Raw genomic sequence first — 55,591 nt, forward strand, 5'->3', positions numbered from 1 at the left:
ACTGGGAACCGCTGAAGTCCGTCGCATGACGGCTCGCCTGCGATGAAGCCGACATCGATCAGCGCCGAGGCGCTGTTCGAGGCGCATCGTGCGGCGCTGCGCTGGGAGTGGATCGCCGGCCACGCGCACCCCGAGCGCCGCTTCGACGACAGCGCGGTGCGCGACGCACGCTCCGCGGCCGACCTCGTCGGCTACCTGAACTACATCCACCCGTACCGGGTGCAGATCGTCGGCCGGCGCGAGATCGCCTATCTCGTCGCCAGCGCGCCGGAAGACCAGGAACGGCGCATCGCGCGCATCGTCACGCTGGAGCCGCCGGTGCTGATCGTCGCCGACGAGCAGGTCCCGCCGGACCGGCTGGTGGCGATGTGCGACCGCGCCGAGATCCCGCTGTTCATCACGCGCGAATCGGCCGGCCACGTCATCGACGTCGTGCGCGCCTACCTCGCGCACCTGTTCGCCGAACGCACGACGCGCCACGGCGTCTTCATGGACATCCTCGGCCTGGGCGTGCTGCTCACCGGCGAATCGGGCCTGGGCAAGAGCGAACTCGGGCTGGAGCTGATCTCGCGCGGCCACGGGCTCGTCGCCGACGACGCCGTCGACCTGTACCGCACCTCGCAGACCGCGCTCGAGGGCCGCTGCCCCGAGCTGCTGATGAACCTGCTCGAGGTGCGCGGCATCGGCCTGCTGGACATCAAGGCGATCTTCGGCGAGACCGCGGTGCGGCGGAAGATGCGCCTGCGCCTCATCGTGCACCTGGTGCGCAAGGAGACGATGGAGCGCGAGTTCGAGCGCCTGCCCTACGAGCCGCTGTACGAGGAGATCCTCGGCCTGCCGGTGCGCAAGGTGGTGATCGCGGTCGACGCCGGGCGCAACCTCGCGGTGCTCGTCGAGGCCGCGGTGCGCAACACGGTGCTGCAACTGCGCGGCATCGACACCTACCAGGAGTTCATCGAGCGCCACCAGCGCGCGATGGAGCGCGGCCAACCCTGAGGACGGCCGCGCGCGGCTTCACTTGCCGTGGCGGTGCTTGCAGTCCGGGCGCGTGCAGCGCGCGTACAGCGCCAGCGCGTGGTCCTGCAGCTCGAAACCGCGCTGCGACGCGATGGCGCGCTGGCGGACCTCGATCTCCGGGTCGTAGAACTCCTCGACGCGGCCGCAGTCCATGCACACCAGGTGGTCGTGGTGCTGGCCCTCGTTGAGCTCGAAGACCGACTTGCCGGACTCGAAGTTGCTGCGCGACAGCAGGCCCGCCTGCTCGAACTGCATCAGCACGCGGTAGACGGTGGCCAGGCCGATGTCGGCGCCTTCGTTGAGCAGCGCCTTGAAAACGTCCTCGGCCGTCATGTGGCGGCGCTCGGCGCTCTGGAAGACCTCCAGGATCTTGATGCGGGGCAGCGTGGCCTTCAGGCCGCTGCTCTTCAGTTCTTCGGCATTGGACATGTCGGAAATCCTCGAGGGCCGGCGCCCGGACTCGCCGGCTAGAATGCCGAGCATCATAGCCAGCCTCACGCGCCGTTCTCTGCGGCCGCGCAGGAATCCCCTCATGCTTCGACTCCTGGCCCTGCTGTCCGGCTCTCTGTTGCTGGGCGCATGCTCGTCGACGCCGTCGTCCGGCAACAGTTTCCTCGGCTTCATCACGCCGTACCGCATCGACATCGTCCAGGGCAACGTCGTCACGCGCGAACAGCTGCAGGCGCTGAAGCCCGGCATGTCGCGCGACCAGGTGCGCAACGTGCTCGGCACGCCGCTGGTCACCGACCCGTTCCACGCCGATCGCTGGGACTACATCTTCACGATCCGCCGCCCCGGCACCGAACCGCAGCGCCGCAGCGTCGTCGTGCGCTTCGACGCCTCCGGCGCGATGAGCGGCGTCGAGGCCCCGGACGACCTGCAGACCGAACGCGAGTTCGTCGAGTCGATCACGCGCCAGCGCGACGAGAAGCCGGCCGTGCCCAAGCTCGAGCTGACCGAGGCCGAGCGCCTGGCGCTGCCGCGGCCGCCCAAGCGCGACGACGGCGCCGCCGAAGCCGAGCCCGAGGGCCCGGCGCGCCAGTACCCGCCGCTGGAGGCCTCTTGAACCCGGTGGCGATCGCGGTCGCCGGCGCGTCCGGCCGCATGGGCCGCATGCTCGTCGAGGCGGTGCTGGACAGCGAAGGCTGCCGCTTGAGCGGCGCGCTCGACGTGCCCGGCAGCCCCGCGCTGGGCCAGGACGCCGGCGCCTTTCTCGGCCGCACGACCGGCGTCGCCGTCACCGCCGACCTGCGCGCGGGCCTCGCCGGTGCCGACGTGCTGATCGACTTCACCCGCCCCGAAGGCACGCTGGCGCACCTGGCGCTGTGCCGCGAACTCGGCGTGCGCATGGTCATCGGCACCACCGGCTTCACGCCGCAGCAGAAGGCCGAGATCGCCGCCGCCGCGCAGCAGGTCGGCATCGTCTTCGCGCCGAACATGAGCGTCGGCGTCAACGTCGTGCTCAAGCTGCTGGAAACCGCCGCCAAGGCGCTGGCCGACGGCTACGACATCGAGATCGTCGAGGCCCACCACCGCCACAAGGTCGACGCCCCGAGCGGCACCGCGCTGGCGATGGGCGAGGCCGTGGCGCGCGCGCTCGGCCAGGACCTGTCCGAACACGCCGTCTTCGCGCGCGAAGGCCACACCGGCGAGCGCCAGCCCGGCACGATCGGCTTCGCGACGATCCGCGGCGGCGACATCGTCGGCGACCACACGGTGCTGTTCGCCGGCACCGGCGAGCGCATCGAGATCAGCCACCGCAGCAACAGCCGCGCCAACTACGCCGCCGGCAGCGTGCGCGCGGCGCGTTTCCTCGTCGAGCACGGCCCCGGGCTGTACGGCATGGCCGACGTGCTCGGCCTGTAGCCGGCCGCCGATGCAGGGCCTCGAACACTTCTGGGCCGAGGCCGACGCGGTCGGCCGCATCGTCGCGCTGCTGCTGTTCACGATGTCGGTCGCGGCCTGGCTGCTGATCGTCTGGAAGAGCCTGCTGCTGCGCCGCGCCGGCGCCGACATCCGGCGTGCGGTGCCGGCCTTCTGGGACGCCGCCTCGGTGGCCGACGGCCGCGCCCGCGTGCAGGCGATGGACCGCGAAGGCGTGCTGCTGCCGCTGGTCGACGCCGCCGTCGCGCCGGCCGCCGGCGGCACGCTCGAAGGCGCCGCGGCGCTGGAGGCGCGGCTCACGCGCCGCCTGCGCGACGCGCTGCACCGCGGCCTGGCGCACCTGCAGTTCGGCCAGGTGATCCTGGCCTCGATCGGCAGCACCGCGCCCTTCGTCGGCCTGTTCGGCACCGTCTGGGCGATCCACCACGCGCTCACCGGCATCGGCGACGCCGGCACGCTGACGATCGAGCGCGTCGCCGGCCCGGTCGGCGAGGCGCTGGTGATGACCGCCGCCGGCATCGCCGTCGCCGTGCCCGCGGTGCTCGCCTACAACGCGCTCGGCAAGCGGGTCGCCGCCTGCGAGGCCGAGCTCGAAGGCTTCGCCCACGACCTGCGCCGCATGGTGCTGGACGCGGCACACGACTGAGGCGCATGGCGATGGCCTTCGGACGCCTGGAACGCTCGACCCCGCCGCCGCCGATCAGCGACATCAACGTGACGCCGCTGATCGACGTCATGCTGGTGCTGCTGGTGATCTTCATCGTCACCGCGCCGCTGCTGGCCTCCAGCCTCAAGCTGGACCTGCCGCAGGCCGAGGCCTCCGGGCCGTCGGAGCCGGCCCGCTTCGTCGCGCTCGGCCTCGACGCCCAGGGCACGCTGTACCTCGCCGACCGGCCGGCCGGTCGCGAGGAGGTCGAGCGCGCGCTGCGCGAGGCCGCGGCGGCCGACGCGCAGACCGAGGTGCGGCTGCGCGCCGACCGCGCCGTGCCCTACGGCCGCGTCGCCGAGCTGATCGACGCCGCCCAGCAGGCGGGCCTGACACGCATCGGCTTCGTCACCGAGCCCGAGGCACCCAGGTAGCTCCCTACAATCCGGGGGATGAACGAAAAGTACGTCCCCGCGGAAGTCGAAGCCGCCGCCCAGGCGCACTGGAACGCCACCGGCGCCTTCAAGGTCGCCGAGGATCAGAGCAAGCCCAAGTTCTACGCCTGCTCGATGCTGCCCTACCCCAGCGGCAAGCTGCACATGGGGCACGTGCGCAACTACACCATCAACGACATGATGGCGCGCTACCTGCGCATGAAGGGCATGAACGTCCTGATGCCGATGGGCTGGGACGCCTTCGGCCTGCCGGCGGAGAACGCGGCCATCGACAACGGCGTCGCGCCGGCCAAGTGGACACGCGCCAACATCGCCGACATGAAGAGCCAGATGCAGCCGCTGGGCCTGGCCTTCGACTGGAGCCGCGAGGTCGCCACCTGCGACCCCGGCTACTACAAGTGGAACCAGTGGTTCTTCCTGAAGATGCTCGAGAAGGGCATCGCCTACAAGAAGACCCAGGTCGTCAACTGGGACCCGATCGACCAGACCGTTCTGGCCAACGAGCAGGTCGTCGACGGCCGCGGCTGGCGCTCGGGCGCGATCGTCGAGAAGCGCGAGATCCCCGGCTACTACCTGGCGATCACGAAGTACGCCGACGAGCTGCTGGCCGGCGTCAACGACAGCACCAGCGCCCACTACCTCGACGGCTGGCCGGAGCGCGTGCGCCTGATGCAGGAGCACTGGATCGGCAAGAGCGAGGGCGTGCGCTTCGCGTTCACCCATGACATCCGCGGCGCCGACGGCGAGCTGATCCAGGGCGGGCGTTTGTACGTCTTCACGACGCGCGCCGACACGATCAAGGGCGTCACCTTCTGCGCCGTCGCCGCCGAGCACCCGCTGGCGCAGCACGCCGCGCGCGACAACCCCGAGCTGGCGGCCTTCATCGAGCAGTGCAAGAAGGGCGGCACGACCGAGGCCGAACTCGCGCTGAAGGAGAAGGAAGGCCGCCCGACCGGCCTCTTCGTCACCCACCCGCTGACCGGCGAGCAGGTGCCGGTGTGGGTCGGCAACTACGTGCTGATGAGCTACGGCGACGGCGCGGTGATGGGCGTGCCGGCACACGACGAGCGCGACTTCGCGTTCGCCAAGAAGTACGGCCTGGGCATCGTCCAGGTCGTGCACGTCGACGGCGAGCACTACGACTACGAGCGCTGGCAGGACTGGTACGCCGACAAGACGCGCGGCGTGACGATCAACTCCGGCAACTACAGCGGCCTGCCGTACAAGCCGGCCGTCGACGCCGTGGCCGCCGCGCTGCAGGCCAAGGGCCTGGGCGAGAAGAAGACCACCTGGCGCCTGCGCGACTGGGGCATCAGCCGCCAGCGCTACTGGGGCACGCCGATCCCGATCATCCACTGCCCGCACTGCGGCGACGTGCCGGTGCCCGAGAAGGACCTGCCGGTCGTGCTGCCCGAGGACCTGGTGCCGGACGGCAGCGGCAACCCGCTGAACAAGTGCGAGTCCTTCCTGAACGTCGCCTGCCCGACCTGCGGCGCCGCCGCGCGGCGCGAGACGGACACGATGGACACCTTCGTCGACTCGTCCTGGTACTACATGCGCTACTGCTGCCCGGACAGCGACGGCGCGATGGTCGACGCGCGCAACGAGTACTGGATGCCGATGGACCAGTACATCGGCGGCATCGAGCACGCCGTGCTGCACCTGCTGTACGCGCGTTTCTGGACCAAGGCGATGCGCGACATCGGCCTGGTGAGCTTCAGCGAGCCGTTCACGAAGCTGTTCACGCAGGGCATGCTGCTCAACGAGTCCTACTACCGCGAGGACGCGTCGGGCAAGAAGCGCTGGTTCTACCCGAGCGAAGTCGAGGTCCAGTTCGACGAGCGCGGGCAGCCGGTGGGCGCCGTGGCCAAGGCCGACGGCCTGCCGGTGCAGCTCGGCGGCATCGAGAAGATGTCCAAGAGCAAGAACAACGTCGTCGAACCGCGCGACATCATCGCGAAGTTCGGCGCCGACACCGCGCGCACCTTCACGATGTTCGCCGGCCCGCCGGACCAGAGCGCCGCGTGGTCGGACTCGGGCGCCGAAGGCGTGTTCCGCTTCCTGCGCCGGCTGTGGAGCTTCGGCGTCAAGGTCGCGCCGCGCATCACCGCGGTCGACACCGCGGCGCAGGGCACCAACCCGCTGCGCTACGAGGTGCACACGCTGCTCAAGCAGATCGGCGCCGACTACGACCGGCTGCAATACAACACCGTCGTCTCCGGCGCGATGAAGCTGCTGAACGCGCTCGAAGACGGCGCGGCGGCCGCCGACGACGCGACGCTGCGCGAAGGTGTCGGCATCCTGCTGCGTGCGCTGTACCCGGCGGCGCCGCACGTCACGCACGCGCTGTGGGGCGAGCTCGGCTTCACCGCCGCGCTGGGCGACCTGATCGACGCCCCGTGGCCCGAGGTCGACGAAGCCGCGCTGGCGCGCTCGGAGATCGAGCTGGTGCTGCAGATCGCCGGCAAGACGCGCGGCAGCGTGCGCATCCCCGCCGACGCCGAACGCAAGGCGATCGAGGCGGTGGCGCTGGCCTCGCCCGAGTTCGCCAAGTTCAGCGACGGCAAGCCGGCGAAGAAGGTCATCGTCGTGCCGGGCCGGCTCGTCAATGTCGTCGTCTGACCGCCGCCGCGCGCTGGGCGCGATCGCCGCGCTGGGCGCGCTCGCGCTCGGCGGCTGCGGCTTCCAGCTGCGCCGGCCGCAGCAGCCGAGCTTCGAGCGCATCGCGCTGGTCGGCTTCAGGCCGAAGTCGACGGTCGGCGCGGCGCTGCGGCGGGCGCTGGAGCCCGGCGTGCGCGTCGTCGACGTGCCGGCGGCCGCCCAGGTGATCCTGGAGGTCACCGAGGACCGGCGCGAGAAGAGCGTCGTCGCCTCGACCTCGGCGGCGCAGGTGCGCGAGTTCGAGATCCGCGTGCGCCTGCACTTCAGCGCGCGCACCCCCGACGGCCGCGAGCTGATCGCGCCGACCGAGCTGCTGCGCGAGGAAGACCTGAGCTACAGCGAGGCCGCGGCACTGGCCAAGCAGTTCGAAGAAGCCGACCTGGTGCGCGACATGGAGAACGACATCGTCATCCAGGTCATGCGACGCCTGGCGGCGATCCGCCTGTAAATGCAACTGCGTCCGGAACAGCTCGAGCAGCGCCTGCAGCGCGGGCTCGACACGCTCTACACGATCCACGGCGACGAGCCGCTGCTGGCCCAGGAGGCGGGCGATGCGATCCGCGCCGCCGCGCGCGCCGCCGGCTTCGTCGAGCGCCAGGTCTTCACCGTCGGCCAGCACTTCGACTGGAGCGGCCTGCTCGGCGCCGCGCAGGCGCTGTCGCTGTTCGCCGACCGCCAGCTGATCGAGATCCGCATCCCCAACGGCAAACCCGGCAAGGACGGCTCGGAAGCGCTGCAGCGCTACTGCCAGCAGCTCTCGCCCGACGTGCTGACGCTGGTGACGCTGCCCAAGCTCGACTTCCAGCAGCAGAAGTCGGCCTGGTTCGCGGCGCTCGACGGCGCCGGCGTGACGCTGAAGGTCGAGCCGGTCGAACGCAAGGCGCTGCCGGCCTGGCTGGCGCAGCGCCTGGGCCGCCAGGGCCAGCGTGTGGCCAGCGGCGACGCCGGGCAGCAGACGCTGGCCTTCTTCGCCGACCGCGTCGAAGGCAACCTGCTCGCCGCGCACCAGGAGCTGCAGAAGCTCGCGCTGCTGTACCCGCCGGGCGAACTGAGCTTCGAGCAGGTCGAGGCGGCGGTGCTGGACGTCGCACGCTACGACGTCTTCAAGCTCGGCGAGGCGGTGCTGGCCGGCCAGGTGGCGCGTGCGCTGCGCATGCTCGACGGCCTGCGCGCCGAAGGCGAGGCGCCGGTGCTGGTGCACTGGACGCTGGCCGAGGACCTGCGTGGCCTGGCGCGCGTGCGTGCCGCGGTCGACGACGGCAAGCCGCTGCCGCTGGCGCTGCGCGAGGCGCGGGTCTGGGGCACGAAGGAAAAGCTCTACGAGCGCGTGGTGCCGGCGCTGGCCGGCCACCAGACGCAGCACCTGGTGCAGGCGGCGAGCATCGTCGACGGCATCGTCAAGGGCCTGCGCCACCCCGACTGGCCGGCCGAACCCTGGGACGCGCTGCGCCGCCTGGTGCTGATGACCGTCGAAGCCGCCGCCGCAGCCGGCACGCCGACGCGCGGCACACGCGCCAGCATGCCGCGCGCGCTCGCGCTCCACGCCTAGACATCGGGGCGGCTTCGCCGCCCCGATGCCTAGGCTGCGCTTGCACCTTGGGCTCCCCCTAGTCCCCCTCCGAGAGGGGGCTCCAGCTGGTCGGACCGCACCCTCCAGCCTCCCTCCGGGAGGGAGGCTCCAGTCAGTCTGACGATTGCGGTGCGCGGTCAGCCTGCGTCGGCATCGCCGGACTCCGCCGCGCAGCCTGCTGGCTCAGTAACCGCGGCCGCGATCGACGAGGTGGGCGACGGGCCGGCCGTCGCGCCAGGCGCGCAGGTTGGCGGCGACGACGGCGCTGGCGCTGCGCGGGTCGGTGGCCGCCGCCGCGTGCGGCAGCACGGTGACCCGCGGATGGGCCCAGAACGCGTGGCCCGGCGGCAGCGGCTCGTGGCGGAAGACGTCGAGCACCGCGTGCTGCAGCGTTCCGGCGTCCAGCGCCGCCAGCAGGTCGGCTTCGACGACGTGGGCGCCGCGGCCCAGGTTCACCAGCGAGGCGCCTGCGGGCAAGGCGGCCAGGAAACGAGCGTCGATCAGATCGCGTGTGGCCGGCGTCAGCGGCAGCAGGTTGACGACGATGTCGGCGCCGGCCAGCAGCGGCGCCAGCTCGCGGCCGCGGTGCCAGTGTTCGACGCGGTAACCCAGCGCCGCCAGCCGCGCGCCGACCGTGCCGCCCATCTCGCCGCGGCCCAGCACCAGCACCGCGACCTCGTCGGCACGGCGCTGCGCGTGCGGCTGCCAGCGGCCTTCGCGCTGGCGCGCGGCGTAATCGAAGAAGCCGCGGTGCAGCGCCAGCACGGCCCAGGTCGCGGTCTCGGCCATCGCCGCGTTCATCGCCGGGTCGACCATGCGTGCCACCGGCACGCCGGGCGGCAGCGTCGCATCGGCCAGCAGGCGGTCGACACCGGCCCACAAGGACTGCACCAGCGCCAGCGACGGCATGCCGGCCAGCGCCCCGGGCGGTGGGTTGGCGACGACCGCCAGTTCGGCATCACCGTCGTCGCACCACTGCGCTTCGGGCAGCGCGGCGGCGAGCTCGTGCCGCCAGCGTGCGTCGATCTCGCCGGCCAGCCGGACCTTCATGCGCGTGCCGTCGCCACGAGCGCGGCCAGCGCGGCGTCGACCGTGGCCTCGCGCACCGCGGCGCGGTCGCCGTCCAGCTGCAGCAGCCGCGCCTCGGTGCGCCCGGCCACGGCCCAGGCGATCCAGACCGTGCCGACCGGCTTGCCGGGCACCGCGCCGCCAGGGCCGGCGATGCCGGTGACGGCCAGCGTCAGCTCGACCGGCGCGCGCGCCAGCAGGCCTTCGGCCATCGCGCGGGCGACCTCCTCGCTGACCGCGCCGTGCGCGTCTATCGTGGCCGCCGGCACGCCGAGCAGCGTGGTCTTGGCGTCGTTGCTGTAGCTGACGACGCCGCGTTCGAACCAGTCGCTGGAGCCGGCGACCGCGGTGCAGGCCGCGGCCAGCAGGCCGCCGGTGCAGCTCTCGGCGCAGGCGAGGCGCCAGCCGCGGGCCCGCAGCGCGTCGGCCAAGGCCAGCACCGCCGGCTCGAAGCGTGTCAGCGCCACAGCGCGACCCCGATCGCGATGACCAGCAGCGTGCAGCCGGCGGCCACCAGATCGTCAAAGACGATGCCGAAACCTTCGCGCCAGCCGATCGTGCCGTCGGGCCGGGGCTTGAAACGCCGGTCGGCCCAGCCCACCGGGCCGGGTTTGGCGGCATCGAAGAAGCGGAACAGCGCGAAGGCCGCCGCCTGCATCAGGAAGCCGGCCGGCGTCACCAGCCAGAGCACGAGCCAGAACGCGACGACCTCGTCCCAGACCACGGCCGACGGGTCGCCGACCCCCAGGTTGCGCGCGGTGACGGCGCAGACCCAGGGCGCGACGAGCAGCGCCGCGCCGATGAGGAGCGCCCAGCCCAGCGTGCCCAGCCACGGGTCGAGCAGCCAGAACGCGCCCCAGGCCCACAGCGTGCCGAAGGTGCCCGGCGCCTTGGGCGCCAGGCCGCTGCCGAAGCCGAGCGCGATGCAGTGCGCGGGATGGCGCAGCATGAAGCCGGTGCTGGCGCGGGACGCGGCCATCGCGCGGCGTCAGGCGAAGTGGTCGAAACCGCGCAGCGCGACGTCCAGCGGCCGGCCCTGGCCGTCGACGACACGCAGCACGTCCTCGGCGTCGATGGCGCCGATGCAGCTCACCGCGACCTGGGCCTCGGCGGCCGCGGCCAGCACCGCGTCGCGGCGCGACGGCGGTGCGGTGAACAGCAGCTCGTAGTCGTCGCCGCCGGCGAGCAGGCATTCACGCTGCAGCGCGTCCGACTGCATCGCCAGCACGGTGCTGCGCGGGATGGCGTCGTAGTCGACCGTCGCGCCGACGCCCGACAGCCGCATCACATGGCCCAGGTCGCCGGCCAGGCCGTCGCTGAGGTCGATGGCGCTGGTGGCGACGCCGCGCAGCGCGATGCCCAGCGGCACCCGCGGCTCGGGGCATTCCATCGACCGCCGCACCTCCTCGAAGGCGCTGCCGGGCAGCGTCGCCGCGCCGCGGAAGACCTCCAGCGCCAGGCGCGCGTCGCCCAGCCGGCCGCTAACCCAGAGGTCGTGGCCGGGGCGTGCGCCGCTGCGCAGCAGCGCCTGCTCGGGCGGCACCTGGCCGAAGACGGTGATGCAAATCGACAGCGGGCCGGCGGTCGTGTCGCCGCCGACGAGCTCGATGCCGTGGCGCTCGGCGAGCGCGAACATCCCGCGCGAGAAGCCGGCGAGAAAACACTCGTCGACACGCGGCATCGAGATCGCCAGCGTGAAGGCCAGCGGCTCGGCGCCGCAGGCGGCGAGGTCCGACAGGTTGACCGCCAGCGCCTTGTGGCCCAGGCGTGCCGGGTCCACGGTCGACAGGAAGTGCCGCCCCTCGACCAGCAGGTCGCTGGAGATGGCCAGGCGCTGGCCCGGCTCGAGGTCGAGCAGCGCGCAGTCGTCGCCGACGCCGACGGCGGCCCGGCGCGGCGCGCGGCCGAAGTACTTCTCGATGAGTTCGAATTCGCCCATGGTCGACAGGATGCGGGCGGCCTTGGCGGGCAGGCCGCGGGCCTCAGGCGCCGGATTCTCGCAGCAGGTTCGCGAGCTCGATCGCCGACTTGACGTTCATCTTCTCGAACACGCGCGCGCGGTGGACCTCGACGGTGCGCACGCTGATCGCCAGCTGGTCGGCGATGCCCTTGTTCGGCCGGCCCTCGACGACCAGGCGCATGACCTCGCGCTCGCGTTCGGTCAGGTCGGCCAGCGAGCGCTGCACCGCCTCGGCGGCCCGCCGCCGGCCCAGCGCCTCGGCGCTGACCAGCAGCGCCTGCTCGACGCGGTCGACCAGCGTGTTGTTCGAGAACGGTTTCTCGACGAAGTCGAAGGCGCCGCGCTTGACCGCGGCCACCGCGGTCGGCACGTCGCCGTGGCCGGTGAGGAAGATCACCGGCAGCGTCTCGGTGAGGCCGCTGTCGGCCAGCTGCTCGAACAGCGCGAGGCCCGACTGGCCGGGCATGCGCACGTCCAGCAGCAGGCACGACGGCGCGTCGGGCCAGGGCGCGCGGCAGCCGGCGCGGAAGGCCTCGAAGGCCTCGGCGCTGGCGAAACCTTCGGACAGCAGGCGGCGCGAACGCAGCAGCCAGGCCAGCGCGTCGCGCACGACGTCCTCGTCGTCGACGAGGTAGACGACGGGAATGCCGAGGGCGGGATCGGGACGCATCAAGCGCGAGTATCGCCGCTCAGCCGCCGGCGACGGCCTGGCGCGGCGGGCCGCCCGGCGCTGCCGGCGTGCGGGCCGCCGGCAGCGTGAAGCGGAACTCGCAGCCGCGGCCGTCGGCCCCGGAGCCGAACTCCAGCGTGCCGCCGTGCTGCTCGACCACCGTGCGGCACAGGCTCAGGCCCAGGCCCATGCCCTCGGTGCGCGTCGTGTAGAACGGCGTGAACAGCTTCTCGGCGACCTCGGCCGGGATGCCCGGGCCGCGGTCGGCGACGACGATCTCCACCCGCTGCGCCGAGGCCTGGCGCACGCGCAGCGCGAGCACGCGCTCCTCCAGCGGCGTGTCGTTCTCCATCGCCTGGATGCCGTTGCGCGTCAGGTTCAGCAGCACCTGCTCGAGCATCGTGCGGTCGCACTCCAGGCGCGGCGCGCGCTTGGGGATGTCGACCTCGACACGGGTGCCGCTCTTGCGCGCCTGCAGCCGCACCAGCGGCAGCACGGCGTCGATCAGCTGGTCGGCACCCAGCGTCTCTCGCTGCTGCACGCGCCGGCGCACGAAGTGGTGCACGCTCTTGATGATGCGGCCGGCACGTTCGGCCTGCTCGGCGATGCGCTCCAGCGCCTGGCGCAGCATGGCGTCGACCGGGCCCGGCGGCGTGCCTTCGCGCTCGGCGTCCTCCAGCAGGTTCAGCGAGCCGCTGGAGTAGCTGGCGATCGCCGCCAGCGGCTGGTTCAGCTCGTGGCTCAGCAGCGAGGCCATCTCGCCGACGGTGGCCAGGCGGGCGCTGGCCTGCAGCCGGTCCTGCTGCTGGCGCGACAGCTCCTCGATGCGGCGCTGGGCGCTGACGTCGAGCACGGTGCTCATCCAGCCGCTCTGCCGGCCCTGGCCGTCGACCAGCGCGGCCTCGTAGATCATCACCGGGAAACGTTCGCCGTTCTTGCGCATGAAGACGGTCTCGAAGCCTTCACGCGCCTCGCGCGCCGGGCGCCCGGCGCCGACCAGCCGGCCGCGCTGGCGCTCGGCGTAGACCTCGACGAACTCCGGCGGCCAGTACGGCGGCTGCGGCTGGCGCATCTCCTCCTCGCTGAAGCCGACCATCGCGCAGAACGCCGGGTTGACGTAGGTGATGCGGCCCTGCAGGTCGCGCGCACGCAGGCCGGTGACCAGCGAGTCCTCCATCGCCTTGCGGAAGGCCAGCGCCTCGCCCAGCGCCCGTTCGACACGCGCGCGCCGGCGCACGTCGCGCGCCAGCAGCAGCACGACGGCGAACAGCGCCAGCGACAGCCCGAGCACCAGCGCGGTGGCGACGTTGGGGATCAGGCTGGGGCGGCCGGCGGCGCTGTCGGCGCGCAACTGCAGCACGGTGCCGGGCACGTCGATCAGGCGTTCGGCCTGGTAGATGCCGGCGCCGCGCACCAGGCCGGCCCGCGCCAGCCGCGTGCCGTCGCCCTCGACGAAGCTGAGCTCGTGGCGGCGCGTCTGGCGCGGGCCGAGCGCACCGTCGAGCAGCTGCGGCAGGCCGATGCTGCCGACGAGATAACCGACGTCACGGCCGGCACGCTGCAGCGGGATGCAGACGTCGACGACCTCCTCGCCGATGCCGCCTTCGCCGGGCACGAAGTAGCTGCGCGAGAAGGCCGGCGCGGCCATGTGGCGCGCCGCGGTGCAGGCGATGCCGGCCTCGACGTCCAGCGACGCGCGCGCCATCGCCGAGAACAGCGGCAGCGCGAACGGCCCGTCGACCGCGTCATCGACACGCATCTGCACGTCGCGGCGCTCGATGCGCAGCAGCAGCCGCTGCCCGCGCAGCAGCGCCGCGGCGTCGGCGCGCCAGCGCTCGGCCGGTGGATCGCCCCAGCTCAGCGCCTGCAGCGAGCGCATCGCCGCGAGCAGGTCGCGCTTGACCTCGGCCGCGGCCTCGGTGGCGATCTGGTCGGACTCCTCCTGCGCGCGGCTGGACTCGTGGCGCAGCGTCAGCCAGACGAGCAGCGACTGCGCCACCAGCAGCAGCAGCACGAGCGCGATCCACGGCAGCCAGCGCCGCAGCCGCGGCACGCGGACGGGATCTTCGGAGTCGGTCATCGCGGGAGGGATTCGGAGCGCGCAGTATCGGCGCCGGGCGGGCGCGCACGCTACGCAGTTTTGCGCATCGCGGCAGGGCCGGACCCGGCTGCCTAGAATCCCTGGCCCCTCGCGACGCCAACAGGAGACCGGGATGTCCAGCCCAGAAGACAAGCGCGCCGAGCTGCGTCGCGCCGCGCTCGAGTACCACGAGCTTCCGACCCCCGGGAAACTGGCCGTCGCGCCGACCAAGCAGATGGTCAACCAGCGCGACCTGGCGCTGGCCTACTCGCCCGGTGTCGCCTTCGCCTGCGAGGAGATCGTCGCCGACCCGGCGGCCGCCTTCCGCTACACCTCGCGCGGCAATCTGGTGGCCGTCGTCACCAACGGCACCGCGGTGCTGGGCCTGGGCGACATCGGCCCGCTGGCGGCCAAGCCGGTGATGGAAGGCAAGGCGGTGCTGTTCAAGAAGTTCGCCGGCATCGACGTCTTCGACCTCGAGGTCCAGGAGAAGAACCTCGACCGCCTGGTCGAGCACATCGCCGCGCTGGAGCCCACCTTCGGCGGCATCAACCTCGAGGACATCAAGGCGCCGGACTGCTTCTACGTCGAGCGCAAGCTGCGCGAGCGCATGAAGATCCCGGTCTTCCACGACGACCAGCACGGCACGGCGATCGTCGTCGGCGCCGCGGCGCTGAACGCGCTGAAGGTCGTCGGCAAGCGCATCGAGGAGATCAAGGTCGTCGCCAGCGGCGCCGGCGCCGCGGCGCTGGCCTGCCTGGGACTGCTGGTCAAGCTCGGCGTGCGCCGCGAGAACGTCTGGGTCACCGACCTGGCCGGCGTCGTCTACCGCGGCCGCACCGAGCTGATGGACGATGACAAGGCCCAGTTCGCCCAGGACACCGCGGCGCGCACGCTGCGCGAGGTCATCGAAGGCGCCGACCTGTTCCTCGGCCTGTCGGCTGGCGGCGTGCTGAAGCCCGACATGGTGCGGGCGATGGCGCCGCGGCCGATCGTCTTCGCGCTCGCCAACCCGACGCCGGAGATCCTGCCCGAGGAGGTCAAGGCGGTTCGCGACGACGCCGTCATCGCCACCGGCCGCACCGACTACCCGAACCAGGTCAACAACGTCCTGTGCTTCCCGTACATCTTCCGCGGCGCGCTGGACTGCGGCGCGACGACGGTGACCGACGAGATGGAGATCGCCGCGGTGCACGCGATCGCCGAGCTCGCCCAGGCCGAGCAGGACGACGCGGTGGCTGCGGCCTACGGCGGCCAGACGCTGTCCTTCGGCGCCGAGTACCTGATCCCCAAGCCCTTCGACGCGCGGCTGATGATCAAGATCGCGCCGGCGGTCGCCGCCGCGGCCCAGGCCAGCGGCGTCGCGCTGCGCCCGATCGAGGACTTCGACGCCTACCGCGAGAAGCTGCAGGCCTTCGTCTACGCCTCGGGCCAGACGATGCGGCCGATCTTCAACATCGCCAAACGCGCCGCCGCGCGCCGCGTCGCCTATGCCGAGGGCGAGGACGAACGCGTGCTGCGCGCGGTGCAGGTCGTCGTCGACGAGGGCCTGGCGCGGCCGACGCTGATCGGCCGGCCGGCGGTGATCGAACGCCGCATCGAGAAGATGGGCCTGCGCATCAAGGAAGGCCTGGATTTCGAGGTGGTCAACGTCGAGCGCGACGACCGCTACCGCGACTTCTGGCAGACCTACCACCGCATGGCCGAGCGCAAGGGCGTGACGCAGCAGGTGGCCAAGATCGAGATGCGTCGGCGGCTGACGCTGATCGGCTCGATGCTGCTGGCCAAGGGCGACGTCGACGCGATGCTCTGCGGCACCTGGGGCACGACGGCCAGCCACCTGCACTACATCGACCAGGTGATCGGCCGGCGCGAGGGCGCCAGCGTCTACGCCTGCATGAACGGGCTGATCCTGCCGGGACGCCAGGTCTATCTCGTCGACACCACGTCAACTACGACCCGACGGCCGAGGAGCTGGCCGAGATCGCGGCGATGGCCGGCGACGAGCTGCTGCGGCTGGGCATCCAGCCGAAGGCGGCGCTGCTGTCGCACTCCAACTTCGGCACCAGCGACCAGCCCAGCGCGGTCAAGGTGCGCCGCGCGCTGGCCATCCTGCGTGAACGTGCGCCCTGGCTGGAGGTCGACGGCGAGATGCACGGCGACATCGCGCTGGACGCCCAGGCGCGCGCCGCGCTGATGCCGCACGGCACGCTGCAGGGCGACGCCAACCTGCTGGTGCTGCCCAACATCGACGCCGCCAACATCGCCTACAACCTGCTGAAGACGGCCGCCAGCGGTGGCATCGCGATCGGCCCGGTGCTGCTGGGCGCGGCCAAGCCGGTGCACGTGCTGACGCCGTCGGCGACCGTGCGTCGCATCGTCAACATGACGGCGCTGGCCGTCGCGGACGCCAACGTCCTGCGCTGATTTTGCCTGGCTGCGGCGCGCCTCGGAGGCGCGCCGGCAGAGAGATGGACAACATGTGGGCGCCTACTCACGTCGCGCGCCGCTTGCCTTTTTTTGAGGCAAAACCTTGAGTTTTCCGCGTCCGGGCGGTACCATCGCGGTTTGTTCTTTCAGGGTTGACCCGTGTTCTGGTCCGGTCTGGCCGACAGGAGTGGCGCGCTTCGACAGGCGGTTTGCAGAGGGGCTCTCGCGATCGCCGTGGCCACGAGCCTGGCGTGCGGCGCAGCGGTTCATGCACGCCCGAGTTCGCCCCCGGCCGAAGCGGCCGACGTCGTCTCCCTGAACGAGCTCCCGGCCCAGGCCCAGAAGACCTACCGCCTGATCCACGCTGGCGGCCCCTTCCCGTACCAGAAGGACGGCACGGTCTTCTTCAATCGCGAACGTTTGCTCCCGGCCAAGGCCCGCGGCTACTACCGCGAGTACACCGTGCCGACCCCGGGCGCGCGCAACCGAGGCGCCCGCCGCATCGTCTGCGGCGGCCAGCAGCCGACCGCGCCGGACACCTGTTTCTACACCGCCGACCACTACGCGAGCTTCAGTCGCATCGCGGAAACGGGCGCGCGGTGACACCGATTTCTGAACCCACGAGGAGGCACGCGACCATGCAGTTGCAGACCGTCCGATCCAACATCGTCCAGGCGATACGGGCCTACCGTGTCGACGACCTGATGCAGGCCGCCGGCAGCGCCGGCCAGCATTTCCTCTACGCCAACCTGTCGGCGGCGCAATCCAAGCCGGAGGTGCTGGAGGCGATCGCCGAGGCGTTCCTGTTCCCCGCCCACTTCGGCAAGAACCTCGACGCGCTGTACGACTGCATGACCGACCTGGTGCACAAGGCCGGCCCGCAGCCGGGCTTCGTCGTCGTGCTCGAGCAGATCCCCGACAACCCGCGTTTCGACCGCGAGGCGCGCGAGCAGCTGCTCGACGTCTTCCGCGACGCCGCCGACTTCTGGGGCGAACGGCGGATACCGTTCCGGTGTTTCTATTCTTTTCAGTAGCCCGCTCCCAAGATAACGGGTCATGGGAGCGGGCTGCTGAAACGGCCCAGAACACCACCGCGGCCAAGCCGGCCGCGAAGACGGTCTCGAAGAACGGTCAGAACCCCAACTTCGGCATGAACATGCCGATGATGTGCAGCGCGTTCGACACCGCAGCCTGGCTCAACGCCGCCTGAGGGCGGCGGCGATCGTTCAGCCGGCGGCCACCGCGCGCGCGAGCGCCAGGTAGTCCGCCACCGGCACTTCTTCGGCGCGGCGCTGGAGGTCGAACCCGTCCTCGGCACCGCGTTGTTCCATCCAGCGTCCGAGCGTGTGGCGCAGCAGCTTGCGCCGCTGCGAGAACGCGACCGTCACCAGCTCGCCGAGCAGCGTCGCGTCGACGCCCTCGGGCGCCGGCAGCGGCAGCATGCGCACGATCGCCGAATCGACCCGCGGCGGCGGGTCGAAGGCCTCGGGCGGGACGTCGAGCACCGACTCGATGTCGTAGCGCCACTGCAGCATCACCGACAGCCGGCCGTAGTCCTTGCTGCCGGGGCCGGCGGCCATGCGGTCGACGACCTCCTTCTGCAGCATGAAGTGCTGGTCGACGACGTGCTCCACCGCGTCGAGCAGATGGAACAGGATCGGCGTCGAGATGTTGTACGGCAGGTTGCCGACGACCCGCAGCGGCCGCCCGGCGGCCGCCGCCAGCGCGGCGAAGTCGACCTTCAGCACGTCGGCCTCGACGACCTCCAGCCCTTTCACACGGCGCAGCCGCGCGGCCAGGTCGCGATCGAGCTCGACGACGGTGAGGCGCTCGATGCGCTCGAGCAGCGGCATCGTCATCGCGCCCAGGCCCGGGCCGATCTCGACCATCGCCTCGCCCGGCTGCGGATCGATGGCGTCGACGATGGCGTCGATGATCGCGTCGTCGGCCAGGAAGTGCTGGCCGAAACGCTTGCGCGGCTGGTGCTTCATTGCGAGAGACGAGCCCGCAACGGTGCCACCCGATCAAGCGGCCGCCGTGGGTCCGGCTTCGCCGGCCCAGTGGCGGCGCCCCCCTGGGGGGGCTTCGGCGGGACGTGGACCGTCCGGTGGACGGTCCGCGCCAGCCGAAGGGCCGGGCCACTGGCCCGGCGCGGCCAGCAAGGCGCGCCGAAGGCGCTACGGGGGGGGGCCATCAGACCGGGGGCTCGCGGAACTCGATGTACGAGCGGTCGCGCAGGTCCTTGGCCCACTCGGTGTAGGCGTCGTCGAACTTGCGCTCGCGCAGCACGTTGCGCGCCTGCTCGCGCACCTGACGCGCCTCGACGGCCGTGTCGCGGCGCTCGAGCACCTGGATCAGGTGCACGCCGAAGCGTGAACGCACCGGCGGCGACACGCCCTCGATCGGCAGCCGGTTCATCGCCTCCTCGAACTCCGGCACCATCGTGCCGGGCGCGAACCAGCCGAGGTCGCCGCCCGACGGCGCCGAGCCGTCTTCGGAATACTGGCGCGCGACGTCCTCGAAGCGGCGCTGGCCGGAGACGATCTGGCGGCGGAACTCCGCCAGGCGCTGCGCCGCCATCTCGGGCGACACCCGCTCGGACGTGCGCACGAGGATGTGCCGGGCGTGCGTCTGGGTCACGCGCACGGCCATCGTCTCCTTGCGCTCGACGACCTTCAGCACGTGGAAGCCGGCGCCGGAGCGCACCAACTCGGGCTTGACCTCGCCGGCCGGCACGTCGCGCACGGCCTCGACGAAGAGGTCCGGCAGCCGCGCCGACGGGCGCAGGCCGATGACGCCGCCACGCTCCTGGTTCGCGTCCTCGGAGATCTCGCGCGCGACCGCGGCGAAGTCCTCGCCGCCGCGCACCCGCGCCAGCGCCTGCTCGGCGCGCGCCTTGCGCGCCGCCAGCACCTGCTCGTCGCCGCCCTCGGGCACGATGACCAGGATCTGCGCGATGTTGAGCTCGACGTCGGCCTGGGTGGCGATGTTCTGCTGCGCCAGGTAGCGGTCGACCTCGCCGTCGGTGACGCGGATGCGCTGGTAGACCTCGCGCTCGCGCACACGCTCGATGAGGATCTGGTCGCGCAGGTTGGCGCGGAAACGCGCGTAGTCCAGGCCGTCGGCGCGCAGGCGCTCGCGCAGCTGGTCGGCCGTCAGCTGGTTCTGCGCCGCGACGCTCTGGATCGCGCGGTCGACCTCCGGGTCCTCGACACGGATGCCGCTGTCGCGCGCATAGGTGACGATCGCACGCTCCTCGATCAGGTCGTCGAGCACACGCTTGCGCACCACCTCCAGCGACGGCTGCGCGCCGCTGCGGGCGGCCGCCTGCAGGACGCGCTGCACACGCGACTCGACCTCGGCGGCGGTGACGGCCTCCTGGTTGACGATGGCGACGATGTAGTCGCCGTTGCGCTCGCGCTGCTGGGCGGAGGCCCCGAGGGCCGCGGCGCACAGCGCGAGCGCCAGCGCGGCGCGGCGCCAGACGTGGATGGAATCGGTCATTCGGCGGAGGAGATGGGGTCGCGGCGGTCTTCGCGCAGCAGGGTGTAGCCCGGGATATTGTCCTTCAAGACCCCGAGCGGATTGGAGCCCAGGCGCGACAGGCCGACGAGCTCGAGCTGGAACATCAGCCGGGTCGTGGCCTCGCTGCGCCCGGTGGACAGCCGCTCGGCGACGAAGCGCCCGATCCAGCAGCCGGCGTCGTACTCGACGCCGAGGATCGAGTCGGTGATGCGGCTGTCGCGCATGCTGTAGTTGAAGCGCCCGACGCCGTACCAGGTGCCGCTGCAGCTGCCGGCACCGGCGGCCGCCGCGACGCCGGAGCGTGCGCCGCGGTCGGCCGCGGTCGGCACGCGGCCCCACAGCGGCCACTGCCAGCCGACCTCGACCTGCTCGCTCAGCCCGCGCGCGAAGCGGTAGGTGGTGCTGATCGTGCGGAACGGCCCGGGCGAGTAGCGCGCCCCGACCACCGAGCGCACGGTGCGCGAGATCTCCGGGCTGTACTGCACCGTGCCGTCCAGCGTCCAGGACGGCAGCAGCGAGGTCGAGCCCAGCAGCAGCACGTCGGAGAAGCGGCGGTCGTAGGTCTGGCCGTCGGGCGTGCCGTCGGCCTGGAGGGTCACGCGCTGGTCGGTGAACAGGTAGCGCTGCACGACGCCCAGGCGGAACAGCTCCTTGCCGTTGCCGGCGTCGACGACACGCGAGGTCACGCCGGCGGTCAGCTGGTTGGCGTCGGACACCCGGTCGACGCCCGAGAAGACGTTGGGCGAATAGATCGACTGGAAGTTGAAGTCCTTGCCGAAGGAGTCGAAGTTCGGCAGGTCGGACTGCTTCTCGTAGGGCGTGCGCACGTACAGCAGGCGCGGCTCCAGCGTCTGGCGCAAGGCGCGGCCGAAGCCCGAGGTCTCGCGTTCGAGCTCGACGCCGAAGTCCAGGCTGAAGGTCGGCACCGAGCGCGAGGCGCTGCGGTCGCCGTCGGCCATGCGCTGGTCGGTGCGGTAGCCGGCGGCGTTGAGCGCCAGCCGCGGCTCCAGCCACCAGCCGGGATCGCCGAAGCGGTGGGCCACCGACGCCAGCAGGTGCACGCGGTCGCCGGTCAGGCGCGTGCCGTCGTCCTCGCCGGAAGGCAGCGTGAAGCGGTTGAACTCGGTCTCGGCGCTGTAGTCCAGGCCCGCGGCGCTGCCGCCCAGGCGCACGCCGGTCTGCGGGCTGCGCTGGTACGGCGAGAACACACGCTGGTCGCTGTCCTGCAGCACCTGCCAGCGCTGCACGCGCAGGTAGGCCAGGCCTTCGGCGTCGCCCAGGCGCAGCGGCTGCTCGACGTCGGCGGCCGAGCTGAGCAGGCGCGGCGTCAGGCTGCGGCGGGCGTCGGGGAAGTCCTTCCACCAGCCGTCGTCGGAGACGCGGCGCAGGTCGGCGGCATAGGTCGCCGAGCTGCCGAGGCGGCCCTCGTGCTGCCAGTGCCAGGCGCTGCGCGAACGGCCGGCGACACGGTCGTTGGGCAGCAGGTCCAGGTCCAGCGTGCCGCCGAGCGAAGGCTCGAGGTAGCGGAACTGGCTCTGCACGCCCAGCCCGCGGCGGGTGGACAGCCAGGGGGCGATCGTCGCGTCGCGGTTCGGCGCGATGTTCCAGTAGTAGGGCACCGTCAGCTCGAGGCCGCTGCGGCTGTCCAGGCCGATCGACGGCGGCAGCCAGCCCGACTTGCGCTCGTCGGTCAGCGGGAAGCTGATCTCCGGGCCGGCGAGGATGGGCGTGCCGAGGAAACGCAGCACGGCGCCTTCGGCGACACCTTCGTTGGCGTCGAAGTCCATGCGCACCTCGCGCGCCTCGAGCACCCAGGCGGGCTCGGCGCCGCCGTCGCGCGGGCAGCTGGTGTACAGCGCGTTCTTCAGCTGAGCGCGCGAGCTGTCGAGAAAGTCGATGCGGTCGGCACGGCCGCCGGAGCCGAACTGCAGCAGCTCGAACTCGGGCTCGAGGAAGAAGCCCTCGAAGCGCTGCACGCGCAGCTGCAGCTCGGGGCCCCAGTAGACCGAGCCTTCGCGCTCGATGCGCACATGGCCGCGCGCGACGGCCAGGTCCTCGGCCTGGTCGTAGCTCAGGCGGTCGGACTGGATGACGGTGCCGCCGCGGCGGAACTCGGCGTCGCCTTCGGCGACGGCATCGAGGTTGGGGCGGGCGCGGATCTCGTTCGCGCGCAGCACGATCGGCAGGCGACGGCCCGCCTCGCCGCCGGGCGCGGGCTGGAGCTTGCGGTCGGGGATCAGCTGCGGCGGGGACGGCGGCCCGTTTTCGGCCGGGGCATCCGGGGCTTGCGCCCGGACACCCGCGCCGACGAACGCCAATCCCGCCGCCAGCGCCAGCGGTGTCAGTCGCATTTGTAGAATCGATTATCCATGAGCGACAGCCTGCCCACCGCCGTCGTCGCGTGGCCCGACGAGGGCCGCCGACTCGCCTTCGAGCGCTGGCTCGACACCATCGCCGAGCGCCACCGCATCGACCGCGCCACGCTCGCGCCCGCCTCCGCCGACGCCAGCTTCCGCCGCTACCTGCGCGTGGCCGCCGGCCGCGGCAGCCTGATCGTGATGGACGCGCCGCCGCCGCAGGAGGACGTGCGCCCCTTCGTGCACGTCGCCGGCCTGATCGAGGCCGCCGGGCTGAATGCGCCGAAGGTGCTGGAGTGCGACGCCGAGCAGGGTTTCCTGCTGCTCACCGACCTCGGCCGCAGCCTGTACCTGGACGCGCTGCGCGACACCGAGGGCCGCCATGCCGACGCCCTGATGCGCGACGCGCTGCGCGCGCTGGTGCAGTTCCAGGGCCATGTCGACGCCTCGACGCTGCCCGAGTACGACGAGGCGCTGCTGCGCCGCGAGCTCGCGCTGTTCCCCGAGTGGTGCGTGCAGCGCGAGTTCGGCATCACCTGGGGCGACAAGGAACACGCGGCCTGGAACCGCGTCTGCGATGCGCTCGTCGCCAGCGCGCTGGCGCAGCCGCAGGTGGCCGTGCACCGCGACTGGATGCCGCGCAACCTGATGGTCGCCGAGCCCAACCCCGGCATCCTCGACTTCCAGGACGCGGTGCGCGGCCCGATCACCTACGACGTGGCGTCGATGCTGCGCGACGCCTTCCTGTCCTGGGACGAGGCGCAGGAGATCGACTGGGCGGTGCGCTGGTGGGAGCAGGCGCGCCGCGCCGGGCTGCCGCTGGGCGACACGATGGGCCACGACTTCGGCGAGTTCTGGCGCGCGCTCGAATGGATGGGGCTGCAGCGCCACCTGAAGGTGCTGGGCATCTTCTGCCGCCTGAAGCACCGCGACGGCAAACCTCGCTACGCCGAGGACCTGCCGCGTTTCTTCGACTACGCGACCCGGGTCGCGATGCGCTACGCGCCGCTGAAGCCGCTGCTGCCGCTGCTGCAGCCGCTGTCGGGCCGGCGCGTCGAGACCGGCTTCACGTTCTAGCCCGGAATCCTCGCGGCAGGACGGATCCTGCACCGGCGATAGCGCCGAACTGGCAGCGCATGACGGTGCTCGGCATGGCCGGAGAGGCGCAGACCCACCCGTCGGACTGACCGGAGCCTCCCTCGCGGAGGGAGGCTGGAGGGAGCCGTCGAACGAGCTGGAGCACCCTCTCGGAGGGGACTCGAGGAGCCGTGCGTAGAGCCATCGCCCAGGCGCCTGCGCGGCAGAAGCCGCGCAGGCTCCTAGGCCACCAGCGCCAGCGGGCCGCCGCAGGCGGCCAGCCAGGGGTCGCGGTCGTCGCCGCCGAAGGCCTGCACCAGGAACTCGATCAGCGCGCGTGTGCGCGCCGGCACGTGCTTGCGGCTGGGCATCGCGGCCCAGATCGACAGCCCCGCCAGGCGCCACGACGGCAGCACACGCTCGACACGGCCGGCAGCCAGCGCCTCGTCGAGCATCAGCGTCGGCAGCGCGGCGACGCCCAGCCCGGCCTGGGCGGCGGCGAGCTGGGTCTGCAGGTCGTCGCAGTGCAGCGCGCCGGCCTGCTCGGGCACCACCGTCTCGGCGGCCTCGCCGGCGTCGCCGCGGAAGAACACCAGCCCGCGCGGCTGCACACCCGGCTGGAACAGCAGCTCGTGGCGCGCCAGGTCGCGCGGGTGGCGCGGCCGGCCGTGGCGCGCCAGGTAGCCCGGCGCGGCGCAGAGCAGCACCTCCGAACGCGCCAGCCGGCGCGCGACGAAGTCGCCGTCGATCGGCCCGCGCAGCGTCAGCAGCGTGACGTCGTAGTCCTCGTCGACGGTCTCGACACGGCAGGGCGACACCAGATCGATCGACAGCCTGGGATGCTGGGCCGAGAAGCGCGCCAGGTGGCGCACCAACTGGTGCGCCGCCAGCGCCGACGGGCACAGCAGGCGCAGCGGCCCGCTCAGCTCGCGCGTCGATTCGCCGGCCAGCGCGTCGGCCTCGTCGACGTCGGCCAGGATGCGGCGCGCGCGCTCCAGGTAGCTCTCGCCGACCTCGGTCAACGCGACGCGGCGTGTCGTGCGGTTCAGCAGCCGCGCGCCCAGATGCGCCTCGAGCTCGGCGACGACCCGCGTGACGACCGGCGGCGCCATGTCCAGCGCCCGCGCCGCACGCGCGAAGCCGCCTTCGTCGACGACGCGCACGAAGACCTTCATCGCGCGCAGCTGGTCCATCGCGGCTCCCGGCCCTGGGTTCAGCGGAAGGCAGCGACCACCTGCGCCACCGCGGCCGTCAGCCGCTTGGCGTAGGGCACGTGCAGGAACTCGTTGGGCCCGTGGGCGTTGCTCTTCGGGCCCAGCACGCCGCAGACCATCATCTGCGCCTTCGGGAAACCGGCCTGCAGCATGCTCATCAGCGGGATCGTGCCGCCCTGGCCGATGTAGCCGACCGGAGCGCCGAAGTGCGCGTTCGACGCCGCGTTCAGCGCGTCTTCCAGCCACGCCGGCAGCTCGGGCGCGTTCCAGCCGCTGGCGCCCAGCGCGCCGGCGCGGCCGTCGGGCACGAAGCTCACACGCGCGTTGTACGGCGCGTTGTCTTCCAGCAGCGCCTTCAGCCGCACGCTGGCCTCGTGGCCGTCGACCAGCGGCGGCAGGCGCAGGCTGAGCTTGAACGCGGTGTAGGGGCGCAGCACGTTGCCGGCGCTCTTCAGCTCGGGGAAACCGTCGACGCCGGTGACGCTGAGCGTCGGCCGCCAGGTGCGGTTGAGCAGGCCTTCGACCGGGTCGGTGGTCGTCGGCAGCGCCGGGTTGCCGTCGGCGCCGCAGACCCAGGGCATGCGCTTCCAGACGTCGTCGCCGAGGATCGCCGCGGTGGCCCGGGCCTGGGCGACACGCGACGCCGGCACCTCGCAGTGGAAGAACCCGGGCAGCAAGTGGCCGGTCCTGGCGTCCTCCAGCCGGTCGAGCACCTGGCGCAGGATGCGGAAGCTCGACGGCACCAGGCCGCTGGCGTCGCCGGAGTGGATGCCCTCGGTCAGGATCTCGACCTTCAGCACGCCGCTGACCATGCCGCGCAGGCTGGTCGTCAGCCACAGCTGGTCGTAGTTGCCGGCGCCGCTGTCCAGGCAGACGACGAGGCCGACTTCGCCGAGGCGCGGCTTCAAGGCGTCCAGATAGGCCGGCAGATCGTGCGAACCGCTTTCCTCGCAGGTCTCGATGACGCCGACGCAGCGCGGGTGCGGCGTGCCCTGGGCCTTCAGCGCCTCGATCGCGGTGACCGCGGCGTAGATCGCGTAGCCGTCGTCGGCGCCGCCGCGGCCGTAGAGCAGGCCGTCGACGTACTTCGGCGTCCAGGGGCCGAGGTCGTGGCGCCAGCCGCTGAACTCGGGCTGCTTGTCCAGGTGGCCGTAGAACAGCACCGTGTCGCTCGCCGCGCCGGTGGCCGCGATCTCGAAGAAGATCACCGGCGTGCGCCCGGGGATGCGCACGATCTCGATCGCCAGGCCCGGCACGCGGCGCGCCTCGACCCAGGCCACGGCATCCTGCACGACACGTTCGATGTGGCCATGGGCCTGCCAGTCGGCGTCGAACATCGGGCTCTTGGCCGGCACGGCGATGTAGTCGGTGAGGGCGGGCACGATGCGCTCGTCCCAGGCGCGGTCGACGAAGTCGGCCAGCGGCAGGTGGCGGTCGGGGGCGTTCATGGGCGGCTCCTGCATCAATTCGGCGATCCCGCCAGTGTAGGACGGCCGCCCCCGCGCCCCGAGGGGAAGCCGGGCTTCGCAGCGCCGGGGGCCGCCGCTATCCTGGGCCGATGACCACCGACTTCTTCCGCCTCGAACTCGCCGATAACGGCGTCGCCCACCTGCAGCTCGCCCGCCCCGAGCGGCTGAACACGATGACGCCGGCCTTCTTCCCGGCGCTGCGCGAGGTCGTCGAGTCGCTCAACGCCGAGGGCCGCACGCGCGTGCTGGTGATCTCGTCGACCGGCAAGCACTTCAGCGCCGGCATGGCGCTGGACGTCTTCGCCAGCGACCTGTCGCTGCTGGACACCGGCAACGCGCGCCGGCGGCTGGCCTTCCAGGACTCGCTGCGCCAGCTGATGCGCTGCTTCGACGTGCTGGAGTCGGCGCGTTTCCCGGTCATCGCCGCGGTCCAGGGCGGCTGCATCGGCGGCGCGCTCGACCTGGCCGCAGCCTGCGACCTGCGCGTCTGCTCGGCCGACGCCTTCTTCACCGTGCAGGAGATCCAGATCGGCATGGCCGCCGACCTGGGCGTGCTGCAGCGCCTGCCGAAGATCGTGCCGCCGGGCGTCGCGCGCCAGATGGCCTACACCGGCGAGCGGGTTGGCGCCGAACGCGCGCTGGCCGTCGGCCTGGTCAACGCCGTGCTGCCCGACGCCGCGGCGACGCTGGACCACGCCATGACGCTGGCCGCCGAGATCGCCGCCAAGTCGCCGCTGGCCATCGCCGGCAGCAAGCTGGCGCTGAACTACGCCATCGACCACCCGACGGCCGACGCGCTGGAGCAGATGGCGCTGCTGCAGAGCGCGATCTTCGACATCGGCGAGATGGCACAGGCCATCCAGGCCTGGCAGAGCAAGCAGCCGGCGGGCTTCGACCCGCTGGCCCCGGTCCCGCGGGTCTAGGACGCAATGCGGCCAGGGGAAGAAAGGGGTCAGGTCTGTTGAGACCTGACCCCTACCACCCGAGCCCCTCCAGGCGTGCCGTTGGCGGCGGGACGAACGGAAGAACGAGGAAGAACGGGACGAACGGGGTCAGGTCTGTTAAGACCTGACCCCTACCCCCGGTGCCGCGCGTCTAGCCTTCGGGAAGAACGGGGTCAGGTCTGTTGAGACCTGACCCCTACCCCCGGTGCCGCGCGTCTAGCCTTCGGCTTCGCGCTTCGCACGCAGCGCCGCCAGCACCTCGTCGGTGTCCTGGCCCAGCGCCGGCGCGTTGCGGCGGTGGCTGCCCGGCGTGCGCGACAGCTTGGGCACGATGCCGGGCACGGTCAGCGTGCTGCCGTCGGCCAGCGTCACCGGCAGCAGCATCTCGCGCGCCGCGTAGTGCGGGTCGTGCGCGATGTCGGCGGCGGTGTAGATGCGGCCGACCGGCACCGCGGCGGCGTCCAGCGCGGCCAGCACCTCGTCGACCGTGCGCCCGGCGGTCCAGGCGCCGATCGCGGCGTCGATCTCCTGCACACGCACGACGCGGCCGGTGTTGTCGGCCAGTGCCGGATCGGCGGCCAGGTCCTCGCGGCCGATGGCCGTCATCAGCCGGCGGAAGATGCTGTCGCCGTTGCCGGCCACCAGCACCTGGCCGTCGCGGCAGGCGTAGGCGTTGCTCGGCGCGATGCCCGGCAAGGCGCTGCCGGCCGGGCCACGCACGGCGCCGAAGGCGCTGTACTCGGGCAGCAGGCTCTCCATGCAGTTGAACACCGCCTCGTAGAGCGCGACGTCGATGATCTGGCCGCGGCCGCTCTGGCCGCGCTCGTGCAGCGCCATCAGCACGCCGATGACGCCGTGCAGCGCCGCCAGCGTGTCGCCGATCGACACGCCGACCCGCACCGGCACGCGCCCGGGTTCGCCGCTCAGGTGACGCAGGCCGCCCATCGCCTCGGCAACGACGCCGAAGCCGGGCTTGTCGCGGTACGGCCCGGTCTGGCCGTAGCCGCTGACACGCAGCACGATGAGCCGCGGGTTGGCCTCCATCAGCGCCTCGGGCGCGAGGCCGAAACCTTCCAGCGCGCCGGGGCGGAAGTTCTCGATCAGCACGTCGGCTTCGAGCGCCAGCTCGCGCACCACGGCCTGGGCCTCGGGGTCCTTCAGGTCCAGCGCCACCGAACGTTTGTTGCGCGACTGCAGCTGCCACCAGACCGAGGTGCCGTCCTTCAGCAGCCGCCAGCGGCGCAGCGGGTCGCCGCCGTCGGGCGGCTCGATCTTGATGACCTCGGCGCCGAAGTCGGCCAGGGTCTTGGCGGCAAACGGCCCGGCGATCAGCTGGCCGAGTTCGAGCACCTTGAGCCCGGCGAGCGGGCCGCCGGCGGCGGGCTCAGCCCATGCAGAAGACGTTGAGCTTGTGGCCATCGAGATCGCGGAAGTAGCCGGCGTAGAAACCTTCGCCGCGCGGCCCGGCGGCCCCTTCGTCGGCACTGCCGAGTTCGAGCGCCTTGCGGTAGACGCGGTCGACGGCCTCGCGGCTGTCGACCTGGAACGCGACCATCACGCCGTTGCCGACGCTGGCGGCCTGGCCGTCGAAGGGCTTCATCACGCCCAGCATCGGCTGCGCCATCGAGCGCCCCCAGGCGTAGCCGCGGCCGAAATCCATCATGCGCTTGGCGCCGATCTCGGCGAGCAGCGTGTCGTAATACGCCGCGGCGCGCGGCAGGTCGTTGGTGCCCAGGGTGACGTATCCGATCACGGCCAGCTCCTCGTGCCAAAGGTGCCCGAGTCTAGGCGCGGCCGGCCGCGCCGGGAGCGCGTGCCGACCCGGCCCCCGCTCACCGCGCTCGAACTGGTGCATCGGGGTCAGGTGCATCGGGTGCATCGGGTGCATCGGGGATGCATCGGGGTCAGGTCCCGCGGGACCTGACCCCACCCGGCGCTGACCCCACCCGGCGTCGGCTCACCCGCGCTGGAACTTGAACACCGCGACGCTGGCGCGCAGGTTCGGCAGCGTGCGCACGACGCGCCCGTCCTGCAGCCCGAAGGCGTCGCTGATCTGCAGCCCGTTCTTGCGCGCCAGCACCTCGAAGTCGGCATAGGTGCCGACGCGGATGTTGGGCGTGTCGTACCACTCGTAGGGCAGGGCCCGCGTCACCGGCATGCGGCCACCGACGACCCGCACGCGGTTGGGCCAGTGGGCGAAGTTCGGGAAGCTGACGATGCCGATGCGGCCGACGCGCACCGTCTCGTGCAGCATGCGTTCGGCATTGCGCAGGTGCTGCAGGGTCTCGATCTGCAACACGACGTCGAAGCTCTGGTCGTCGAACAGCGCCAGCCCTTCTTCCAGGTTGAGCTGCACGACGTTGACACCGCGCTGCACGCAGGCGAGCACGTTGGCGTCATCGATCTCGATGCCGTAGCCGGTGCAGCCCTTGTGGCGCTGCAGCCAGGCCAGCAGCTCGCCGTTGCCGCAGCCCAGGTCGAGCACGCGGGCACCGTGCGGCACGAGGTCGCCGATGATCTGCAGGTCGCGGCGTTCAGACATGGGCGGCCTCCGTCTTCACGGCGCCGACGCGCGCGGCGACGCCCTCGAAGTAGGCGCGCATCACCTGGTGGTAGCGCGGGTCCTCCAGCAGGAAGGCGTCGTGGCCGTGCGGGGCGTCGATCTCGGCGTAGCTGACGGCGATGCGGTTGTCGACCAGCGCCTTGACGATCTCGCGCGAACGCGCCGGCGAGAAGCGCCAGTCGGTCGTGAAGCTGACGACGAGGAACCGTTTGTCGCGTGCCGGCGCGAAGGCCGCGGCGAGCCGGCCACCGTGTTCGCGCGCCGGGTCGAAGTAGTCGAGTGCGCGCGTGATCAGCAGGTAGGTGTTGGCGTCGAAGTAGGCGCTGAACTTGTCGCCCTGGTGGCGCAGGTAGCTCTCGATCTGGAACTCGATCTCCTGCGTGCTGTAGCCCAGCTCGGCGGCGCGCAGTTCGCGGCCGAACTTGGCCTCCATCGCGTCGTCGGACAGGTAGGTGATGTGGCCGATCATGCGCGCCACGCGCAGGCCGCGCTGGGGCACGACGCCGTGTTCGTAGAAGTGGCCGCCGTGGAAGTCGGGGTCGGTGACGATCGCCCGGCGCGCGACCTCGTTGAAAGCGATGTTCTGCGCCGACAGGTTGGGCGCGGTGGCCACCGCGATGCAGTGCTCCAGGCGCTCGGGGTGGCGCATCGCCCAGGACAGCGCCTGCATGCCGCCCAGGCTGCCGCCCAGCACCGCGGCCAGCTTGGGGATGCCCAGGCGGTCGATCAGGCGCAGCTGCGCGTCGACCCAGTCCTCGACGGTGACGACCGGGAAGTCCGCGCCCCAGGCCTTGCCGGTGGCCGGGTTGACGTGCGTCGGCCCGGTCGAGCCGAAACACGAGCCCGGGTTGTTGACGCCGATGACGAAGAAACGCTCGGTGTCCAGCGGCTTGCCGGGGCCGACGAGGTTGTCCCACCAGCCGGTGGCGCCACGCTCGTCGACACCGGCCACGTGGTGGCTGGCGTTGAGCGCGTGGCACACCAGCACCGCGTTGCTGCGCTCGGCGTTGAGCGTGCCGTAGGTCTCGTAGACCAGCGAGTAGGAGGGGAGCGACGCACCGCTGCGCAGCGGCAGCGGTTCGTCGAAGTGCATCGTCTGGGGAGTGACGCGTCCGACCGAAGCCATAAGCAAAAACCCGGCGCCGCCGTCAGCGGGCACCGGGTCTCGGTGTCCTCTTTAGCGGCATTTGTTGAAGCGCCCGCAATCAGGATCAAATCGGCGCTGGAGGAAGGAGTATAGCCACCGGCACATCGCTGCCGGCGCCGTGCGTCAGCCCCTGGGCGGCGCGGTGTCGATGAAGCTGGGGCGTGCCGCCAGCTTCTCGGCCAGCCTGGCGAGGTTCGGGTAGGGGCCGCGCCAGTCGACCTCGGGGAAGCGGAAGTCGAGGTAGCCCAGCGCGCAGCCGACGGCGACGTCGGCCAGCGTGTAGTGGGTGCCGGCGCACCAGGGGCGCTCGCCCAGGCCCTGGCTCATCGCCTTCAGGCTGGCCTGCACCTTGGCCATCTGGCGGTCGATCCAGGCCTGCGAACGCTGGCCTTCGGTGCGGCCGTTCCAGGTGGCTTCGAGGCGGGCGAGGATCAGCGCGTCCAGCACGCCGTCGGCCAGCGCCTCCCAGGTGCGCACCTCGACCCGTTCGCGGCCCGACGGCGGGATCAGCTTGCCGACCGGCGACAGCGCCTCCAGGTACTCGACGATGACACGCGAGTCGAACACCGCCTCGCCGCCTTCCATCACCAGGCAGGGCACCTTGCCCAGCGGGTTGGACTTGAGGATCGTGTCGGTGCCCCAGACGTCTTCCAGCACGAGCTGGAAGTCCAGCTTCTTCTCGGCCATGGCGACGCGCACCTTGCGGACGTAGGGGCTGGTGAGCGAACCGATGAGTTTCATGGGGGGAAGAGAGTTACAGCTTTGGGCTTGCCAGGGCCGATCGATTCTAGCCAAGCCCCCCTGAACCCCCCGGGGCACCCCGCCCCTAGGACCGCTGTAGCGTGAAGTCGACGCTCGCCGGCCGGCCGGGCAGCGCCAGCTCGGCGGTCGCCGGTGCCGCGCGCGACAGCACGCGGCCGCCGCGCACCACCAGCAGGCGCTGGGCGCGCAAACGGATCGCCTCGGCCGGCGAGCGCGCCTGCAGCAGCACGAAGTCGGCGCGGCAGCCGGGCTCCAGCCCGTAGCCCTCCAGCCCGAGGATGCGCGCGTTGTTCACCGTCACCGCGTCGAAACACTGGCGCATGCCGGCCTGCGAGGTCATCTGCGCGACGTGCAGCCCCATCGCCGCCACTTCCAGCATGTCGCCCGAGCCGAGCGAATACCACGGGTCGAGCACGCAGTCGTGGCCGAAGCCGACGTTGACGCCCGCGGCCAGCAGCTCGGGCACCCGCGTCATGCCGCGGCGCTTCGGATACGTGTCGTGGCGGCCCTGCAGCGTGATGTTGATCAGCGGGTTGGCCACCGCGTGCAGCCCGGCCTCGGCCATCAGCGGCAGCAGCTTGCTGACGTAGTAGTTGTCCATCGAGTGCATCGACGTCAGGTGCGAGCCGGTGACGCGGCCCTGCAGCCCCAGGCGCTGGGTCTCGTTGGCCAGCGTCTCGACGTGGCGCGACAGCGGGTCGTCGCTCTCGTCGCAGTGCATGTCCACACGCAGTCCGCGGCGCGCGGCGATCTCGCACAGCAGCTTCACGCTGGCGGCACCGTCCGCCATCGTGCGCTCGAAGTGCGGAATGCCGCCGACGACGTCGACGCCCAGGTCCAGCGCCCGTTCCAGGTTGGCCAGCGCGCCCGGCGAACGCAGCACGCCGTCCTGCGGGAAGGCGACGAGCTGCAGGTCGAGGTAGGGTGCGACGCGCTCTTTGACCTCCAGCAGCGCCTCGACGGCCAGCAGCCGCGGGTCGCAGACGTCGACGTGGCTGCGGATCGCCAGCAGCCCGCGCGCCACCGCCCAGTCGCAGTACTGCAGCGCCCGTTCGACCAGCGCCTCCTGCGTCAGCAGCGGCTTCAACTCGCCCCACAGCGCGATGCCTTCGAGCAGCGTGCCGCTGGCGTTGACACGCGGCAGCCCGTAGCTGAGCGTCGCGTCCATGTGGAAGTGGGCGTCGACGAAAGGCGGGCTGACGAGCCAGCCGCCGCCGTCGACGGCCGGCGTGCCTTCGGGCGCGGTGAGCGCGGGGCCGACGGCGGCGATGCGGCCGTCCTGGACGAGCAGGTCGAGGCCGCTGCGGCCGTCGGGCAGGGTGATGTTGCGAACGAGCATGGGGAGGTCGGCAAGGCGGTGGACGCCGCCGAGCATACGGCGGCGACCGGGGGCCGAAGCTGCGGTCGCCGGCACGCATCACGTTCCGCCCGGACGGGCGGACGACGGCCGACACCGCGCCCGCCGGACGGTTGCGGGCTTGCCCGCCTGCTTGAGGGTGTGCCGCGCCAGCACGGTGTTCGGTGGCACGCCGTTTGCGCCGGCGCGCCGCGAGCCCGAACCACACCAGGAGGATCCCATGGCCCGAACCCCGCGCCTGCCGGCGCACCACGCCGTCGCAGCCGCCGCGATCGCCGCGCTTCACCTCGGTGCATCCGCACAGTCCGCCGACGACGCCGAAGCCGGCAAGCTGCAGACGATCTCGATCACCGCCGAACGCCGGCTGGAGAACATCCAGGAAGTGCCGAACTCGGTCAGCGTGCTGCAGGGCGAGACGCTGGAGGTGCTGAACACCAGCGGCCAGGACATCCGCATGCTGTCGGCGCGTGTGCCCAGCCTGAACATCGAGTCCTCGTTCGGCCGCGCCTTCCCGCGCTTCTACCTGCGCGGCTACGGCAACACCGACTTCCGCCTGAACGCCTCGCAGCCGGTGTCGCTGGTCTACGACGACGTCGTGCAGGAGAACGCGATCCTGAAGGGCTTCCCGGCCTTCGACCTGGAGCGCATCGAGGTGCTGCGCGGCCCGCAGGGCACGCTGTTCGGGCGCAACACGCCGGCCGGCGTCGTCAAGTTCGACTCGGTGGCGCCGACGCAGCGCTTCGAGGGCTACGGCAGCCTGTCCTACGGCCGCTGGAACACCACCAACCTCGAAGGCGCGCTGAACGTGCCGACCTCCGACAGCTCGGCGCTGCGTGTCTCGGTGCTGAACCAGACGCGCAGCGACTGGGTCGAGAACACCAACCCCGACGGCCCGACGCAGGACCTGGAGGGCTACCGCGACAGCGCCGTGCGCCTGCAGTGGAAGACGCAGCCGACGAAGGACTTCAGCGCGCTGTTCAACCTGCACGCACGCGACTTCGACGGCTCGGCGCGGCTGTTCCGCGCCAACATCATCCAGGCCGGCAGCAACGACCTCGTCGCCGGCTTCGACCCCGGCAAGATCTTCATCGACGGCGTCAACCACTCCGAGCTGCAGAACCACGGCGGCAGCGCCCGGCTGCGCTGGGACCTGGGCCCGGTGGCGCTGTACTCGGTGACCGGCTACGAGAGCGTCGAGACCTACAGCCGCGGCGACATCGACGGCGGCACGCCCGGCGGCCCGGGCGTCATCTACTTCCCGTCGGAGACCGCCGACGGCATCCCGAAACACTCGCAGTGGACGCAGGAGTTCCGCGCCGAGTCGACCGGCGACGCCGCGCTGGGCTGGCAGGCCGGCGTGTTCCTGTTCCGCGAGAACTTCGACTTCGAGAACTTCGGCTACGACTCGCTCAGCGCCGGCAACCCGCAGAACTCGTACGAACGTTCGCGCCAGAAGAACGACGCCTGGGCGGTGTTCGGCGCAGCCACCTGGCAGGCGACGCCGGCGCTGTCGCTGCGTGCCGGGTTGCGCTACACGCGCGACAAGAAGGACTTCGACGTGCTCGAGTACTCGGGCGGGCTGGGCAGCCTGGACAAGATCGCCGCGAACACCGAGGACAAGAAGCTCAGCTGGGACCTGAGCGCGACCTACGCGCTGTCCAGGGACGTCAACCTGTACGCACGCGCCGCCACCGGCTTCCGCGCCAGCAGCGTGCAGGGCGCCGGCGCCTACAACGGCCAGTCGATCGCCACGCCCGAGAACAACACCTCGTTCGAGGCCGGCGTGAAGGCCGACCTGTTCGAGCGCCGCGCGCGCCTGGCCTTCAACGTCTTCCGCTACACCGTGAAGGACCAGCAGCTCACCGCGGTGGGCGGCGCGGCCAACTCGAACATCCTGCTCAACGCCGACAAGGCCACCGGCCAGGGCTTCGAGCTCGACCTGCAGGCCTACCTCAGCGAGAACCTGCTGGCCACGCTGGGCGTGGGCTACAACCTGACGAAGATCCACGACAAGGACCTGCTCGTCGCCACCTGCGCGCAGTGCACGGTGAACGACCCGAAGACCGTCATCGGCACCACGACCTACGCGCTGATCGACGGCAACCCGCTGCCGCAGGCGCCCAGGCGCACCGTCAGCTTCACGCTGAAGTACACCCAGCCGCTGGCCGCCGGCGACGCCTACGTGCTGACCGACTGGGCCTACCGCAGCGCGGTCAACTTCTTCCTCTACGAGTCCACCGAGTTCACCAGCAAGTCGCTGCTCGAAGGCGGGCTGCGCGTCGGCTACACCTGGGGCAACGGGAAGTACGATGCGGCGGCTTTCGTGCGCAACCTGACGGACCAGGTCCGGGTCGTCGGCGGCATCGACTTCAACAACCTCACCGGCTTCATCAACGACCCGCGGACCTACGGGGTGCAGTTCAAGGCCAGCTTCTGACGACGATGAAACGCTTCCTCCTGGCCGCCGCGACGCTCGCGGCGGCAGCCACCGCCGCTGCGCAGCCGGCGGTGATCTACGAACTCGGCGGCAAGAACGACAAGTCCTTCGGCGAGGCGGCCTGGCGGGGCGCGGAACAGTGGAAGAAGGAGACCGGCAAGCCGTACCTCGAGTTCGAGATCGCCAACGCCGCGCAGCGCGAGCAGGCCGCGCGGCGTTTTGCCGAACGCGGCGCCGACCCGGTGGTCGGCGTCGGCTTCCCGCAAGCCTCGGCGATCGAGAAGGTGGCCCGCGACTTCCCGAAGCAGCGCTTCGCGATCGTCGACATGGTCGTCAAGCTGCCCAACGTGCAGAGCTTCGTCTACCGCGAGCACGAAGGCAGCTTCCTCGTCGGCATGCTGGCGGCGATGGCCAGCAAGTCGGGCAAGGTCGGCTTCGTCGGCGGCCAGGACATCCCGCTGGTGCGCAAGTTCCTCTGCGGCTACGAGCAAGGCGCGAAGTACGCCAACCCCAAGGTGCAGGTGCTGTCGGCGATGACCGGCACGACCAACGCCGCCTGGACCGACCCGCCGCGCGGCGCCGAGCTGACCAAGGCCCAGATCGCCCAGGGCGTGGACGTCGTCTTCAGCGCCGCCGGCACCACCGGCTTCGGCATCATGCAGGCGGCCAAGGACGCCGGCATCTACGCCATCGGCGTCGACAGCAACCAGAACCACCTGCACCCCGGCACGATGCTGACCTCGATGGTCAAGCGCGTGGACCTCGCGGTCTACCAAGCCTTCAAGGGCGTGCAGCCGGGCGTGACGGTGCTGGGGCTGAAGGAAGGCGGCGTCGACTACGCGCTCGACGAACACAACGCCAGGCTCATCACCCCGGCGATGAAGGCCAAGGTCGAGCAGGCGCGCGCCGACATCGTCGCCGGCCGGCTGAAGGTCATCGACTACACCGCGGCCAACGCCTGCAAGTAAGTCAGGCCGGCAGCGACACGCCCAACGCCGCGGCGTGCGCACGCACCACGGCCTCGGCGGCCGTGCGTTCGCGCTCGCCAAGGAAGGAGTGGCGCGCCGCCTGCACCGCCATCGCCAGCAGGTCGGCCACGGCCAGCGGCGTCTCGCGCAGCAGCGCCGCGGCTTCGGACGAGTGGCTCAGGCAGGACATCAGCCGGTTGTCGGTGTGATAACTCAGGCTCACGCCGGCCCGCCACAGCGCGGTGATCGGGTGCGCCGCCACCGAGGCCGCGGCGCCGGTGTGCACGTTGCTCGTCGGGCAGACCTCCAGGTGCAGCCCGGCGTCGCGCACGCGGTCGAGCATCTCGACACGCGCCGGGTCGGACAGCACCTCGACCAGGCGCACGCCGTGGCCGACGCGCCGTGCGCCATGCTGCAGCGCTTCGAGCACCCGTTCGGCGCCGTCGGCCTCGCCGGCGTGCAGCGTCAGCGGCAGGCCGGCGGCACGCGCGGCGGCCAGCGCGTCGGCGTGGTCGGTCAGCGGGTGGCCGTGTTCGGGGCCGGCGAGGTCGAAACCGACGACGCCGCGGTCGGCCCAGCGCAGCGCCAGCTCCAGCGCGCGGAAGGTCTGCACCTCGGGCAGCTGGCGCATCGCGCAGACGATGAGCCCCGACGGCAGCGGGCTGCGCTTCAGGCCGTCGACGATGGCTTCGACCGCCGCGTCGCCATCGACGCCGTGGGCCTCGAACAGCAGCGGCGCGACGCGGAACTCGGCCAGCAGCGCGCCGTCGGCACGCGCGTCCTCGGCAGCTTCGTAGGCGACGCGCGCCAGCGCGTCGGGCGTGGCCATCGCCGCCACCGTCAAGGCGAAACCTTCGAGGTACTTGGGCAGGCTGCCGGCGTGCGCGTTGGCGTCGAACCAGGCGTCCAGCGCGGCGACGTCGGCCGCCGGTGACGGCAGGCCACGCTGCTGCAGCAGCTCGTGCAGCGTCGAGACACGCAAGCCGCCGTCCAGATGCTCGTGCAGCAGCACCTTGGGCAGCGCGTGGGCCAGCGGGGTGTCGGGGTCGTGCATCGCGGCGGTTTCAGCAAGGCGCGTGCCGGTCGGGCGCCGCGGAGGCAAGGCTTTTGCTACAGGACGTCTTGTATCCTGACCGCCCCATCCCCACTGCCGTCGCGCCATGCCGCTCCGTACCCTCGCCGCGCTCGCGGCCTGCGTCGCCGCCGTGCAGGCCGCCGGGGCGGCGCCGGCCGTGGTCTACGACACCGGCGGCAAGTTCGACCGATCGTTCAACCAGTCGGCCGCCGAAGGCGCCGAGCGCTGGAAACGCGAGACCGGCCAGCCCTTTCTCGAGTTCACCGTCACCAACCCGGCGCAGCGTGAACAGGCGCTGCGGCGCATGGCCGAACGCGGCGCCGACCCCATCGTCGGCATCGGCTTCGCGCAGAGCAGCGCGGTCGAGAAGGTGGCGCGCGACTTCCCCAAGCAACGTTTCGTCATCGTCGACGCCGTCGTCACGCTGCCCAACGTGCAGAGCATCCTGTTCAAGGAACACGAGGGCAGCTTCCTCGTCGGCGTGATGGCCGCCAGCGCCAGCAAGAGCGGCACCGTCGGCTTCGTCGGCGGCATGGACGTGCCGCTGATCCGCAAGTTCCAGTGCGGCTACGAGCAGGGCGTGAAACACGCCGACCCGAAGGCCCGGGTGCTGGCGGCGATGACCGGCACGACGCCGGCCGCCTGGAGCGACCCGGCCCGCGGCGCCGAACTGGCACGCGCGCAGTTCGCCCAGGGCGCCGACGTCGTCTTCGCCGCCGCGGGCGCCACCGGCGTCGGCGTTCTGCAGGCGGCCCGAGACGCCGGCCGGCTGGCGATCGGCGTCGACAGCAACCAGAACCATCTGCACCCGGGCACGGTGCTGACGTCGATGGTCAAGCGCGTGGACGTCGCGGTCTACCAGGCCTTCCAGGGCGTGACGCCGGGCGTCACCGCGCTGGGCCTGAAGGAAGGCGGCGTCGACGTCGCGATCGACGAACACAACGCGAAGCTCGTGACGCCGGCGATGAAGGCCAAGGTCGAGCAGGCGCGTGCCGACATCGTGGCCGGCAAGCTGAAGGTCGTCGACTACATGGCCCACAACGCCTGCCGCTGATGCCGACGACGGGGACCGAGACGCGCGGCGCCGCGGTGCGCCTGCGCGGCATCCGCAAACGTTTCGGCGCGGTGCAGGCCAACGACGGCGTCGACCTGACGGTGGCGCCGGGCCGCGTGCACGGCATCGTCGGCGAGAACGGCGCGGGCAAGAGCACGCTGATGGCCATCCTCTACGGCTTCCACCCGGCCGACGAGGGCACGATCGAGGTCGACGGCCGCGAGGTGACGATCGGCAGCGCGCGCGACGCGATCGCGCTGGGCATCGGCATGGTGCACCAGCACTTCATGCTGGTGGACAGCCTGAGCGCGCTGGACAACGTGCTGCTCGGCGCCGAAGACGGCTGGCAGCTGGGCCGCGCCCGCGCCGCGCTGCGCACGCGGCTGGACGCGCTGATGGCCGAGACCGGCCTGCAGGTGCGCCTGGACACGACGGTGGCCGAGCTGCCGGTCGGCGAGCGCCAGCGGCTGGAGATCCTGAAGGCCCTGGTGCGCGGCGCGCGTCTGCTGATCCTGGACGAACCGACCGCGGTGCTGACGCCGCAGGAGACCGAGCAGCTCTTCGTCACGCTGCGCCGGCTGCGCGAACGCGGCACGACGATCCTGCTGATCACGCACAAGCTGAAGGAGATCCTGGCGCTGTGCGACGCGGTGACGGTGATGCGCGCCGGCCGCGTGGTGCTGGACGGCCCCATCGCCGGCATGACGCTGGACGGGCTGGCCGAGGCGATGGTCGGCCGCCGCGTGCAGCTGGGCCGCGGTGTCGACGGCGGCGCGGCGCCGGGCGACGAGCTGCTGGCCGCGCACGGCCTGCGCTGGCGCGACGCGCTGGGCGTGCCGCGGCTGGACGGCGTGTCGCTGTCGCTGCGTGCCGGCGAGATCGTCGGCGTGGCCGGTGTCGCCGGCAACGGCCAGGGCGAGCTGCTGGACGTGCTGGCCGGGCTGCTGGCGCCGCAGGAAGGCGAACTGGCGCTCGGCGGCCGGCGCTTCACGCCGCCGCGCTGGCTGGACCCGGCGACGGCGCGCACGCTCAAACTCGCCCACGTGCCCGAAGACCGCCACGCACGCGGGCTGGTGATGCCCTTCCCGATGTGGGAGTCGGCGGCGCTGGGCCACGAGGCCGGCTACGCGCGCGCCGGCTGGCTGGACGGCGGCCGCATGCGCGCCGACTGCGCGGCGATGATGGAACGCTACGACGTGCGCCCGCGCGACCCGGCGCTGCGCTCGTCCAGCTTCAGCGGCGGCAACCAGCAGAAGCTGATCCTGGCGCGCGAGACCTGGGGCGGCCCGAAGGTGCTGCTCGTCGGCCAGCCGACCCGCGGCGTCGACATCGGCGCCATCGAGTTCATCCACGGCCGGCTGCGTGCGCTGCGCGACGGCGGGGCGGCGGTGCTGGTCGTGTCGTCCGAACTCGACGAGATCCTGGCGTTGGCGGATCGGGTGCTGGTGATGGCCGGCGGCCGGGTCGTGGGGGAGTTGCCGGTGTCGGAATGCAGTGAGGCGGTGTTGGGGAGGTTGATGGGGGGCGCTGCGTGCTGACAGCGTGCATGGATCGGCGCGAGGCACACCAGCTGGTGGCCGCCGGGATCGCTCGCCGGCATCGGCGCGAGGCACGGCAGGGGGCCGCCGCCGGGGGCTCCGGCTCGCGGACCGGCGCTGCGCGCCGGCTTCGTTGCGCTGCTCGGATTCGGGGTCGCGCGGCCCAACTCGCTGCGCTCACTTCGTTCGCTCCGCTCAAACAGTCGGCCGCGAGCCAGATCACGATGCGCGCTGCGCGCGCCGACCCCGAATCCTCCGCTGCTCACCCGCGAAAGTCGCCCCCGACGACGGCCCCCTGCCGTGCCCACAGCGAGCGGCGGCACACCACCTGTCTGTACGCCACCCGCGGCGAACGAGCAGGTCGTCGGGGCGTGTCGCGGAGTGAAGTATTAGGAGGAGGGAGGGCGCCAGCCCGCCCGGGGGACATGAACGCAGCGGCACGCCCCGACGGCCTGCGGACGCGCCGATGCATGAACGCACGGCGGCCGGCTCTCGCGCCTGCGGTGGCGGGCGGTCTTGCATGGTCCTCCCGCATCGGCGACTGCGCCGAAATGGCGCGCCTGCATCGGCGCGAGGCACGGCAGGAGGCCGCCGCCGGGGGCTCCGGCTCGCGGACCGGCGCTGCGCGCCGGCTTCGTTGCGCTGCTCGGATTCGGGGTCGCGCGGCCCAACTCGCTGCGCTCACTTCGTTCGCTCCGCTCAAACAGTCGGCCGCGAGTCAGATCACGATGCGCGCTGCGCGCGCCGACCCCGAATCCTCCGCTGCTCACCCGCGAAAGTCGCCCCCGACGACGGCCCCCTGCCGTGCCCACAGCGAGCGCTGGCGCACCACCTGTCTGTGCGCCACCTCCGGTGAGCGAGCAGGCCGTCGGGGCGTGTCGCGGAGTGAAGTATTAGGAGGAGGGCGGGCGCCAGCCCGCCCGGGGGACATGAACGCAGCGGCGCGCCCCGGCGGCCTGCGGACGCGCCGATGCATGAACGCACGGCGACCGGCCCCCGCGCATCTGCCGGAGAACGTCTCCCACGAGGAGCACGAAGCCCCATGACCCGCACCCCCGACCTCCCCCGCTGGGTCGACATCGCCGTGCTGCCGCTGGTGAACCTGGCGGCGGCGCTGCTGGTGGCCGGCGGCGTGATGGCGCTGGTGGGCTTCGAGCCGCTGCAGGTGATGAAGCTGCTGGCGCAGGGCGCGTTCGGCAGCCGCATCGGCTGGGGCTACACGCTGTACTACGCGACGACCTTCGTCTTCACCGGGCTGTCGGTGGCCGTGGCGTATCACGCCGGGCTGTTCAACATCGGCGGCGAAGGCCAGGCGATGCTGGGCGGGCTGTGCGCCGGGCTGGTGGCGCTGGCCGCCTCCAGCGTGCTGCCGGCCTGGCTGATGCTGCCGCTGATGGTGGCCGCCGCTGCCGCCGGCGGCTGCGCCTGGGCGGCGGTGCCGGGGGCGCTGCAGGCCTGGCGCGGCAGCCACGTCGTCATCACGACCATCATGTTCAACTTCGTCGCCGCGGCGCTGCTGGGCTGGCTGCTCGTCGGGCCGCTGAAGGAGCCCGGCAACATGACGCCCGAGAGCGCCGCCTTCGCCGACTCGGCGCACCTGCCGGGGCTGCACGAGGCGCTGGGCTGGATCGGCGTCGAGTGGCCGAAGACACCGCTGAACCTGTCGCTGCTGCTGGCCGCCGCGGCCGCCGTCGGCGTCTGGGCGCTGCTGTGGAAGACACGCGCCGGCTACGCCATCCGTGCCGTCGGCTTCGCGCCCGAGGCCGCGCGTTACGCCGGCATCGCGCCCAGGCGCACGGTGCTGCTGGCGATGGCGATCTCGGGCGCGCTGGCCGGGGGGGTGGGCGTCAACGAGATCGCCGGCGTGCACGGGCGGCTGATCCCCGACTTCGTCGCCGGTGCCGGTTTCGTCGGCATCGCCGTCAGCCTGATCGGGCGCAACCACCCGCTGGGCATCGTGCTCGCGTCGCTGCTGTTCGGCGCGCTGTACCAGGGCGGCGCCGAGCTGGCTTTCGAGCTGCCCGGTTTCTCGCGCGACATGGTCGTGCTGCTGCAGGGGCTGGTGGTGCTGTTCGCCGGGGCGATGTCGCGCATCGGCGCGCCGACGCTGGCGCGGCTGTTCGGGAGGCCGGCGCGTGGATGACCTGGCGATCGGCTCGCTGGTGGCGAGCACGCTGCGCGTGTCGGTGCCGCTGATCCTGTGCGCGCTGGCCGGGCTGCTGTCCGAACGCGCCGGCGTCATCGACCTGGGCCTCGAAGGCAAGATGCTCGCGACCGCCTTCGCCGCCGCCGCCACCGGCGCGGTGACGCAGTCGCTGCCAGCGGCGCTGGCCGTGGCGCTGGCCGTCGGCCTGGCCTTGTCGATGCTGCAGGGCTACGCCTGCGTCACGCACGGCGGCGACCAGGTGGTGTTCGGCATGGCGATCACGATGACCGCCGCCGGCGCCACCGTCGTGCTCGGGCTGGCCTGGTTCCAGCAGGGCGGGCAGACGCCGCCGCTGCCCGACGCGGTGCGCCTGGGCCCGTGGTTTTCCGCGCTGGGCGAGCAGGTGGCGCGGCTGCCGGGCATCGGCCCGGGGCTGGCGCTGGCGCTGTTCGGCCACACGGCGCTGGTCTACGGCGCGCTGGCGCTGGTGGCCGCCGTCTGGTGGCTGCTGTGGCGCACACGCTTCGGGCTGCGGCTGCGCGCCGTCGGCGAGAACCCGGCGATGGTCGACGCCGCCGGGGTCGGCGTCGCGCTGCTGCGCTACCAGGCGCTGGCGCTCAACGGCCTGCTGTCGGCGCTGGCCGGCTGCTCGCTGGTGCTGGCGCAGAACCCGTCGTTCATCCCGAACATGACCGCCGGCCGCGGCTACATGGCGCTGGCGGCGATGATCTTCGGCAAGTGGCACCCGGCCGGCGCGCTGGCGGCCTGCCTGCTGTTCGGGTTCCTCGACGCGGTGTCGATCCGGCTGCAGGGCGCCGAGCTGCCGCTCGTCGGCACGGTGCCGGTGCAGGCCATCCAGGCGCTGCCCTATCTGCTGACGGTGGTGCTGCTGGCCGGCTTCATCGGCCGCTCGCGCGCGCCGGCGGCGCTGGGCCGGCCTTACGTGAAGGAGCGCTGATGGAGCAGCCCGACGACGAGACGATGCAGCGCCTGGTCGACGCCGCGCGTGCGGTGCGCCAGAACGCCCACGCGCCCTACTCGCGCTTTGCCGTCGGCGCCGCGCTGCTGGACGCCGAAGGCCGTGTGCACGCCGGCGCCAACGTCGAGAACGCCGCCTACCCGCAGGGCTGGTGCGCCGAGACCTCGGCGCTTGCGGCGATGGTGGCCGCCGGCGGCCGGCGCGTGCGCGCCGTCGTGGTGGTGGGCGCCGGGCCGCGGCCGCTGACGCCCTGCGGCGGCTGCCGCCAGAAGCTGTGCGAGTTCGCCACCGACGACTGCCCCGTCTGGAGCGCCGACGAACACGGCATCACCGCGCGTCACACGCTGGGTGCGCTGCTGCCCGCGGCCTTCGGGCCCGACCATCTGGAGAACACGCCATGAACGAGAGCATCGCCGCCAGCGTGCAGCGCCTGGCCGCGCTGGGCCCGGCGCCCGCCGTCGCCGTCGTGCTGGGCAGCGGCTGGGACGGCATCGCCGCGCTGGTCGACGACCCGGTCGACGTGCCGTATGCCGAGCTGCCGGCCTTCCCGCGGCTGAGCGTGGCCGGCCACGCCGGCGTGCTGCGCGCCGGGCGCGTGCGCGGCACGCCGGTGTGGCTGCTGCGCGGGCGCAAACACGCTTACGAAGACGGCGACGCGGCCGGCATGAAAGGCGCCATCCGCACGCTGGCCGCCGCCGGCTGCCGCACGCTGGTGCTGAGCAACGCCGCCGGCAGCCTGGACGCGGCGATGCCGCCGGGCTCGCTGATGCTGATCGCAGACCATCTGAACGTGGTGCAGCGCACGCCGCTGCACGGCGAGCCGGGCAACGACCGTTTCGTCGACATGGGCCGCGCCTACGACCCGGCGCTGCGCGAGCTGGCGCGCCAGGTGGCGGCGGCCGAAGGCATCACGCTGCCCGAAGGCGTCTACGCCTGGGTGCTGGGGCCGCAGTTCGAGACGCCGGCCGAGATCCGCATGCTGGCGGCGATGGGCGCACAGGCGGTGGGCATGAGCACCGTGCCCGAGACCATCCTGGCGCGCCACGCCGGGCTGCGTGTGCTGGGGCTGTCGATGTTCACCAACATGGCCGCCGGCCTGTCGGCCGAGACGCTGAGCCACGAGCACACGATGGCCGTGGCGCGCAGCGGCGCCGACGACGCGGCGCGGCTGCTGGCGGCGCTGCTGCCGGTGCTGGCGGCGGCCTAGAAGGCGAGCCTCTCTAGAGCTGGTAGCCCAGCACCATCGCGACCCCGGCTTCCTTGTTGGGGCGCACGATGCTGTCGCGTGTCATCCGGCTCATCTTGATGACCAGCTTGTCGCCGACGAACCACTTGCGATAGAGCGTCTCGGCCTCGCCGCTGGCGTACAGGCGCGCCAGCGTGCGGTCGACGGCGGCGAGCAGCGCCTTGTCTTCCTTGCGCACCATGACGCCGTAGGGCTCCACCGACAGCGCCAGCGTGCTGAGCTGGAACCTGTCGGCCGCGCCGTCGGTCGAAGCCAGGCCCTGCAGCAGCGCGTCGTCCTGCGCGAAGGCGCGCACCTTGCCGGCCTTCAGCGCGGCATAGGCTTCGGTGTTGCTGCCGAAGACCTGCAGCTTCAGGTTGACCTCGGTCTCGGCCAGGCGGGAGAACAGCTTCTCGGACGTCGTGCCCTTGCTCAGCGCCAGCGGCAGGCCGTCCAGGTCCTTCAGCGTCGTGACCGGCGTGTCCTTGGGCGTCAGCACACGCATCTGGGCGACGAACATCGTGTAGCTGAACGCCACCTGCTCCTGCCGCGCCTTGGTGTTGGTGGTGGAGCCGCACTCCAGGTCGATCTCGCGCGCCAGCAGCTTGGGGATGCGCTCGGCACCGCTGACCACCTTGTACTGGACCTGCAGCTCGGGCAGCTTCAGCTCGCGCTTCAACTCCTCGACAGCGGCCAGGCACAGGTCGACCGAGTAGCCGACCGGGCGCTTGTTCTCGTCGAGGTACGAGAAGGGCCGCGCCGCTTCGCGCACGCCCAGGGTGATGGTCTTGGTGGACTTGATGCGGCTGAGCGTGTCGCCCGGGGTCTGGGCACTCGCAACACCGCAGGCCGCCAGCAGCGTGATGACTGCCAGCCGGCCGAAACGCAGGGACGCCATGGGGGGCCGTCTTTCGGGAGATCGGGGAGGGCGAGATGGTAAATCTCAGGCGGCGTCCATCCCATGACCAGCAGGGGGTGCTGGGCAGCTGTGGGGTCGGTTGGGTGTGACCGATTGCTCAGTGGTGGGCGGGGTTCGGCTTGGTGCAAGTCCGCTTGCGTCGGCGGGGGCCGGCCGCCGGGGCGTGCCCCTGCGTTCATGTCCCCCGGGCGGGCTGCGCCCGCCCTCCTCCTAATACTTCACTCCGGGACACGCCCCGACGACCGGCTGGCGGCGCGGAGGTGCACTGACGGGCTCACTCGACGCTTCAGCGTGCCGTTCTCTGGCGCAGCCCGTAGCCCTTGGCGACACCCGCGGCGCCGAAGAGCACGATGACGGCGACGCCGGCGACTCGTTGGTCGAGCGTGTCGCCCACCACCAGCAACAGCAGCCCGCCCGCGACCAGTGCGACGCAGCAGACCAGCAGGAACCACTGCGTCCCCACGTTGCCCGACGACGGCGGGCTGGCATAACGCTCCTTCCCACTCAGCCGCAGGTCGCTGGGCGGGTAAGCGGCCACGAGCAGCACGCTGCGCAGACTCATCCACGCCACCACGCCCAGCCCGACCACGAGCATCAGCAGCGGGTTGTGGAGCACCCCGAGCGCGATGGCCACCACGATGGCCAGTTGGTACTGCGTCGCCAGCCTGTCGCGCAGCCGCTGCTCGGTGGCCGCGTCCGGAAGGATGCGGCCCTTGCCGAAGACGCCGAGCGGAAAGAAGACCGTGCTGCCGGCCGCGTCGTGCTTGAAGTTGCCGCGGGCCAGATCGTCGAAGTATTTCAGGCGCATGTTTGATGGCGAGTCGTCGTTTGGCGATCGCGTCCATCCAAGCGGAGCGACCGATTCCTGACGATTCTCGGCACGCAACGGCGCGGGTCCAGTGCTGGCGCCCGTCGCGCAGAGGATGACGTCTGAATGCGGCAAGCGGCATTTAAATGGCCTGCCAGCGGGCAGATTCTTAACAGCCTGCTAGCGATCTCGCACCGCAAGGCCTAGCCATTGTCGCTTGAATTCCTTCAGCTGAGCTTGCCCCTGCCTATCGAAGCGAAACAGAGCAGAACTGTCGGCCGCACGCATCCATTCATCCCACGCATCTGCAATTCTGGCGGCCTGCGAAGGATAGAGGCGGTATGCTCGAACGGCATAAGTAAAGAAAGTGACGTATGGATGCTCCCACTCGTTACCCTTCTCCAGGGCCAGTCTCCTCGATGTATCTAGCTCCCAAGCCCCCTCCCAGAATCTCTCGATCCCAACGTCGTCTGCTCTACGAACACTGATTTGCATGCAGATAGTCCCCAGCGTAGTGTGCGGGAAGGCGTCGCGTGGATGAATAGAGACAGCCTTCTTAGCGAACGAATATGCTGTCTCATCCTGATTCCGTCGTGCGGCCAGCAAGGCCCTCTGCTCCCAATAGCGCGAGTTCCAACTCATTAGCGGCAGAAGCTCACCATACCAACGATCCGCGGATTCAGGGAGATCCCGCGCGACGACGTCACAGTCCATGAGTTCACGGAGAATTCTGTACGGATACGTTCTGCGAGTAATCGATTGCGGAACGACTAACGCGGACAACTGCTTGGCCAAGTACAGACTAATATCAAAACGCTCTTTCGGACTAGCCAAACTCCAGACGTGAATTGCGAAAGATCGACTCCTCAGCCGAAGCCCTTTCTCATCGAGAAATGTCAACTCCGCATAGGGACTCGGAGGCTCCACAAATTCCTCAAGCGACATTTTCCCGTTGAGCGCAGAAGCAAACTGAAACGGGAGCGAGTATCCGAATCGATGTGTAGCCGCACAGGTTAGAAGTAGCCGCCGATCTGCCGCGTTACCCGCAACACTTTCTAGAATCTGCGAGATAACTTGGCGGTACGAGCGAGCGCCCTCAAGGCTCTCGAGCCACTCCAGCATGCGACGGCTGTAATGATCCTTGAAGTCCAACCACCCATCAAGACTCTTCATCCCTGTGCAGCGACCAAGGCGTCCGCGTTGACGCCGCAAGGCAAAAATACTATCGAAGTGCCTGCGGGGCACCGGCTCAAGATCGACCGGAAGCACCAACGCGGCAAGTAGATCCGCATGGACACCGCGCACACGCCAAGCCTCGGCTGTAGCAATGACTCGAAGCTGGAGCTGCCTCTTGGCCGCCGCACCGATTAGCGAGGTAAGAGAGTTTGAGAAGTCAGCACAGTCATCAAAAACCAAGACAGCTTGAGGCTTTGATGCAAGGTATTCACAGACCGCTTCCTCATCGAATCGCTCCTCCGCCCGGAACAACCAAGTCTCTCGGCCAGCCGCGTTCAGAGTGGCTGCGATTCTGAGGGCTGACGTTGATTTACCGCATACCGGGCCCCCACTAATCAGAACAACACGCTGATCGCGCCCGGGATCTTGTAGCCAAATCGCTGCCTTCTCAACATATTCAAGCCTGCCGTCAAGTTCATCTACGACGTGATGCCACTGACACTCCGCAGACGCGTAAAAATCAAGAAGCCGACGCGGCCTAGGAGCAACCAGCGTCAGCTGTTTAAATGCAGCGCGGACGAGTGCTGCCGATGCGCGCGCTTGAGGTGTTTGCGAAGGTTGAGCAGCAAGGTAGGCTTGGTAGTCCGATCGAAGTGCGGCAAAAAATACATCGCCTGTGGCCGCGACGGGAACAAGTCCTTGCCGCCGGAACCTAGCCTCCTCGCCCGGAGCAAACCCCTTTAGAACAATAAAAGACGGACACCCACCACGCTCCCGAGACTTATTACCTATCTCAAGGACAGTGGCAAGATCAAACTCATCACGAAGGCGTGCGCCGCATACGATAAATGGCTTTCTGACAAACTCAGACCGAAATTCCGCATGCCAACCCGGAGAAACCTCCTGGCGGGCGGCATACTGTTTGAGCGAAAAAATAAGTCTGCCAGCATCCCCCTGAATTAATGATGCACGACTATGAAGATGCACTATCTGTGACTCATTCGCAGCAAGCGGCCGCACAGACAAGGCATCGTCCCAAGTAAATATTTTGACACCAAGCCCCCCTGAATCTGCCACCACACGCTGCAACACATCATCAATATTGAGCGTCCATATTCTCTTCCATGGAAACTCAACGAGGATCGACTGCCACGTCGGCTTGCAGTGTGTAAATCGAGCGCGTAGAAGTTCGGCGAGTGGCGTTCGATTCTGAGGAGTGGCCGCAATATCTCCATATACCAGCTGCAGATCCGAACAGTCTGGCTCTTCATTTTCGAGATTGAATCTTGCGTTCAACTCCCGAGCCAGATCCGGGCCGCCATTCAACTCGTGACCGTCGCCGCCTACAACGCCAAAACTCGCGCCAGCACCAGTAAGTAGATTGACGGCTCTTTCATTCAAGGCACGAAGCAGCAGCGCCAAATCATCGGCCGATACACCCAGCCTCATTAGCTCCGACATTTAATCCCCCTCCCAATTTTCACCACATTTCCACCGAAGATATTTTCACCACAGCCCAAATATATAAGAAAGCCTACACCAGCAGCAGCAAGCTCGACTGGTCCAGCGGGTACTACCACCGCCTGCGGCTCGTACTTTCAAGCCTCCACCTAAGCAGACCATGATCAGCCTATATACATGGCGCCTCGCTTGCAAGTTACCTCGTCAACATCGAGTCGCGTCACGCGATCACCCGTTAGCCACCTCCGATCGGTGGCGCTGGCAAAGCACCTGATACCCGACGCCTTGCAGTTCGCCTCCTATCGGACCCGGATGTTCTAAGCGGTGCTTTTAGAACGGTACGGCACATGTCATCGCAACGCAGAGGTAGAGAACGCACAGATTCAACGGGAGACGGCGCCACTCTGGTTCGCGTTGCCTGCTATGCGCCGCCTAGTCTTCACTCGCATCATCGCAAGCGCCTATGAGCGCGACATCACCTTCGTGGTGCCGTGCGTCATCAATCACTGCATCTCATGACCAGTGCGCGCGTCCTCTCGCGCCTCGCGTAGCCCCCGGTGTCAAACTCCACCCCGACACCATCCCCGTCCGCCGAACCCCAATGAAAGACCTGATCGCCACCTCCCGCACCGCGCTCGCCTGTCTGGACCTGACGAGCCTGAACGACGCCGACACGGCGGCTGACGTGGAGCGCCTGTGCCGGCGCGCCGAGGGGCCGCAGGGGCGGGTGGCGGCGGTGTGCGTCTGGCCGCGGTTCGTGGCGCAGGCGCGGGCGGCGCTGCCGCCGGCCGTCAAGGTGGCGGCGGTGGCCAACTTTCCAGACGGCAGCACGGACGTCGAACGCGCCGTGCGCGAGGCGGCCGAGATCGTGGCCGCCGGCGGCGACGAGGTTGACGTCGTGATGCCCTGGCAGGCGCTGGACCAGGCGCGCACGCTGCTCGCCCAGGTGCGGCGCGAAACACGCGGCCGCACGCTGAAGGTCATCCTCGAGACCGGCGAGCTGCGCGACCCGCTGCTGATCCGCAACGCCGCACGCATCGCGCTCGACGCCGGCGCCGACTTCCTGAAGACCAGCACCGGCCGCACGCCCCACGGCGCGACGATCGACGCCGCGCGCCTGCTGCTCACCGCCATCAACAGCGGCGGCTACCGCCAGGCGGGGCTCAAGGTCTCGGGCGGCATCCGCACCGCCGAGCAGGCGCAGAACTACGTCTACCTGGCACGCGCAGCCCTCGGCCAGCCGACGCCGGCGCGCTTTCGCATCGGCGCCAGCAGCCTGCTCGACGACCTGCAGGCCGTGATCGGCGGCACGGCGCGGCCGGCGGCGGCCGGCCGCTACTGATGGCGGCGCGCCGGCCGGCCGCGCAGCCGGTGCTCGCCGCGCTGGCGCTGGCCGCCGCGCTGCTGGGCGGCTGCGCCGCGGCACCGTCCGCCGCCCCGCCCACCACCGCCCCCGCGGCCACCGTGCCGCTGCGCCTGCTGGCGATCAATGACTTCCACGGCCACCTGCTGCCGCCGCCCGGCGGTTATCGCGAGGTGGACCCGGCCGACCCGGCGCGCAGCCGCAGCATCCCGGCCGGCGGCGCCGCGGCCATGGCCAGCGCGGTGCGCGAGCTGGCGGCCGGGCACCCGAACCACGTCTTCGTCGCCGCCGGCGACCTGGTCGGCGCGTCGCCGCTGCTGTCGGCGCTGTTCCACGACGAGCCGACGGTCGAGTCGCTGTCGGCGATGGGCCTGGCCTACGCCGCCGTCGGCAACCACGAGTTCGACGACGGCACCGACGAGCTGCTGCGCCTGCAGCACGGCGGCTGCCACCCGGTGGACGGCTGCCGCGGGCCCAGGCCGTTCGCCGGCGCCGGCTTCCAGTACCTGGCGGCCAGCACCGTCGTGCGCGCCACCGGCCAGACGCTGCTGCCGCCCTACGCCATCCGCCGCTTCGACGGCGTGCCGGTGGCCTTCGTCGGCCTCACGCTGAAGGGCACGCCGCAGATCGTGTCGCCCGCCGGCGTGGCCGGGCTGGCGTTCCGCGACGAGGCCGAGACCGTCAACACGCTGGTGCCCGAGCTGCAGCGCCAGGGCGTGCAGGCCATCGTCGTGCTGCTGCACGAAGGCGGCGAGGCCGACGGCGGGCGCGACGGCTGCGACGACCTGCGCGGCGCCATCACGCGCATCGTGCCGCGGCTGCACCCGGCGGTGGACGTCGTCGTCAGCGGCCACACGCACCGCGCCTACGTCTGCCGCGTCGACGGGCGGCTGGTCACCAGCGGCGACCGCTACGGCACGCTGGTCACGGCCATCGACCTGGAACTCGACCGCGCCAGCGGCGAGGTGCTGCGCTCGCAGGCGCACAACGTCGTCGTCGACACGCGCCGCTTCGCGCCCGACGCCGGCCAGCAGGCGCTGATCGCCGCCTACGAACGCCTGGCCGCGCCGCTGGCCAAGCGTGTGGTGGGCACGATCGCCGCGTCGCTGACACGCGAGAGCGACGCCTCGGGCGAGTCGGTGCTGGGCCGCGTCGTCGCCGACGCGCAGCTCGAGGCCACGCGCGCCGCCGGCGCCCGGCTGGCGCTGACCAACCCCGGCGGGCTGCGCAGCCCGATCCTGAAACCCGCCGACGGCCGCGTGCGCTACGAGGACGTGTTCGAGGCCCAGCCCTTCGGCAACCGGCTGGTGACACTGACGATCAGCGGCGCGCAACTGGCAGCGCTGCTGGAACAGCAGTTCCGAGGCGAGCGCCCGCGCCTGCTGCAGGCCTCGCGCGGCCTGCGCTACGAGTGGGACGCCACGCGCCCGGCCGGCGCGCGGCTGCTGCCGGGCTCGCTGACGCTGGACGGCCAGCCGGTCACGCCCGATCAGCCGGTGCGCCTGACGGTCAACAGCTACCTCGCCGAGGGCGGCGACCGTTTCCCGATGCTGCGCGACGGCCGCGAGCGGGTCGTCGGCATCGGCGACGCCGACGCGCTGGCCGACTACCTGGGCCGCCACCCCGGGCTGCAGCCGCCGCAGGACGCACGCGCCGTGCGCCGCCGCTGAACGAGGAAACACGATGCTGCCTGCCGAAGTGATCGCCCACAAGCGCGACGGCCGCGTGCTGTGCGACGCCGAGATCCGCGCCTTCGTCGCCGGCCTGACCGCGCCCGAAGGCGAGGCGCGCTGGAGCGACGCCCAGGTTGCGGCGCTGGCGATGGCCGTGCTGCTGCGCGGCATGGACCGCACCGAGACCGTGGCGCTGACGCAGGCGATGACCGACTCGGGCGAGCGCCTGCGCTGGGCCGGCTTCGGCCGCCCGGTGCTGGACAAACACAGCACCGGCGGCCTGGGCGACAAGACCAGCCTGCTGCTGGCGCCCATCGTCGCCGCCTGCGGCGGCCTGGTGCCGATGATCAGCGGCCGCGGCCTGGGCCACACCGGCGGCACGCTGGACAAGCTGGAGGCGCTGCCCGGCTACCGCGTCGACCCATCGCCCGAGCGCCTGCATGCGGTGCTGCGCACGGCCGGCTGCGCCATCGTCGGCGCGTCCGCGCGCCTGGCGCCGGCCGACCGCCGGCTCTACGCCATCCGCGACGTCACGGCCACCGTCGAGTCGCTGCCGCTGATCACCGCCAGCATCCTCAGCAAGAAGCTCGCGGCCGGGCTGGACGCGCTGGTGCTGGACGTCAAGGTCGGCAGCGGCGCCTTCATGCGCGACGCGGCGGCGGCGCAGGCGCTGGCCACGAGCCTGGTCGACACCGCACGCGGCGCCGGTCTCGCCGCCGCGGCGCTGGTCACCGACATGAACCAGGTGCTGGGCCGCACGGCCGGCAACGCGCTGGAAGTCGCCGAATGCCTGGCGCTGCTGCGCGGCGAGCCGGGCGACGCACGCCTGGTCGACGTCACGCTGGGCCTGGCGGCGCGGCTGCTGGTGCTGGGCGGGCTGCAGGCCGACGAGCCGGCGGCGCTGGCCGCGGCGCGCCAGGCGCTGGCCAGCGGCGCGGCGGCCGAACGTTTCGCGGCGATGGTCGCCGGGCTGGGCGGCCCGGCCGACGTGCTGAAGGATGCGCGGCTGGCCAGTGCGCCGGTCATCGCCGAGGTGCCTGCGCCGCGCGACGGCGTGGTCGCCGCGATCGACGCGCGTGCGCTGGGTTATGCGATCGTCGAACTGGGCGGCGGCCGGCGCCGCGGCGGCGACATGATCGACCCGCGTGTCGGCCTGGACGAGATGGTCGCGCTGGGCGAGACACGCCGCGCCGGCGAGCCGCTGGCGCGTGTGCACGCGGCCGACGACGCCGGCGCCGCGCGTGCCGTGGCCGCGGTGCAGGCCGCCGTCACGCTGGCCGACAGCGCGCCGGCACCGCCGCCCTGGCTGCATCAACGGATTGACGGAGACAGTGCATGAAGCCCGTGGTGAAGATCTGCTGCATCGCCAGCGTCGACGAAGCGCGCCGCGCGGTCGCGGCCGGCGCCTCGGCGCTGGGCCTGGTGTCGGCGATGCCCAGCGGGCCCGGCGTGATCGACGACACAACGATCGCCGAGATCGCCGCCGCGGTGCCGCCGCCGACACGCACCTTCTTGCTGACCTGCCGCACCGACGCGGCCTCGATCGCCGCGCAGCACGCCGCCGCCGGCACGACGACGCTGCAGCTCGTGGACGCGGTGGCCGTCGAAGAGTTGCAGGCGCTGCGCAGGCTGTGCCCGGGCGTCGAGATCGTGCAGGTCATCCACGTGACGGGCGAAGCCTCGATCGACGAAGCGGTGGCGGTGGAGCCCTATGTCGACGCGATCCTGCTCGACTCGGGCAACCCGGCGCTCGCGGTCAAGGAGCTGGGCGGCACCGGCCGGCGCCATGACTGGGCGATCAGCCGCCGCATCCGCGACGCGATCGGCCCGCTGCCACTGGTCCTGGCGGGCGGCCTGAACCCGGCCAACGTGCGCCAGGCCGTCGAGACGGTGCAGCCCTACGGCCTGGACCTGTGCAGCGGCGTGCGCTGCAACGGCCAGCTCGACGACCGCAAGCTGGCCGCGTTCTTCGCCGCGCTGGACGGCGTCTAACGTTCGCCCTGGCGGTACGGCTTCATCAAGGCCTGCGGGTAGGCCGCGCGCCGCGCCATCACCACGAGCGCGACGATCGCCATCGCGTAAGGGAGCATCAGGTAGACCTGGTACGGCAGCTCGACGCCGAAGACACCGCCGCCGGCCTGCTGCAGGCGCAGCTGCAGCGCGTCGAAGAAGGCGAACAGCAGCGCGCCGGCCAGCGCCTTGCCCGGCCGCCAGGACGCGAACACGACCAGCGCCACGCAGACCCAGCCGCGGCCGTTGACCATGTTGAAGTAGAAGGCGTTGAAGGCCGACAGCGTCAGGAAGGCGCCGGCCACGCCCATCAGCGCCGAGCCCGCGGCCACGGCACCGAGGCGCAGGCGCACGACGTTCAGGCCCTGGCCTTCGGCGGCGGCCGGGTTCTCGCCGACCATGCGCACGGCCAGCCCCAGCGGCGTGCGGTAGAGGAACCAGGCGATCGCCGGCACCCCCAGCAGTGCCAGCAGCACCGGCGGCGTCTGCTCGTTGAGCACGGGGATCGGCAGCCAGGACATCGGCTCGAAGGGCTGGATCGTCGGCGGCGTCTCGACCTTGGGGAAACCGACGCGGTAGGCGAAGCTCGCCAGGCTGGTCGCCAGCAGCGTGATGCCCAGCCCGGCGACGTGCTGCGACAGCCCGAGCACGACGGTCAGTCCGCCGTGCAGCAGGCCGAAGACGGCGCCGACCGCCGCGGCGACGGCGACGCCGGTCCACAGCCCGGCGCCCTGGTAGACCGCCAGCCAGCCGGCGAAGGCGCCGGCGACCATGATCCCTTCGATGCCGAGGTTCAGAACCCCGGCGCGTTCGCACAGCAGCACGCCCAGCGTGCCCAGCACCAGCGGCGTCGCGATGCGCAGCACCGCCACCCAGAAGGGCGCGGCCATCAGCAAATCAAGCGTTTCGCTCATGCTCTGCGAACTCGATACTGGGTCAGCATCGTCGCCACCAGCACGCTGATCAGCGACACGGCGACGATGACGTCGGCGATGTAGGTCGGCACGGAGACCGCGCGGCTCATGCTGTCGGCGCCGACCAGCATGCCGGCGACGAAGACCGCGGCGGCGACGACGGCCAGCGGGTTCAGCATCGCCAGCATCGCGATGACGATGCCGCTGTAGCCGTAGCCCGGGCTCATGTCCAGCGTGACGTAGCCGGTGCGCCCGGCGACCTCGACGGCGCCGGCCAGCCCGGCCAGCGCGCCCGACAGCAGCGCCACCTTCACCGTCGTCCAGCCCACCGGCATGCCGGCGAAACGCGCGGCACGCGGGTTGGCGCCGACGGCGCGGATCTGGAAGCCCAGCGTCGTGTACTTCAAGAGCGCCCACAGCGCGACGGCCAGCACGACGGCGGCGACGAGGCCGGTGTGCACGCGGCTGCGTTCGAGCAGCTTGTCGAGCTGCAGCGCGTCCTGCAGCGCCACGCTCTGCGGCCAGCCCATCGCCATCGGGTCCTTCATCGCGCCGTCGAGCATCGCCGAGACGAAGAGCAGCACGATGAAGTTCAGCAGCAGCGTCGTCACGACCTCGTCGACGCCGAAGCGGCTCTTCAAGAGCGCCGGGCCCAGCAGCAGCAGCGCGCCGGCCAGCGCGGCGGCGGCGAACATCAGCACGAAGAGCAGCGCCGGCGCGATCTCGTAGCCGACCCCGTCGTGCAGCCCGCCGACGGCCACCGCCGCCAGCGCGCCGGCGTAGAGCTGGCCTTCGGCGCCGATGTTGAACAGCCGGGCGCGGAACGCGACCGCGGCGGCCAGGCCGGTGAAGATCAGCGGCGTCGCGCGTGTCAGCGTCTCGGTGATCGCGAAGCGCGAGCCGAAGCCGCCTTCGAGCAGCAGCGCATAGGCCCGGCCGACCGGCGCGCCGGCCCAGGCCACGAGAAGCGAGGTCACGAGCAGCGTGAA

Annotated in this window: 50 protein-coding genes, 1 pseudogene and 1 riboswitch (2 of these 52 cut by a window edge); of the genes and pseudogenes, 27 read left to right on the top strand and 24 right to left on the bottom strand. The window is 71.3% G+C overall.

Going from position 1 to position 55,591, the window contains the following annotated elements:
* Window positions 1–29, top strand: partial view of a PTS sugar transporter subunit IIA gene (locus tag LOC65_RS07225; RefSeq protein ID WP_009855792.1) — the 3' portion only. The gene continues 442 nt to the left of window position 1, outside the view; 29 of the gene's 471 nt are visible here — the last part of the coding sequence; its start codon lies off the left edge, out of view; its stop codon occupies window positions 27–29.
* Between the two features lie 13 nt (window positions 30–42).
* On the top strand, window positions 43–996 hold the full coding sequence (gene hprK, locus LOC65_RS07230; protein WP_230247061.1) for an HPr(Ser) kinase/phosphatase: 954 nt from the start codon (window positions 43–45) through the stop codon (window positions 994–996).
* Window positions 997–1,014: 18 nt separating this feature from the next.
* On the opposite strand, the gene fur is transcribed toward hprK, so the two are convergent.
* On the bottom strand, window positions 1,015–1,446 hold the full coding sequence (gene fur, locus LOC65_RS07235; RefSeq protein ID WP_009855794.1) for a ferric iron uptake transcriptional regulator: 432 nt from the start codon (window positions 1,444–1,446) through the stop codon (window positions 1,015–1,017).
* A 103-nt stretch (window positions 1,447–1,549) separates the two neighbouring features.
* Here fur and LOC65_RS07240 point away from each other — a divergent pair, with 103 nt between their 5' ends.
* Genes LOC65_RS07240 through holA form a run of 7 tightly spaced genes read left to right on the top strand, consistent with a single transcriptional unit; the run spans window position 1,550 to window position 8,212 of the window.
* Window positions 1,550–2,083 carry an outer membrane protein assembly factor BamE gene (locus LOC65_RS07240; protein WP_009855795.1) on the top strand — a complete coding sequence of 178 codons (534 nt, stop codon included), beginning with the start codon at window positions 1,550–1,552 and terminating at the stop codon, window positions 2,081–2,083.
* Window positions 2,080–2,883, top strand: coding sequence for a 4-hydroxy-tetrahydrodipicolinate reductase (gene dapB / locus LOC65_RS07245; RefSeq protein ID WP_164963472.1), 804 nt, complete (start codon window positions 2,080–2,082; stop codon window positions 2,881–2,883). Before LOC65_RS07240 ends, dapB begins: the two co-directional genes overlap by 4 nt.
* A 10-nt stretch (window positions 2,884–2,893) precedes the next feature.
* On the top strand, window positions 2,894–3,547 hold the full coding sequence (locus LOC65_RS07250) for a MotA/TolQ/ExbB proton channel family protein (protein WP_009855797.1): 654 nt from the start codon (window positions 2,894–2,896) through the stop codon (window positions 3,545–3,547).
* Between the two features lie 11 nt (window positions 3,548–3,558).
* Complete coding sequence (locus LOC65_RS07255; RefSeq protein ID WP_009855798.1) at window positions 3,559–3,981, top strand: biopolymer transporter ExbD; 423 nt, start codon at window positions 3,559–3,561, stop codon at window positions 3,979–3,981.
* Window positions 3,982–3,999: 18 nt separating this feature from the next.
* The gene (leuS, locus tag LOC65_RS07260) at window positions 4,000–6,624 is read left to right on the top strand and encodes a leucine--tRNA ligase (RefSeq protein WP_230247062.1); all 2,625 of its coding nucleotides are present in this window, start codon (window positions 4,000–4,002) and stop codon (window positions 6,622–6,624) included.
* Complete coding sequence (gene lptE / locus LOC65_RS07265) at window positions 6,611–7,111, top strand: LPS assembly lipoprotein LptE (RefSeq protein WP_230247063.1); 501 nt, start codon at window positions 6,611–6,613, stop codon at window positions 7,109–7,111. The genes leuS and lptE overlap by 14 nt, the downstream gene beginning before the upstream one ends.
* Window positions 7,112–8,212: a DNA polymerase III subunit delta gene (gene holA, locus LOC65_RS07270; protein WP_230247064.1), complete on the top strand. Its 1,101-nt coding sequence runs from the start codon at window positions 7,112–7,114 to the stop codon at window positions 8,210–8,212.
* 204 nt (window positions 8,213–8,416) lie between these two features.
* Here the strand turns inward: holA and LOC65_RS07275 are convergent, their stop codons facing one another.
* The 6 genes from LOC65_RS07275 to LOC65_RS07300 are packed head-to-tail and all read right to left on the bottom strand — an operon-like array spanning window position 8,417 to window position 14,011.
* Complete coding sequence (locus tag LOC65_RS07275; protein WP_230247065.1) at window positions 8,417–9,283, bottom strand: glyoxylate/hydroxypyruvate reductase A; 867 nt, start codon at window positions 9,281–9,283, stop codon at window positions 8,417–8,419.
* The gene (locus tag LOC65_RS07280; protein WP_230247066.1) at window positions 9,280–9,768 is read right to left on the bottom strand and encodes a CinA family protein; all 489 of its coding nucleotides are present in this window, start codon (window positions 9,766–9,768) and stop codon (window positions 9,280–9,282) included. Before LOC65_RS07280 ends, LOC65_RS07275 begins: the two co-directional genes overlap by 4 nt.
* Entirely contained in the window at window positions 9,759–10,280 is a 522-nt protein-coding gene (locus LOC65_RS07285) for a phosphatidylglycerophosphatase A (protein ID WP_230247067.1), read from the bottom strand. Before LOC65_RS07285 ends, LOC65_RS07280 begins: the two co-directional genes overlap by 10 nt.
* Before the next feature lie 9 nt (window positions 10,281–10,289).
* Complete coding sequence (thiL, locus tag LOC65_RS07290) at window positions 10,290–11,240, bottom strand: thiamine-phosphate kinase (protein WP_230247068.1); 951 nt, start codon at window positions 11,238–11,240, stop codon at window positions 10,290–10,292.
* A 43-nt stretch (window positions 11,241–11,283) separates the two neighbouring features.
* Window positions 11,284–11,931: a response regulator transcription factor gene (locus tag LOC65_RS07295; RefSeq protein WP_164963479.1), complete on the bottom strand. Its 648-nt coding sequence runs from the start codon at window positions 11,929–11,931 to the stop codon at window positions 11,284–11,286.
* A gap of 19 nt (window positions 11,932–11,950) precedes the next feature.
* Entirely contained in the window at window positions 11,951–14,011 is a 2,061-nt protein-coding gene (locus LOC65_RS07300; RefSeq protein WP_230247069.1) for a sensor histidine kinase, read from the bottom strand.
* A 133-nt stretch (window positions 14,012–14,144) separates the two neighbouring features.
* On the opposite strand from LOC65_RS07300, the pseudogene LOC65_RS07305 reads away from it, so the two are divergent.
* The 4 genes and pseudogenes from LOC65_RS07305 to LOC65_RS07320 all read left to right on the top strand — a co-directional run bounded on the left by LOC65_RS07305 (window position 14,145) and on the right by LOC65_RS07320 (window position 17,651).
* A pseudogene (locus LOC65_RS07305) lies at window positions 14,145–16,438 on the top strand (NADP-dependent malic enzyme).
* A 237-nt stretch (window positions 16,439–16,675) separates the two neighbouring features.
* A complete protein-coding gene (locus LOC65_RS07310) occupies window positions 16,676–17,044 on the top strand; it encodes a ribonuclease domain-containing protein (protein WP_009855809.1) in 369 nt (122 codons plus the stop codon).
* Window positions 17,045–17,079: 35 nt separating this feature from the next.
* Window positions 17,080–17,475, top strand: a complete 396-nt coding sequence (locus LOC65_RS07315) for a barstar family protein (protein ID WP_009855810.1) — start codon at window positions 17,080–17,082, stop codon at window positions 17,473–17,475.
* Window positions 17,454–17,651, top strand: coding sequence for a hypothetical protein (locus LOC65_RS07320; protein ID WP_138938762.1), 198 nt, complete (start codon window positions 17,454–17,456; stop codon window positions 17,649–17,651). The genes LOC65_RS07315 and LOC65_RS07320 overlap by 22 nt, the downstream gene beginning before the upstream one ends.
* Window positions 17,652–17,667: 16 nt before the next feature.
* On the opposite strand, the gene rsmA is transcribed toward LOC65_RS07320, so the two are convergent.
* From rsmA to LOC65_RS07335, 3 genes are all read right to left on the bottom strand, one after another.
* Window positions 17,668–18,432 carry a 16S rRNA (adenine(1518)-N(6)/adenine(1519)-N(6))-dimethyltransferase RsmA gene (gene rsmA, locus LOC65_RS07325; RefSeq protein WP_230247070.1) on the bottom strand — a complete coding sequence of 255 codons (765 nt, stop codon included), beginning with the start codon at window positions 18,430–18,432 and terminating at the stop codon, window positions 17,668–17,670.
* A 202-nt stretch (window positions 18,433–18,634) separates the two neighbouring features.
* The gene (locus LOC65_RS07330) at window positions 18,635–19,945 is read right to left on the bottom strand and encodes a peptidylprolyl isomerase (protein ID WP_009855812.1); all 1,311 of its coding nucleotides are present in this window, start codon (window positions 19,943–19,945) and stop codon (window positions 18,635–18,637) included.
* Entirely contained in the window at window positions 19,942–22,317 is a 2,376-nt protein-coding gene (locus LOC65_RS07335; protein ID WP_009855813.1) for an LPS-assembly protein LptD, read from the bottom strand. The genes LOC65_RS07330 and LOC65_RS07335 overlap by 4 nt, the downstream gene beginning before the upstream one ends.
* Window positions 22,318–22,335: 18 nt before the next feature.
* On the opposite strand from LOC65_RS07335, the gene LOC65_RS07340 reads away from it, so the two are divergent.
* The gene (locus LOC65_RS07340; RefSeq protein ID WP_230247071.1) at window positions 22,336–23,400 is read left to right on the top strand and encodes an aminoglycoside phosphotransferase family protein; all 1,065 of its coding nucleotides are present in this window, start codon (window positions 22,336–22,338) and stop codon (window positions 23,398–23,400) included.
* Window positions 23,401–23,642: 242 nt separating this feature from the next.
* Here the strand turns inward: LOC65_RS07340 and LOC65_RS07345 are convergent, their stop codons facing one another.
* Together LOC65_RS07345 and LOC65_RS07350 are read right to left on the bottom strand one after the other, a co-directional pair.
* On the bottom strand, window positions 23,643–24,593 hold the full coding sequence (locus tag LOC65_RS07345) for a LysR family transcriptional regulator (RefSeq protein ID WP_009856184.1): 951 nt from the start codon (window positions 24,591–24,593) through the stop codon (window positions 23,643–23,645).
* A gap of 20 nt (window positions 24,594–24,613) precedes the next feature.
* On the bottom strand, window positions 24,614–26,062 hold the full coding sequence (locus tag LOC65_RS07350) for a M20 family metallopeptidase (RefSeq protein ID WP_230247072.1): 1,449 nt from the start codon (window positions 26,060–26,062) through the stop codon (window positions 24,614–24,616).
* Window positions 26,063–26,172: 110 nt separating this feature from the next.
* Here LOC65_RS07350 and LOC65_RS07355 point away from each other — a divergent pair, with 110 nt between their 5' ends.
* The gene (locus LOC65_RS07355; RefSeq protein ID WP_230247073.1) at window positions 26,173–27,006 is read left to right on the top strand and encodes an enoyl-CoA hydratase-related protein; all 834 of its coding nucleotides are present in this window, start codon (window positions 26,173–26,175) and stop codon (window positions 27,004–27,006) included.
* A gap of 237 nt (window positions 27,007–27,243) precedes the next feature.
* On the opposite strand, the gene LOC65_RS07360 is transcribed toward LOC65_RS07355, so the two are convergent.
* The 6 genes from LOC65_RS07360 to LOC65_RS07385 form a co-directional block, all read right to left on the bottom strand.
* On the bottom strand, window positions 27,244–28,446 hold the full coding sequence (locus LOC65_RS07360) for a CaiB/BaiF CoA-transferase family protein (protein ID WP_230247074.1): 1,203 nt from the start codon (window positions 28,444–28,446) through the stop codon (window positions 27,244–27,246).
* Complete coding sequence (locus tag LOC65_RS07365; protein WP_009856180.1) at window positions 28,412–28,780, bottom strand: VOC family protein; 369 nt, start codon at window positions 28,778–28,780, stop codon at window positions 28,412–28,414. Before LOC65_RS07365 ends, LOC65_RS07360 begins: the two co-directional genes overlap by 35 nt.
* A 204-nt stretch (window positions 28,781–28,984) precedes the next feature.
* Window positions 28,985–29,569, bottom strand: coding sequence for a methionine biosynthesis protein MetW (gene metW, locus LOC65_RS07370; RefSeq protein ID WP_230247075.1), 585 nt, complete (start codon window positions 29,567–29,569; stop codon window positions 28,985–28,987).
* A complete protein-coding gene (locus LOC65_RS07375; RefSeq protein WP_230247076.1) occupies window positions 29,562–30,716 on the bottom strand; it encodes a homoserine O-acetyltransferase in 1,155 nt (384 codons plus the stop codon). The genes metW and LOC65_RS07375 overlap by 8 nt, the downstream gene beginning before the upstream one ends.
* Before the next feature lie 30 nt (window positions 30,717–30,746).
* Window positions 30,747–30,823: riboswitch (SAM riboswitch) on the bottom strand.
* Window positions 30,824–30,860: 37 nt separating this feature from the next.
* On the bottom strand, window positions 30,861–31,478 hold the full coding sequence (locus LOC65_RS07380; protein WP_164963488.1) for a glutathione S-transferase family protein: 618 nt from the start codon (window positions 31,476–31,478) through the stop codon (window positions 30,861–30,863).
* Window positions 31,479–31,563: 85 nt separating this feature from the next.
* The gene (locus LOC65_RS07385; protein ID WP_230247077.1) at window positions 31,564–32,838 is read right to left on the bottom strand and encodes an amidohydrolase family protein; all 1,275 of its coding nucleotides are present in this window, start codon (window positions 32,836–32,838) and stop codon (window positions 31,564–31,566) included.
* Window positions 32,839–33,076: 238 nt separating this feature from the next.
* Here LOC65_RS07385 and LOC65_RS07390 point away from each other — a divergent pair, with 238 nt between their 5' ends.
* A complete protein-coding gene (locus LOC65_RS07390; protein ID WP_230247078.1) occupies window positions 33,077–35,293 on the top strand; it encodes a TonB-dependent receptor in 2,217 nt (738 codons plus the stop codon).
* 5 nt (window positions 35,294–35,298) lie between these two features.
* The gene (locus LOC65_RS07395; RefSeq protein WP_230247079.1) at window positions 35,299–36,261 is read left to right on the top strand and encodes a BMP family protein; all 963 of its coding nucleotides are present in this window, start codon (window positions 35,299–35,301) and stop codon (window positions 36,259–36,261) included.
* A 1-nt stretch (window position 36,262) separates the two neighbouring features.
* On the opposite strand, the gene LOC65_RS07400 is transcribed toward LOC65_RS07395, so the two are convergent.
* Window positions 36,263–37,315, bottom strand: a complete 1,053-nt coding sequence (locus LOC65_RS07400) for an adenosine deaminase family protein (protein WP_230247080.1) — start codon at window positions 37,313–37,315, stop codon at window positions 36,263–36,265.
* Window positions 37,316–37,421: 106 nt separating this feature from the next.
* Between LOC65_RS07400 and LOC65_RS07405 the strand changes: the two genes are divergently transcribed.
* The 6 genes from LOC65_RS07405 to LOC65_RS07430 all read left to right on the top strand — a co-directional run bounded on the left by LOC65_RS07405 (window position 37,422) and on the right by LOC65_RS07430 (window position 44,260).
* Window positions 37,422–38,390 (top strand): BMP family protein, encoded by a 969-nt coding sequence (locus LOC65_RS07405; RefSeq protein ID WP_230247081.1) that lies wholly within the window; start codon window positions 37,422–37,424, stop codon window positions 38,388–38,390.
* A complete protein-coding gene (locus tag LOC65_RS07410) occupies window positions 38,390–39,928 on the top strand; it encodes an ABC transporter ATP-binding protein (protein WP_230247082.1) in 1,539 nt (512 codons plus the stop codon). The genes LOC65_RS07405 and LOC65_RS07410 overlap by 1 nt, the downstream gene beginning before the upstream one ends.
* Before the next feature lie 1,042 nt (window positions 39,929–40,970).
* The gene (locus tag LOC65_RS07415) at window positions 40,971–42,071 is read left to right on the top strand and encodes an ABC transporter permease (protein ID WP_230247083.1); all 1,101 of its coding nucleotides are present in this window, start codon (window positions 40,971–40,973) and stop codon (window positions 42,069–42,071) included.
* A complete protein-coding gene (locus LOC65_RS07420) occupies window positions 42,064–43,032 on the top strand; it encodes an ABC transporter permease (RefSeq protein ID WP_230247084.1) in 969 nt (322 codons plus the stop codon). Before LOC65_RS07415 ends, LOC65_RS07420 begins: the two co-directional genes overlap by 8 nt.
* A complete protein-coding gene (locus LOC65_RS07425; protein WP_230247085.1) occupies window positions 43,032–43,454 on the top strand; it encodes a cytidine deaminase in 423 nt (140 codons plus the stop codon). The genes LOC65_RS07420 and LOC65_RS07425 overlap by 1 nt, the downstream gene beginning before the upstream one ends.
* On the top strand, window positions 43,451–44,260 hold the full coding sequence (locus tag LOC65_RS07430) for a purine-nucleoside phosphorylase (protein ID WP_230247086.1): 810 nt from the start codon (window positions 43,451–43,453) through the stop codon (window positions 44,258–44,260). The genes LOC65_RS07425 and LOC65_RS07430 overlap by 4 nt, the downstream gene beginning before the upstream one ends.
* Before the next feature lie 13 nt (window positions 44,261–44,273).
* Here the strand turns inward: LOC65_RS07430 and LOC65_RS07435 are convergent, their stop codons facing one another.
* The 3 genes from LOC65_RS07435 to LOC65_RS07445 all read right to left on the bottom strand — a co-directional run bounded on the left by LOC65_RS07435 (window position 44,274) and on the right by LOC65_RS07445 (window position 48,642).
* Window positions 44,274–45,176: an amino acid ABC transporter substrate-binding protein gene (locus LOC65_RS07435; RefSeq protein WP_230247087.1), complete on the bottom strand. Its 903-nt coding sequence runs from the start codon at window positions 45,174–45,176 to the stop codon at window positions 44,274–44,276.
* A gap of 307 nt (window positions 45,177–45,483) precedes the next feature.
* Window positions 45,484–46,005 (bottom strand): hypothetical protein, encoded by a 522-nt coding sequence (locus LOC65_RS07440; protein ID WP_230247088.1) that lies wholly within the window; start codon window positions 46,003–46,005, stop codon window positions 45,484–45,486.
* Window positions 46,006–46,185: 180 nt separating this feature from the next.
* A complete protein-coding gene (locus LOC65_RS07445) occupies window positions 46,186–48,642 on the bottom strand; it encodes a hypothetical protein (RefSeq protein WP_230247089.1) in 2,457 nt (818 codons plus the stop codon).
* 601 nt (window positions 48,643–49,243) lie between these two features.
* Here LOC65_RS07445 and deoC point away from each other — a divergent pair.
* The 4 genes from deoC to LOC65_RS07465 are packed head-to-tail and all read left to right on the top strand — an operon-like array spanning window position 49,244 to window position 53,670.
* Entirely contained in the window at window positions 49,244–49,984 is a 741-nt protein-coding gene (gene deoC, locus LOC65_RS07450) for a deoxyribose-phosphate aldolase (RefSeq protein ID WP_230247090.1), read from the top strand.
* Window positions 49,984–51,675 (top strand): bifunctional UDP-sugar hydrolase/5'-nucleotidase, encoded by a 1,692-nt coding sequence (locus LOC65_RS07455; RefSeq protein WP_230247091.1) that lies wholly within the window; start codon window positions 49,984–49,986, stop codon window positions 51,673–51,675. The genes deoC and LOC65_RS07455 overlap by 1 nt, the downstream gene beginning before the upstream one ends.
* A 13-nt stretch (window positions 51,676–51,688) precedes the next feature.
* Window positions 51,689–53,017 carry a thymidine phosphorylase gene (locus tag LOC65_RS07460; protein ID WP_230247092.1) on the top strand — a complete coding sequence of 443 codons (1,329 nt, stop codon included), beginning with the start codon at window positions 51,689–51,691 and terminating at the stop codon, window positions 53,015–53,017.
* Entirely contained in the window at window positions 53,014–53,670 is a 657-nt protein-coding gene (locus LOC65_RS07465) for a phosphoribosylanthranilate isomerase (protein ID WP_230247093.1), read from the top strand. Before LOC65_RS07460 ends, LOC65_RS07465 begins: the two co-directional genes overlap by 4 nt.
* Here the strand turns inward: LOC65_RS07465 and LOC65_RS07470 are convergent.
* Window positions 53,667–54,602 carry an ABC transporter permease gene (locus LOC65_RS07470; protein WP_230247094.1) on the bottom strand — a complete coding sequence of 312 codons (936 nt, stop codon included), beginning with the start codon at window positions 54,600–54,602 and terminating at the stop codon, window positions 53,667–53,669. The genes LOC65_RS07465 and LOC65_RS07470 overlap by 4 nt on opposite strands.
* Window positions 54,599–55,591: the 3' portion of an ABC transporter permease gene (locus tag LOC65_RS07475; RefSeq protein ID WP_230247095.1), read on the bottom strand. Its footprint extends 69 nt past the window's final position; only the last 993 of its 1,062 coding nucleotides appear in the window; its start codon lies beyond the right edge, outside the window — the gene reads right to left on this strand; the stop codon is at window positions 54,599–54,601. The genes LOC65_RS07470 and LOC65_RS07475 overlap by 4 nt, the downstream gene beginning before the upstream one ends.

The organism is Rubrivivax sp. JA1055, from assembly GCF_020966565.1.
In the GTDB taxonomy this organism is placed as follows: Bacteria; Pseudomonadota; Gammaproteobacteria; order Burkholderiales; family Burkholderiaceae_C; genus Rubrivivax; species Rubrivivax benzoatilyticus.

What these genes read in the sequence shown, in the direction of transcription:
- hprK (WP_230247061.1), top strand. Translation starts at nt 43, where the DNA reads ATGAAGCCGACATCGATCAGCGCCGAGGCGCTGTTCGAGGCGCATCGT.
- fur (WP_009855794.1), bottom strand. Translation starts at nt 1,446, where the DNA reads ATGTCCAATGCCGAAGAACTGAAGAGCAGCGGCCTGAAGGCCACGCTG.
- LOC65_RS07240 (WP_009855795.1), top strand. Translation starts at nt 1,550, where the DNA reads ATGCTTCGACTCCTGGCCCTGCTGTCCGGCTCTCTGTTGCTGGGCGCA.
- LOC65_RS07250 (WP_009855797.1), top strand. Translation starts at nt 2,894, where the DNA reads ATGCAGGGCCTCGAACACTTCTGGGCCGAGGCCGACGCGGTCGGCCGC.
- LOC65_RS07255 (WP_009855798.1), top strand. Translation starts at nt 3,559, where the DNA reads ATGGCCTTCGGACGCCTGGAACGCTCGACCCCGCCGCCGCCGATCAGC.
- leuS (WP_230247062.1), top strand. Translation starts at nt 4,000, where the DNA reads ATGAACGAAAAGTACGTCCCCGCGGAAGTCGAAGCCGCCGCCCAGGCG.
- lptE (WP_230247063.1), top strand. Translation starts at nt 6,611, where the DNA reads ATGTCGTCGTCTGACCGCCGCCGCGCGCTGGGCGCGATCGCCGCGCTG.
- holA (WP_230247064.1), top strand. Translation starts at nt 7,112, where the DNA reads ATGCAACTGCGTCCGGAACAGCTCGAGCAGCGCCTGCAGCGCGGGCTC.
- LOC65_RS07275 (WP_230247065.1), bottom strand. Translation starts at nt 9,283, where the DNA reads ATGAAGGTCCGGCTGGCCGGCGAGATCGACGCACGCTGGCGGCACGAG.
- LOC65_RS07285 (WP_230247067.1), bottom strand. Translation starts at nt 10,280, where the DNA reads ATGGCCGCGTCCCGCGCCAGCACCGGCTTCATGCTGCGCCATCCCGCG.
- thiL (WP_230247068.1), bottom strand. Translation starts at nt 11,240, where the DNA reads ATGGGCGAATTCGAACTCATCGAGAAGTACTTCGGCCGCGCGCCGCGC.
- LOC65_RS07295 (WP_164963479.1), bottom strand. Translation starts at nt 11,931, where the DNA reads ATGCGTCCCGATCCCGCCCTCGGCATTCCCGTCGTCTACCTCGTCGAC.
- LOC65_RS07300 (WP_230247069.1), bottom strand. Translation starts at nt 14,011, where the DNA reads ATGACCGACTCCGAAGATCCCGTCCGCGTGCCGCGGCTGCGGCGCTGG.
- LOC65_RS07315 (WP_009855810.1), top strand. Translation starts at nt 17,080, where the DNA reads ATGCAGTTGCAGACCGTCCGATCCAACATCGTCCAGGCGATACGGGCC.
- rsmA (WP_230247070.1), bottom strand. Translation starts at nt 18,432, where the DNA reads ATGAAGCACCAGCCGCGCAAGCGTTTCGGCCAGCACTTCCTGGCCGAC.
- LOC65_RS07330 (WP_009855812.1), bottom strand. Translation starts at nt 19,945, where the DNA reads ATGACCGATTCCATCCACGTCTGGCGCCGCGCCGCGCTGGCGCTCGCG.
- LOC65_RS07335 (WP_009855813.1), bottom strand. Translation starts at nt 22,317, where the DNA reads ATGCGACTGACACCGCTGGCGCTGGCGGCGGGATTGGCGTTCGTCGGC.
- LOC65_RS07340 (WP_230247071.1), top strand. Translation starts at nt 22,336, where the DNA reads ATGAGCGACAGCCTGCCCACCGCCGTCGTCGCGTGGCCCGACGAGGGC.
- LOC65_RS07345 (WP_009856184.1), bottom strand. Translation starts at nt 24,593, where the DNA reads ATGGACCAGCTGCGCGCGATGAAGGTCTTCGTGCGCGTCGTCGACGAA.
- LOC65_RS07350 (WP_230247072.1), bottom strand. Translation starts at nt 26,062, where the DNA reads ATGAACGCCCCCGACCGCCACCTGCCGCTGGCCGACTTCGTCGACCGC.
- LOC65_RS07355 (WP_230247073.1), top strand. Translation starts at nt 26,173, where the DNA reads ATGACCACCGACTTCTTCCGCCTCGAACTCGCCGATAACGGCGTCGCC.
- LOC65_RS07360 (WP_230247074.1), bottom strand. Translation starts at nt 28,446, where the DNA reads ATGGCCACAAGCTCAACGTCTTCTGCATGGGCTGAGCCCGCCGCCGGC.
- metW (WP_230247075.1), bottom strand. Translation starts at nt 29,569, where the DNA reads ATGTCTGAACGCCGCGACCTGCAGATCATCGGCGACCTCGTGCCGCAC.
- LOC65_RS07375 (WP_230247076.1), bottom strand. Translation starts at nt 30,716, where the DNA reads ATGGCTTCGGTCGGACGCGTCACTCCCCAGACGATGCACTTCGACGAA.
- LOC65_RS07380 (WP_164963488.1), bottom strand. Translation starts at nt 31,478, where the DNA reads ATGAAACTCATCGGTTCGCTCACCAGCCCCTACGTCCGCAAGGTGCGC.
- LOC65_RS07385 (WP_230247077.1), bottom strand. Translation starts at nt 32,838, where the DNA reads ATGCTCGTTCGCAACATCACCCTGCCCGACGGCCGCAGCGGCCTCGAC.
- LOC65_RS07390 (WP_230247078.1), top strand. Translation starts at nt 33,077, where the DNA reads ATGGCCCGAACCCCGCGCCTGCCGGCGCACCACGCCGTCGCAGCCGCC.
- LOC65_RS07395 (WP_230247079.1), top strand. Translation starts at nt 35,299, where the DNA reads ATGAAACGCTTCCTCCTGGCCGCCGCGACGCTCGCGGCGGCAGCCACC.
- LOC65_RS07400 (WP_230247080.1), bottom strand. Translation starts at nt 37,315, where the DNA reads ATGCACGACCCCGACACCCCGCTGGCCCACGCGCTGCCCAAGGTGCTG.
- LOC65_RS07405 (WP_230247081.1), top strand. Translation starts at nt 37,422, where the DNA reads ATGCCGCTCCGTACCCTCGCCGCGCTCGCGGCCTGCGTCGCCGCCGTG.
- LOC65_RS07410 (WP_230247082.1), top strand. Translation starts at nt 38,390, where the DNA reads ATGCCGACGACGGGGACCGAGACGCGCGGCGCCGCGGTGCGCCTGCGC.
- LOC65_RS07415 (WP_230247083.1), top strand. Translation starts at nt 40,971, where the DNA reads ATGACCCGCACCCCCGACCTCCCCCGCTGGGTCGACATCGCCGTGCTG.
- LOC65_RS07425 (WP_230247085.1), top strand. Translation starts at nt 43,032, where the DNA reads ATGGAGCAGCCCGACGACGAGACGATGCAGCGCCTGGTCGACGCCGCG.
- LOC65_RS07430 (WP_230247086.1), top strand. Translation starts at nt 43,451, where the DNA reads ATGAACGAGAGCATCGCCGCCAGCGTGCAGCGCCTGGCCGCGCTGGGC.
- LOC65_RS07435 (WP_230247087.1), bottom strand. Translation starts at nt 45,176, where the DNA reads ATGGCGTCCCTGCGTTTCGGCCGGCTGGCAGTCATCACGCTGCTGGCG.
- LOC65_RS07440 (WP_230247088.1), bottom strand. Translation starts at nt 46,005, where the DNA reads ATGCGCCTGAAATACTTCGACGATCTGGCCCGCGGCAACTTCAAGCAC.
- LOC65_RS07445 (WP_230247089.1), bottom strand. Translation starts at nt 48,642, where the DNA reads ATGTCGGAGCTAATGAGGCTGGGTGTATCGGCCGATGATTTGGCGCTG.
- deoC (WP_230247090.1), top strand. Translation starts at nt 49,244, where the DNA reads ATGAAAGACCTGATCGCCACCTCCCGCACCGCGCTCGCCTGTCTGGAC.
- LOC65_RS07455 (WP_230247091.1), top strand. Translation starts at nt 49,984, where the DNA reads ATGGCGGCGCGCCGGCCGGCCGCGCAGCCGGTGCTCGCCGCGCTGGCG.
- LOC65_RS07460 (WP_230247092.1), top strand. Translation starts at nt 51,689, where the DNA reads ATGCTGCCTGCCGAAGTGATCGCCCACAAGCGCGACGGCCGCGTGCTG.
- LOC65_RS07465 (WP_230247093.1), top strand. Translation starts at nt 53,014, where the DNA reads ATGAAGCCCGTGGTGAAGATCTGCTGCATCGCCAGCGTCGACGAAGCG.
- LOC65_RS07470 (WP_230247094.1), bottom strand. Translation starts at nt 54,602, where the DNA reads ATGAGCGAAACGCTTGATTTGCTGATGGCCGCGCCCTTCTGGGTGGCG.